This is a genomic window from Colwellia sp. BRX10-9 (assembly GCF_014077405.1).
GTDB lineage: Bacteria > Pseudomonadota > Gammaproteobacteria > Enterobacterales > Alteromonadaceae > Colwellia_A.
The window spans coordinates 1-57,671 of sequence record NZ_JACGVV010000023.1 but is presented as its reverse complement, the minus strand read 5'-3'; the positions used below and the strand labels follow the sequence as shown (position 1 = coordinate 57,671).

Annotated in this window: 47 protein-coding genes and 1 other RNA gene (1 of these 48 running past the window's edge); 24 read left to right on the top strand and 24 right to left on the bottom strand. The window is 37.9% G+C overall.

Annotated elements, in window-relative coordinates; genetic code table 11:
- Together H4J69_RS13555 and H4J69_RS13550 are read left to right on the top strand one after the other, a co-directional pair.
- A protein-coding gene (locus H4J69_RS13555) for a lipocalin-like domain-containing protein (protein ID WP_182244866.1) crosses the window boundary here: on the top strand, nt 1-685 show its 3' portion. It extends 419 nt beyond the left edge of the window; the window shows 685 of its 1,104 coding nt (coding positions 420-1,104); its start codon lies beyond the left edge, outside the window; the stop codon is at nt 683-685.
- 320 nt (nt 686-1,005) lie between these two features.
- Nucleotides 1,006-1,773 (top strand): tRNA isopentenyl-2-thiomethyl-A-37 hydroxylase MiaE, encoded by a 768-nt coding sequence (locus H4J69_RS13550; protein ID WP_182230164.1) that lies wholly within the window; start codon nt 1,006-1,008, stop codon nt 1,771-1,773.
- 20 nt (nt 1,774-1,793) lie between these two features.
- Here the strand turns inward: H4J69_RS13550 and H4J69_RS13545 are convergent, their stop codons facing one another.
- From H4J69_RS13545 to H4J69_RS13535, 3 genes are all read right to left on the bottom strand, one after another.
- A complete protein-coding gene (locus H4J69_RS13545; protein WP_182244858.1) occupies nt 1,794-2,807 on the bottom strand; it encodes a GGDEF domain-containing protein in 1,014 nt (337 codons plus the stop codon).
- Nucleotides 2,808-2,958: 151 nt separating this feature from the next.
- Nucleotides 2,959-3,714 (bottom strand): UDP-2,3-diacylglucosamine diphosphatase, encoded by a 756-nt coding sequence (locus tag H4J69_RS13540; protein WP_310733609.1) that lies wholly within the window; start codon nt 3,712-3,714, stop codon nt 2,959-2,961.
- A gap of 9 nt (nt 3,715-3,723) precedes the next feature.
- On the bottom strand, nt 3,724-4,215 hold the full coding sequence (locus H4J69_RS13535; RefSeq protein WP_070374269.1) for a peptidylprolyl isomerase: 492 nt from the start codon (nt 4,213-4,215) through the stop codon (nt 3,724-3,726).
- 190 nt (nt 4,216-4,405) lie between these two features.
- Between H4J69_RS13535 and cysS the strand changes: the two genes are divergently transcribed.
- Complete coding sequence (cysS, locus tag H4J69_RS13530; RefSeq protein ID WP_182222186.1) at nt 4,406-5,791, top strand: cysteine--tRNA ligase; 1,386 nt, start codon at nt 4,406-4,408, stop codon at nt 5,789-5,791.
- 130 nt (nt 5,792-5,921) lie between these two features.
- On the opposite strand, the gene H4J69_RS13525 is transcribed toward cysS, so the two are convergent.
- Nucleotides 5,922-6,692 carry an ABC transporter substrate-binding protein gene (locus H4J69_RS13525; protein ID WP_182242782.1) on the bottom strand — a complete coding sequence of 257 codons (771 nt, stop codon included), beginning with the start codon at nt 6,690-6,692 and terminating at the stop codon, nt 5,922-5,924.
- A 485-nt stretch (nt 6,693-7,177) separates the two neighbouring features.
- Here H4J69_RS13525 and H4J69_RS13520 point away from each other — a divergent pair, with 485 nt between their 5' ends.
- Nucleotides 7,178-7,768, top strand: a complete 591-nt coding sequence (locus tag H4J69_RS13520) for a carboxymuconolactone decarboxylase family protein (RefSeq protein ID WP_182244859.1) — start codon at nt 7,178-7,180, stop codon at nt 7,766-7,768.
- 272 nt (nt 7,769-8,040) lie between these two features.
- On the opposite strand, the gene mltF is transcribed toward H4J69_RS13520, so the two are convergent.
- Nucleotides 8,041-9,411 carry a membrane-bound lytic murein transglycosylase MltF gene (mltF, locus tag H4J69_RS13515; protein ID WP_259364767.1) on the bottom strand — a complete coding sequence of 457 codons (1,371 nt, stop codon included), beginning with the start codon at nt 9,409-9,411 and terminating at the stop codon, nt 8,041-8,043.
- 262 nt (nt 9,412-9,673) lie between these two features.
- Between mltF and purL the strand changes: the two genes are divergently transcribed.
- On the top strand, nt 9,674-13,600 hold the full coding sequence (gene purL, locus H4J69_RS13510) for a phosphoribosylformylglycinamidine synthase (protein ID WP_182244860.1): 3,927 nt from the start codon (nt 9,674-9,676) through the stop codon (nt 13,598-13,600).
- 142 nt (nt 13,601-13,742) lie between these two features.
- Here the strand turns inward: purL and H4J69_RS13505 are convergent, their stop codons facing one another.
- Nucleotides 13,743-14,633, bottom strand: a complete 891-nt coding sequence (locus H4J69_RS13505; protein WP_182244861.1) for a universal stress protein — start codon at nt 14,631-14,633, stop codon at nt 13,743-13,745.
- A 376-nt stretch (nt 14,634-15,009) separates the two neighbouring features.
- Between H4J69_RS13505 and H4J69_RS13500 the strand changes: the two genes are divergently transcribed.
- Complete coding sequence (locus H4J69_RS13500) at nt 15,010-15,684, top strand: nitroreductase family protein (RefSeq protein ID WP_182244862.1); 675 nt, start codon at nt 15,010-15,012, stop codon at nt 15,682-15,684.
- Nucleotides 15,685-15,713: 29 nt separating this feature from the next.
- A complete protein-coding gene (locus tag H4J69_RS13495; protein ID WP_070374262.1) occupies nt 15,714-16,304 on the top strand; it encodes a MarR family transcriptional regulator in 591 nt (196 codons plus the stop codon).
- On the opposite strand, the gene H4J69_RS13490 is transcribed toward H4J69_RS13495, so the two are convergent.
- The 8 genes from H4J69_RS13490 to H4J69_RS13455 all read right to left on the bottom strand — a co-directional run bounded on the left by H4J69_RS13490 (nt 16,260) and on the right by H4J69_RS13455 (nt 22,001).
- Complete coding sequence (locus H4J69_RS13490) at nt 16,260-16,898, bottom strand: lytic transglycosylase domain-containing protein (RefSeq protein ID WP_182244863.1); 639 nt, start codon at nt 16,896-16,898, stop codon at nt 16,260-16,262. The two genes, H4J69_RS13495 and H4J69_RS13490, sit on opposite strands and share 45 nt — an antisense overlap.
- Nucleotides 16,899-16,942: 44 nt before the next feature.
- On the bottom strand, nt 16,943-17,455 hold the full coding sequence (gene tadA, locus H4J69_RS13485) for a tRNA adenosine(34) deaminase TadA (RefSeq protein WP_182244864.1): 513 nt from the start codon (nt 17,453-17,455) through the stop codon (nt 16,943-16,945).
- A gap of 2 nt (nt 17,456-17,457) precedes the next feature.
- The gene (gene hemW / locus H4J69_RS13480; protein ID WP_182244865.1) at nt 17,458-18,606 is read right to left on the bottom strand and encodes a radical SAM family heme chaperone HemW; all 1,149 of its coding nucleotides are present in this window, start codon (nt 18,604-18,606) and stop codon (nt 17,458-17,460) included.
- Between the two features lie 2 nt (nt 18,607-18,608).
- A complete protein-coding gene (locus H4J69_RS13475) occupies nt 18,609-19,202 on the bottom strand; it encodes an XTP/dITP diphosphatase (RefSeq protein WP_182213957.1) in 594 nt (197 codons plus the stop codon).
- 85 nt (nt 19,203-19,287) lie between these two features.
- Entirely contained in the window at nt 19,288-19,728 is a 441-nt protein-coding gene (locus tag H4J69_RS13470; protein WP_259367754.1) for a DUF4426 domain-containing protein, read from the bottom strand.
- Between the two features lie 94 nt (nt 19,729-19,822).
- On the bottom strand, nt 19,823-20,371 hold the full coding sequence (locus H4J69_RS13465) for a YggT family protein (protein WP_070374256.1): 549 nt from the start codon (nt 20,369-20,371) through the stop codon (nt 19,823-19,825).
- A gap of 42 nt (nt 20,372-20,413) precedes the next feature.
- Nucleotides 20,414-21,229, bottom strand: coding sequence for a pyrroline-5-carboxylate reductase (gene proC / locus H4J69_RS13460; protein ID WP_070374255.1), 816 nt, complete (start codon nt 21,227-21,229; stop codon nt 20,414-20,416).
- Between the two features lie 91 nt (nt 21,230-21,320).
- Nucleotides 21,321-22,001: a YggS family pyridoxal phosphate-dependent enzyme gene (locus H4J69_RS13455; RefSeq protein ID WP_182244868.1), complete on the bottom strand. Its 681-nt coding sequence runs from the start codon at nt 21,999-22,001 to the stop codon at nt 21,321-21,323.
- A gap of 68 nt (nt 22,002-22,069) precedes the next feature.
- Here H4J69_RS13455 and H4J69_RS13450 point away from each other — a divergent pair, with 68 nt between their 5' ends.
- Nucleotides 22,070-23,113: a type IV pilus twitching motility protein PilT gene (locus H4J69_RS13450; protein ID WP_070374253.1), complete on the top strand. Its 1,044-nt coding sequence runs from the start codon at nt 22,070-22,072 to the stop codon at nt 23,111-23,113.
- Between the two features lie 227 nt (nt 23,114-23,340).
- Nucleotides 23,341-24,468, top strand: a complete 1,128-nt coding sequence (locus tag H4J69_RS13445; RefSeq protein WP_070374252.1) for a PilT/PilU family type 4a pilus ATPase — start codon at nt 23,341-23,343, stop codon at nt 24,466-24,468.
- A 119-nt stretch (nt 24,469-24,587) separates the two neighbouring features.
- Here the strand turns inward: H4J69_RS13445 and ruvX are convergent, their stop codons facing one another.
- The 4 genes from ruvX to rsmE all read right to left on the bottom strand — a co-directional run bounded on the left by ruvX (nt 24,588) and on the right by rsmE (nt 27,479).
- Nucleotides 24,588-25,022, bottom strand: a complete 435-nt coding sequence (gene ruvX, locus H4J69_RS13440) for a Holliday junction resolvase RuvX (RefSeq protein WP_070374251.1) — start codon at nt 25,020-25,022, stop codon at nt 24,588-24,590.
- A gap of 19 nt (nt 25,023-25,041) precedes the next feature.
- Complete coding sequence (locus H4J69_RS13435) at nt 25,042-25,596, bottom strand: YqgE/AlgH family protein (RefSeq protein WP_070374250.1); 555 nt, start codon at nt 25,594-25,596, stop codon at nt 25,042-25,044.
- 140 nt (nt 25,597-25,736) lie between these two features.
- The gene (gene gshB / locus H4J69_RS13430) at nt 25,737-26,693 is read right to left on the bottom strand and encodes a glutathione synthase (RefSeq protein WP_070374249.1); all 957 of its coding nucleotides are present in this window, start codon (nt 26,691-26,693) and stop codon (nt 25,737-25,739) included.
- Between the two features lie 24 nt (nt 26,694-26,717).
- Nucleotides 26,718-27,479: a 16S rRNA (uracil(1498)-N(3))-methyltransferase gene (gene rsmE, locus H4J69_RS13425; protein WP_182213953.1), complete on the bottom strand. Its 762-nt coding sequence runs from the start codon at nt 27,477-27,479 to the stop codon at nt 26,718-26,720.
- Nucleotides 27,480-27,718: 239 nt separating this feature from the next.
- On the opposite strand from rsmE, the gene H4J69_RS13420 reads away from it, so the two are divergent.
- The 3 genes from H4J69_RS13420 to H4J69_RS13410 all read left to right on the top strand — a co-directional run bounded on the left by H4J69_RS13420 (nt 27,719) and on the right by H4J69_RS13410 (nt 33,251).
- On the top strand, nt 27,719-28,903 hold the full coding sequence (locus tag H4J69_RS13420) for an efflux RND transporter periplasmic adaptor subunit (protein ID WP_182230158.1): 1,185 nt from the start codon (nt 27,719-27,721) through the stop codon (nt 28,901-28,903).
- A gap of 10 nt (nt 28,904-28,913) precedes the next feature.
- The gene (locus H4J69_RS13415; RefSeq protein WP_182244975.1) at nt 28,914-32,021 is read left to right on the top strand and encodes an efflux RND transporter permease subunit; all 3,108 of its coding nucleotides are present in this window, start codon (nt 28,914-28,916) and stop codon (nt 32,019-32,021) included.
- Between the two features lie 249 nt (nt 32,022-32,270).
- The gene (locus H4J69_RS13410; RefSeq protein ID WP_182213947.1) at nt 32,271-33,251 is read left to right on the top strand and encodes a rhodanese-related sulfurtransferase; all 981 of its coding nucleotides are present in this window, start codon (nt 32,271-32,273) and stop codon (nt 33,249-33,251) included.
- A gap of 91 nt (nt 33,252-33,342) precedes the next feature.
- Here H4J69_RS13410 and metK read toward each other — a convergent pair whose 3' ends face one another.
- The 5 genes from metK to H4J69_RS13385 all read right to left on the bottom strand — a co-directional run bounded on the left by metK (nt 33,343) and on the right by H4J69_RS13385 (nt 37,238).
- Entirely contained in the window at nt 33,343-34,530 is a 1,188-nt protein-coding gene (gene metK / locus H4J69_RS13405) for a methionine adenosyltransferase (RefSeq protein WP_182213945.1), read from the bottom strand.
- Nucleotides 34,531-34,660: 130 nt separating this feature from the next.
- Complete coding sequence (gene murI / locus H4J69_RS13400; protein ID WP_220467908.1) at nt 34,661-35,509, bottom strand: glutamate racemase; 849 nt, start codon at nt 35,507-35,509, stop codon at nt 34,661-34,663.
- 103 nt (nt 35,510-35,612) lie between these two features.
- The gene (locus tag H4J69_RS13395; protein WP_182222196.1) at nt 35,613-36,314 is read right to left on the bottom strand and encodes an ABC transporter substrate-binding protein; all 702 of its coding nucleotides are present in this window, start codon (nt 36,312-36,314) and stop codon (nt 35,613-35,615) included.
- A gap of 341 nt (nt 36,315-36,655) precedes the next feature.
- Nucleotides 36,656-36,837, bottom strand: a non-coding RNA gene (ssrS, locus tag H4J69_RS13390) — 6S RNA.
- Between the two features lie 92 nt (nt 36,838-36,929).
- The gene (locus H4J69_RS13385) at nt 36,930-37,238 is read right to left on the bottom strand and encodes a cell division protein ZapA (protein ID WP_070374245.1); all 309 of its coding nucleotides are present in this window, start codon (nt 37,236-37,238) and stop codon (nt 36,930-36,932) included.
- A 185-nt stretch (nt 37,239-37,423) separates the two neighbouring features.
- Here H4J69_RS13385 and H4J69_RS13380 point away from each other — a divergent pair, with 185 nt between their 5' ends.
- From H4J69_RS13380 to H4J69_RS13335, 10 genes are all read left to right on the top strand, one after another.
- Entirely contained in the window at nt 37,424-37,993 is a 570-nt protein-coding gene (locus H4J69_RS13380; RefSeq protein WP_182244976.1) for a UPF0149 family protein, read from the top strand.
- Nucleotides 37,994-38,007: 14 nt separating this feature from the next.
- On the top strand, nt 38,008-39,375 hold the full coding sequence (gene pepP, locus H4J69_RS13375; protein WP_182244977.1) for a Xaa-Pro aminopeptidase: 1,368 nt from the start codon (nt 38,008-38,010) through the stop codon (nt 39,373-39,375).
- 187 nt (nt 39,376-39,562) lie between these two features.
- Complete coding sequence (ubiH, locus tag H4J69_RS13370) at nt 39,563-40,786, top strand: 2-octaprenyl-6-methoxyphenyl hydroxylase (RefSeq protein WP_182222199.1); 1,224 nt, start codon at nt 39,563-39,565, stop codon at nt 40,784-40,786.
- Nucleotides 40,787-40,858: 72 nt separating this feature from the next.
- Complete coding sequence (locus tag H4J69_RS13365; RefSeq protein ID WP_182222200.1) at nt 40,859-42,127, top strand: UbiH/UbiF/VisC/COQ6 family ubiquinone biosynthesis hydroxylase; 1,269 nt, start codon at nt 40,859-40,861, stop codon at nt 42,125-42,127.
- Nucleotides 42,128-42,603: 476 nt separating this feature from the next.
- On the top strand, nt 42,604-43,692 hold the full coding sequence (gene gcvT, locus H4J69_RS13360) for a glycine cleavage system aminomethyltransferase GcvT (RefSeq protein ID WP_182213933.1): 1,089 nt from the start codon (nt 42,604-42,606) through the stop codon (nt 43,690-43,692).
- Nucleotides 43,693-43,876: 184 nt separating this feature from the next.
- Entirely contained in the window at nt 43,877-44,266 is a 390-nt protein-coding gene (gene gcvH, locus H4J69_RS13355) for a glycine cleavage system protein GcvH (RefSeq protein ID WP_070374238.1), read from the top strand.
- 243 nt (nt 44,267-44,509) lie between these two features.
- Entirely contained in the window at nt 44,510-47,401 is a 2,892-nt protein-coding gene (gcvP, locus tag H4J69_RS13350; protein WP_182244978.1) for an aminomethyl-transferring glycine dehydrogenase, read from the top strand.
- Between the two features lie 284 nt (nt 47,402-47,685).
- Nucleotides 47,686-48,315 (top strand): heme-binding protein, encoded by a 630-nt coding sequence (locus H4J69_RS13345; RefSeq protein WP_182244979.1) that lies wholly within the window; start codon nt 47,686-47,688, stop codon nt 48,313-48,315.
- A 282-nt stretch (nt 48,316-48,597) separates the two neighbouring features.
- Nucleotides 48,598-49,581, top strand: a complete 984-nt coding sequence (locus tag H4J69_RS13340; RefSeq protein WP_182251973.1) for a transposase — start codon at nt 48,598-48,600, stop codon at nt 49,579-49,581.
- Nucleotides 49,582-49,884: 303 nt separating this feature from the next.
- Nucleotides 49,885-51,636 carry an ATP-binding protein gene (locus H4J69_RS13335; protein WP_404842823.1) on the top strand — a complete coding sequence of 584 codons (1,752 nt, stop codon included), beginning with the start codon at nt 49,885-49,887 and terminating at the stop codon, nt 51,634-51,636.
- 265 nt (nt 51,637-51,901) lie between these two features.
- Here H4J69_RS13335 and H4J69_RS13330 read toward each other — a convergent pair whose 3' ends face one another.
- Nucleotides 51,902-52,747 (bottom strand): LytTR family DNA-binding domain-containing protein, encoded by an 846-nt coding sequence (locus H4J69_RS13330; protein WP_182245125.1) that lies wholly within the window; start codon nt 52,745-52,747, stop codon nt 51,902-51,904.
- Nucleotides 52,748-52,893: 146 nt separating this feature from the next.
- Between H4J69_RS13330 and H4J69_RS13325 the strand changes: the two genes are divergently transcribed.
- The gene (locus H4J69_RS13325; RefSeq protein ID WP_182245126.1) at nt 52,894-54,174 is read left to right on the top strand and encodes an acyltransferase family protein; all 1,281 of its coding nucleotides are present in this window, start codon (nt 52,894-52,896) and stop codon (nt 54,172-54,174) included.
- A 374-nt stretch (nt 54,175-54,548) separates the two neighbouring features.
- The gene (locus H4J69_RS13320; protein ID WP_182245127.1) at nt 54,549-57,437 is read left to right on the top strand and encodes a pitrilysin family protein; all 2,889 of its coding nucleotides are present in this window, start codon (nt 54,549-54,551) and stop codon (nt 57,435-57,437) included.
- Nucleotides 57,438-57,671 lie beyond the last annotated feature (234 nt).

The window sequence follows — 57,671 nt, the reverse complement described above, 5'->3', positions numbered from 1 at the left end:
TAGCTCGCCGTTTGATGCCAGTATTGATGATTGGCAGTTGAGCAGTATCAACAACGAATTTTTGCCACTCAATTTAACAGCAGCACATGAAAACTATGAAATAGCACTAACACTAAGCGACAGCCCAATAGCCTTGCATGGCGACAAGGGCTATAGCCAAAAAACACAAAGTGGTCATGCGTCTTATTACTTTAGTTATCCCTTTTTAAAGGTAAAAGGCCGTCTAACTTTTGCGGGTAACACCTATAACGTTTCGGGGAATGCATGGTATGACAGAGAGTGGTCGGCGAGTTTACTCGACAAAAATCAACTCGGTTGGGATTGGTTCAGTATTGTTGACACTCAATCAGCCACTCAATCAGAGAAGCAAGGGCTCATGCTCTTTTGTATTCGAGGTAATGATAATAATTATGAGTATTGTAGTGGTACTGAGATAGCCCCCAATGGCGAAACAACACCGCTTTTTAAAGAAGATATTAAGCTGTCTGTTATTGAAACCGTGACATTAAATAACCACTATTATCCTAGTAAATGGCAAGTTGAATTAACGAATAGACCAATCATTATTATTGAAAGTATTACCAAAGATTCACGTAATCAATTAACAATCCCTTACTGGGAAGGACGAGTAAAAGCAACGGGTGGTTTTAATGGTATTGGCTATGCCGAAATTACTGGCCACTAATTATTCATTATTAAGTTGTTATTTTATTTTGCAAACCCTGGTCAAAATGACTAATAAAAGCAGTCATGCGTAAGTTATATGCAAAAATTGCCATCATCATTACCTGATAATATTACTTTTTTTGCTCTCTAAAAGGGGACTGAGTGAGATAATGTGTTTCATAAAACCCCTTACTTTGTGTTATTCGCGTTTAAAGTAGCATAGACAATACTCTATTATTATTGGATCGTTAACTTTCTCTGAAAATAGCCGCGCAATTATTAATAAGGGTATGATAAAATCGATATCAATCTAGTGTATATAGTGAAGAATTTCACCAAATGTCGACTACAAAATTATTATCTCCAATATTGTCATTCTTAAAGTGTGAAACACCACAAGCATGGATTGATGAAGCCGTTAAGCCTGAAAATTTACCCGTGCTATTAATTGATCACCTGGTGTGTGAATTAAAAGCAGCTCAGTCCGCTATGTTTTTGATCCGAAAATATGCAGTTGATAAAGAAAGCGGTGATGCTTTGTTGGCATGGCTGCAGCCATTCGAGCAATTAATCTATAAAAGGCAAGGGGATTGGCGCTCATTACCGTCGAAAAACAAGTTAACTAAAGCCATATTACCTAAGTCAGGTTCAGCACATGGGCAAGGCCTTATCGACAAAATGGTCTTACTGATCAAAGAAGAGCTACATCATTTTTACCAAGTATTAGAAATGATGGATGAGTATGGTATTGAATATCAAAGTATTACGCCGTGCCGATACGCGAAAGGCTTACTTCGTCATGTAAAATCTTTTGAACCTGATGCTATGGTTGATAAGTTAATTATCGGTGCCTTTATCGAAGCTAGGTCGTGTGAACGTTTTGCTAAAATAGCCCCTCATGTTGATAAACGTCTGGGTGATTTTTATATATCATTACTACGCTCTGAAGCTCGCCATTATCAAGATTACTTATCATTAGCGACAGAGATTGCTGGAACCGATATTTCTGAACGAATAAAATATTTTGCTGATATCGAAGCGACGTTAATTATTAGTGCAGATGAAGACTTTAAGTTTCATAGTGGCTTACCTGCAGCGACTCTTTAAGCTTAGTTAGCTTTTTCAAGTTAAGCTGCAGTATTGGCGCTTGCTAATACGCAACGATTTCTGCCGGAATTTTTTGCTTGGTACAACGCTTGGTCGGCATTATTAAATAATGTTGCCCATGTCATGTTATTGTGTAATTCGGCAACCCCAATAGATACCGTAATAGGCGGAAGCTGAGTATTACTTTGACGTTGCACTAATTTTAATTTCGCAATAGCCAAACGTATTTTTTCAGCCATCGTATGAGCAAATTGTTGCGACTTATTTGATAATACCACCACGAACTCTTCACCGCCGTAGCGCACAGGAATGTCATCAGGTGTGACGTGTTCTTTGATGATTTTTGCCACCAACTGAATCACTTTATCGCCAACACTGTGTCCAAAAGAATCATTCACTTTTTTGAAGTGATCAATATCGATAACTAATGATGAATGAATGTTATCAAGTGATAGTGCCTGTAATTTTTTATCACAGCCTCGACGGTTTAATAATCCTGTTAAGGTATCAATTAGGGCTTCTTGACGAGATTCTTCTAACTTCAGTTTTAACTGTGATACTTCTTCAGATGCTTTATATAGCTCAGTAGATAAAGACTCATGTTGAGCTGTCGATTGTCCTATAGCATTAAGTAAAAAAGTAGTAATGTTTTGGAGAGGCTTTTCTACACTTAGCTGACCAAGCGTTTTTTCTATCTTATTGAGATGAGTTATTACTGCTTGTCCGCTTGAAACTTGGTTATCAAGTTGTGCTAAGGTATTGTTCAGTGTCTCGCCAAAAGGAGTGAAAATATTATCTTCAATATTTTGGCTGTTAGAAAGAAACTCACTAAACAATGCGTCGATAAAAATAGCGTCGAGTGGTTTTTTGCTGGCTAATTGCCCATCTATTTTTTTTATGAGTGACACGTTTTCTTTTGAAAAATAACAGTAGGCAACAGCGTAATGGCTCGGTATGGGCGCAATTAGATGCAAAAGCATAAATTCTTTAGCTTGTTCTGCGAGTTTTATCGCTTGATCAAAACTTCTCTGCATCCTATTTTCCTTTATTATTTTTCTACATAATAACAGTTAATTAAAAGAAAACTCAATGGAAAATGCGACACAATAGCCAGTTTTATCATTTTTTTTTGTCGAGGTATTACTTATTTATAACAGCAGTATTTAATTTATTGAAAAAATAAGTTTAAGGCGTTTTAAAGGCTTGAGAAAGTAACTCTATACTGTCTTTTGTTACCTTTAACCATGCGCCTTGCTCATACCAATCACCCAAAACAATGCGCTGAGCAGGTAGGTTATTGGCTTGGATATGATGAATGTTAGGGCGGTGAGTATGTCCATGAATAAGTAACTGACAATGATGTAATTCAAGCTTGTCAATAACCTCTGTCTCGGTGACATCCATTATTTCTTGTGACTTCATTGCCGTTGCACTGGCGCTTTTTAAGCGATAATTTTCAGCAATATTCTTACGTACAAACAGTGGTAAGTTTTTAATCATCGTTTGCCACCACCAAGAACGAGATTTCTTTCTAAAGGCTTGGTAAGCGATATCACGTGTACATAAAGTGTCACCATGCATAATAACGACGGGTTTACCATAGAGATCAATAACATCCACTTCAGGTAATAACGTCATGCCACAAGCTTTGGCATAGCGCTTCCCTAAGAGAAAGTCTCGGTTACCATGAATATAATAAATACGAGTACCTAGCATGCTTAATGCTTTTAGCGCGAGGGCTACTTCGACGACAAAAGGATTTTTATCATCATCACCAATCCAGTATTCAAATAAGTCACCTAATATATATAGTGTTTCGGCGTTAGGGGCATCTTTTTCAAGGAATGACAAAAAACAGGCCGTTATATCGGGCCTGTTTTGCGCTAAATGCAAATCAGCAATAAAGTAGGTTACTGATTTGTTGTTTATTGCGTTAGTCACTAATTTTTATTATTCAACAATCGCTGATTCAATAATGATTTCTTCTGTTGGTACATCGTCATGAAAACCCATACGACCAGTTTCAACCAGAGTCATTTTATCAACAATGTCCATGCCTTCAACAACTTCAGCAAATACACAATAACCCCAACCTTGCACAGATTCGTTTTTAAAATTTAAAAAATCGTTGTCGCTTAAGTTGATAAAAAACTGAGCTGAAGCTGAATGTGGCTCTTGTGTTCTTGCCATCGCTAAAGTGCCACGCTTATTTTCTAAGCCATTACTTGCTTCGTTTTGAATGGTTTCACGAGAATCTTTTTCTTCTAAGCCAGAAGCAAAACCACCGCCTTGTGCCATAAAACCTTTAATGACACGATGAAAAATAGTGCCGTTGTAAAAACCGTCTTCAACATACTGCTGAAAGTTTTTTGCTGTAAGAGGTGCTTTATCAAAATTTAATTCAATTTTGATATCGCCTAAGTTTGTTTTTAAAATGATCATTTTATTTACTCTTCAATTTCGATGTGGGAATTGTAAACGAAAGCACAGAACTGTAAAGCAAACTTATGGATAATGTGTAGGTAAATAATGACCCTAGCGCTTTGTTCGGGTACAATTATCGAAAATTGATATAATTTTTATTAACTATTAATTACCCCTATTTTAATCGTGATCGGAGCCAGAAAATCTTATGTTACAGATATACAATACATTGACCCGCCAGAAGGAAGTTTTTACCCCAATTGAAGCAGGTAAAGTCGGTTTGTATGTGTGTGGTTGTACGGTTTACGATTTATGTCATATCGGTCATGGACGTACTTATATTAGCTTTGACAACATTGCTAGATACCTAAGGTTTTCTGGTTATGACGTAAATTATGTCCGTAATATCACCGATGTTGAAGATAAAATAATTAAGCGGGCACAAGAAAATAACGAAACACCAGATGAGCTTACCGAGCGTACTATTGCATTAATGCATGAAGACTTTGATAGTTTGAATATTGAACGACCAGATATAGAACCAAGAGTAACGACGCACATGGACGAAATTATTGCCATGATCGTCACACTTGTCGAAAAAGAGCATGCCTATGTCGCCACTAGTGGCGATGTGTTGTTTGCTGTGTCGAGCTTTGCAGACTACGGCAAACTCAGCGGTCAAAATTTAGAGCAATTACAAGCTGGCTCTCGTGTAGAAGTCGACGAAAGTAAGAGGTCACCACTGGATTTTGTTTTGTGGAAGTCAGCTAAACCAGGCGATCCAAGTTGGGAATCACCTTGGGGAGCAGGGCGTCCTGGTTGGCATATTGAATGTTCAGCGATGAGCGCTAAAGAACTAGGTCATCATTTTGATATTCACGGCGGTGGCTCAGATTTACAGTTTCCACACCATGAAAATGAAGTAGCACAGAGTTGTTGTGCGCTTGATTCCCCTTACGTGAATTATTGGATCCATACTGGTATGGTGCAAGTTGACCAAGAAAAAATGTCAAAGTCACTCAATAATTTTTTCACTATTCGTGATGTGCTAAGCCAGTATGACTCAGAAACTGTTCGGTTCTTTTTAACCTCTGGACATTATCGTAGTCAGCTAAACTATTCTACAGATAATTTAGAACAGGCACGCTCTGCTCTAGAGCGTATTTACACGGCTTTGCGTGATGTTGAGGTGCTTGCTGATTTTTCACTAGATAAGGATGACACGTTTGTTGCTCAATTTATTAAAGTAATGAATGACGACTTTAATACACCACAAGCGTTAGCGGTATTATTTGATTTAGCCAAAGAGTTAAATGTCGCTAAAAATGAAAGCAGTGATAAGGCGCCTTATTTAGCCGCGACGCTTAAAGGTTTGGGAGAATTGATTGGTTTATTACAACTATCTCCAGCAAGTTTTTTACAAGGAAAAGGTGACAGCGATGAAGTCGCTGAAGTTGAAGCGTTAATAAAACAACGTAATGATGCGAGAGCAAGTAAAAACTGGTTATTAGCTGATGAAGCTCGAGATAAATTAGCGGCGATGAATATTATCGTTGAAGACAGTGCTGGCAAAACCACTTGGCGTAAAAGCTAATTTATAGCCGGTTAACAGCCAGTTGATAAAAAAATGACACCTCAATAACACATTGTTATTGAGGTTTTTTGTTTTAAAAGGCATGTTACTTTTTAAATTAGATGATTTACGAAATACAATAATGTGTTAATTACTGGTTGTTTGCTGTCCAGCGTTTAATTATTTTAGCAATTTCGCCACTTTGTTTTAATTTGGTAATGGCTTCATTAATAAGATTAAGGGTTTCAATAGTACAGGATTCACGGCTTAACATAATATGAATATTATCTTGGTATATTTTTAATGAGTGCATCTCAAACTCATCTTGCAAAAAGTATTTTTCAGAGAACACTTTCATCGTTACAGGGTCGACCAAAAATCCGTCGATGTGACCTTTTAGCAATAGTGCTACATTTTGCTCTAGGTCGATAACGTTATTAATATGGCTTTGAAAGTCTTTGGTTGTAATAAGTTTTTGAAATTCTTCACCATAAAAATATCCCCCTTCAACACCAATCATATAATTAGAATTAGCCAGATCACCTAATGTCTCGAGCTTAATTTTATCAGCCATGCCTTTTTTGACAAAAAGATTAACTTTCTCAAGACGATAAGGTAGAGAAAAATAGGCGTTTTCTTCTCGTTCAAGCGTATAGGATGCACCCATTGCCATATCCATTTTGCCTGTTTTTATGTATTGTAAATGTCTTTTCCAAGGCAGTTCAGTGAAGGTTACTTTGAAATTAGTTTCTTTAATAATCGCATTGAAAATATCGAAATCTAAACCAACAAGTTCTTGTTTTTTATTGTGGTATTGATAGGGATACCATAACTCCCAACCAACCGCATAATCTCTTGAAGGAGCAGTGTGAGCAGGACTATTTACAATCAATAATAGAACTAAGAGTATATATTTTTTCATTCTCTTTCTTCCATGCATCAGCTAATTAATGAATCGAGATCCTGATATTACGGTAACTTTATTTGCCTATAAATGCTTTATAGACAAATTTATATCATCATATTGCACTATCAATGGTACCAACAGCAACAATTTGTTACATCTACATTGACATAAGCTTAATTTAAAAGCAAAAAAGTGCAGTTGCTGTCGATAAAAATAAATTAATATTGGCGTTGAAACTATTAATTATTCGCTAGATAAACAGTAATACGGCTAGATTTAGCTGGCTCTGTAGTTTTTCGCTGCTTAACAGCGAACGCGTCTAATTTATTATTGCTAAAGTCAATTTAGCTGATTCTCATCGCCGTTTCTATGGCGTTATAACGCCTTATTATTTGATACTTTCCTAACCATTACATAAGTCGATGATGTTGCACTTGCAATATCATGGGTTTGTACTAATGTATCTTTAACGATTAGTTTAACGATACTTGGAGATAGTTATGGCGTTAGTCGAGCCACTTACTGGCGATGAAAATGAAGACATTACTGAGCTTGCCCGTTTCTTTAATGAAACGTTAGGTTTTTGTCCGAATAGTGTACTGACCATGCAACGGCGCCCAGCTGTAGCTAAGGCTTTTATTAGTTTAAATATTGCTGTAATGGCAAATGAAGGTAGAGTAACCGCTGAACAAAAACGTTTGGTGGGTTATATAACCAGTGCTAATACAGGTTGTCGCTATTGCGAGGCACATACAATTTTAGCGGCAGAGCGCTATGGTGGAACTGACCAAAGGTTAGCTGATATTTGGTCTTTTCGAACAAGTGATAACTACAGTAAAGCGGAGAAAGCAGCGTTTGAATTTGCGCTTGCGGCTTCAAGTGTACCCAATGCTGTTGACGATAGTATATCTGGCGAACTACATAAATACTGGGATAACGGTGAAATTATTGAAATTCTTAGCGTTATATCTTTATTTGGCTTTTTAAATCGTTGGAATGACTCTATGGGGACAACCATGGAAACAGGGGCTGTTGATGCAGGTAATCGACTATTGAACGAGTCAACATGGACTCAAGGTAAGCATACTTAAGGTTATTGGTGAAAACCAATAGTGATTTTCTATTGGTTTTCTATTAGGAAATGTCCCAAGCGACGGGTGTTTATCTTATGTTTTTGTCGTTGTAACTGTCTTTTTCTATGGGAACTTTGTACTTGTCGTCTAATTTTATTGTTCATTATGACTCTCTTTGAAGTTATCTACTTACTTAGTATTGCTTAACTGTGTTTCACTTTGATGACAACGTAAAAGTTATTGAGTGAAACAACAGCTAACTTCACATTAACACAGATTATCAACCTAAGTTATTCTATTATAGCGATGGCTTGCGTTTCCAACGGTTCAGGAAGAACATATTCTCTTGATTTATTATCCATCCAAGTCAAGGTATCGTAGTAACGTCTGATGTTTTCAACATAATTTACCGCTTCATCACCACGGGCATAACCGTATCGAGTTGGCTTGTAATATTTTTTTTGTTTAAGTAATGGTAAGCGATCTTTAACCTCTACCCAGCGGTCGGGATCACCACCTTGTTTTTCTGTTATTTTTCGTGCGTCATTTAAATGACCTAAACCAATATTATATGAGGCAAGTGCAAACCATAAACGGTCAGGGAAAGGTACTCTATCGGGCATTCTATCGATCATTTGTTTAAAGTATTTAGCGCCACCACGAATACTTTGTTCAGCATCTAAGCGACTTTTAATACCCATTTGCTTAGCCGTTGGCAAAGTTAACATCATCATACCACGCACACCTGTATACGAGCGGGCGTGAGGTTCCCAATGAGATTCTTGATAACTAATCGCGGCCAATAATCGCCAGTCAATCTCTTGGCTATACTTTTCAAAGAGCGGTTGGTATTGAGGCAGTTTACCTTCAACCGCTTTAATAAACATTCGGGTATCAACATAATTAAACTCTTCAACATGACCATAATATTTGTCATTAAGTGCTAATAATGTACCGTCGTGGTGTACTTTGCCAAAAAATTCAACAAGACTGGCATAGATTGATTGGTCATTATTTTTTCTAACTGCCCAAGCCAAAGGTTGTGGTTTTTTTATGGTAAAGCCAATGCTGATTTCAGGATAATAGCGGCGATTAACTGCTAGGGTATTGCTGTCGATAATGGTGTAGTCAATTTCTTCTGATAAAACTTTCAGTAATAATTCTTCGCTATCGAATTCATCACTGATTTGCCAAGTTAACTCACGATGGCTATTTTTTAATTGAATAAGATTTTCTTCATGGCTTGAATGCGCCATGATCAATAAATTCCCCGTTAAATCTTCTATGTCACGAGGTCGAATGCCGCCCTGTTTAAAAACAAGTTTTTGGCTGATATCATCATAACTAGGAGAGAAATTATATTTTTGACGTCTTTTATCGGTCACCGCTAAGCCTGCTGCTAATATATCGACTTGGCCGCTGTCTAATTTATCAAAAAGTTCTTCAAGGCTGTAGCTAGGCACTACTTTTAATTCAACACCTAATGAGTCTGCATAATTTTTTACCAGCTCATATTCAAAACCTGCAGCGTCTTCAGCTTCTAGATAATAACTGGTTAAGCCATAAATAGTACCGACCTTAATATAGCCACGCTCAATTATTCGCTGCAAACTGGCATTATCTTCTGTTGGCTGACAGCCGAATAGCAAAAAAGTACTCAAGAAGAATATGCTTACAAACTTGCTGATTTTTTTAACTATTTTAAAATTTATCTTAATCATATAAGGTCATTGTGGCGTGATTCCAGCTTTATTCAAAGCACTTTTTATCAATTATCAAGATTAACTGTTTAAGTTAATCTTTTAACGCTTATCAAAACCCTTTATATAAACTATAATATGCGCGATTTTTCTTCCATTATTTTAACTGCGAAAACGCAACTAAAATAAAACTAAACTGGTGATTACGTTTATGACGATGTTGATGAAAACCCTTCGCGGCGCTCCTGCTCTTTCAGACTTTCGAGTTAAAAAGTTATTGGCTCAATGCGCTGAATTAGAACTTCCTGTGACAGATATTTATGCTGAATTCACACACTTTGCACATATTTCAGCTGATCTTAGCGACGAAGAGTTTCAAGTTTTACAGCAACTTCTTAAGTATGGACCAAACATTGAAGAACATGAACCTGTTGGTCAATTTTTATTGGTTACTCCGCGTCCGGGTACTATTTCTCCTTGGTCTTCAAAATCAACAGATATTGCCCATAATTGTGGTCTAGCGAAAGTTAACCGTTTAGAACGAGGTATTGCTTATTATATTACCAGCAAACCTTTGGATGCAAAGCAGCAGGCTCAACTTAATCATTTAATTTCAGATCGAATGATGGAAACGGTCTTTACTGAGATGTCAGCAACTACTGCGCTTTTTGCGACGGCTGAACCCAGTGAATTAACCGTTATAGATATTGAAAATGGTGGTAAAAACGCATTAATGGCTGCTAACGTCGAATTAGGCTTAGCGCTAGCAGAAGATGAAGTAAATTATTTATTCGAAAACTTTACCAAATTAGGTAGAAACCCACACGACATCGAACTCTACATGTTTGCTCAAGCAAACTCTGAACATTGTCGTCATAAAATATTCAATGCTGACTGGACTATTGATGGCGTTAAACAGCCGAAATCGCTGTTTAAAATGATCCGTAATACCCATGAAATAAACCCTGACTTTGTCTTAAGTGCCTATAAAGATAACGCTGCCGTTATGGTCGGTAATAAGGGTGGTCGTTTCTTCCCTAATCCAGCAACCAACGTTTATAGTTATCATCACGAAGACATTCAAATTTTAATGAAAGTTGAAACGCATAATCACCCAACAGCTATTTCTCCTTACCCTGGAGCAGCGACAGGCTCAGGTGGTGAAATTCGTGATGAAGGCGCGACAGGTATTGGTTCCAAGCCCAAAGCAGGTTTAGTGGGCTTTTCAGTATCAAATTTACGCATTCCTAATTTTGTTCAACCCTGGGAAACTGATTTTGGTAAACCAGATCGTATCGTTTCAGCATTAGACATTATGTTGGAAGGTCCTTTAGGCGGAGCGGCATTTAATAATGAATTTGGCCGTCCAGCTATTTTAGGTTATTTCCGTACTTACGAAGAAGAAGTTAACTCGTTTAATGGCTCAGAGGTTCGTGGTTACCATAAACCCATCATGCTAGCCGGTGGTTTGGGTAATATTCGTGACGAACACGTACAAAAGCGTGAAATTATTGTTGGTGCTCACTTAATCGCACTTGGTGGTCCGGCAATGAATATCGGTTTAGGTGGCGGAGCAGCATCATCAATGGCTTCTGGCCAATCAGCCGAGAACCTCGACTTTGCTTCTGTGCAACGTGAAAATCCAGAAATGGAACGTCGTTGCCAAGAAGTTATCGATAAGTGTTGGCAGCTTGGCGAAGACAACCCTATCGCTTTTATTCATGATGTTGGCGCAGGTGGTTTATCTAATGCATTCCCTGAATTAGTGTCTGATGGCGGTCGTGGCGGTGTTTTTGAACTGCGTAATGTTCCTAATGATGAACGCAGCATGGCTCCTCATGAAATCTGGTGTAACGAATCTCAAGAACGTTATGTTATTGCGGTATCAGACAAGAATTTAGCAACTTTTGAACAAATATGTCTTCGTGAACGCGCACCATTCTCAGTGGTAGGGCGTGCAACCGAAGAGGAACACTTAACGGTTACTGATGCACATTTTTCTGGTAATGCTAAATGCGATACCCCGATTGATTTGCCGCTTGAAGTCTTATTAGGCAAAACGCCTAAAATATTTAAAGATGTCGCCACAGCTAAAGCAGCGGGTGATGTGTTCTCTTTAACGGACATTGCCTTAGCGGATGCCGCGGACCGCATATTGTCATTACCGACAGTTGCAGAAAAAACGTTCCTGATCACCATTGGCGATCGCTCGGTAACAGGTATGGTTAATCGTGATCAAATGGTTGGTCCTTGGCAAGTACCTGTCGCCGATTGTGGTGTTACCGCCTCTGCGCTTGACTCTTATCATGGCGAAGCGATGTCTTTGGGTGAACGTACACCGGTCGCATTATTAAACTTTGGCGCTTCTGCTCGTTTAGCGGTCGCTGAATCACTAACTAATATTGCCGGTACAGATATCGGTGATTTAAACCGTATAAAATTGTCTGCTAACTGGATGTCACCCGCAGGTCACCCAGGTGAAGATGCTGGTTTATACGAAGCGGTTAAAGCCATCGGCGAAGAACTTTGTCCTGCGCTTGGCTTAACTATTCCGGTTGGCAAAGACTCAATGTCAATGAAAACCAAATGGGAAGATAACGGCGAAGAAAAATCAGTCACTTCACCTATGTCATTAATCATTACTGCTTTTGGTGTTGTTGAAGATATTCGAAAAACAGTCACCCCTGAGTTAAGAATAGATCAAGGCGAGACTCGAATTCTAGCTATTGATTTATCAAAAGGTAAAAAGCGCTTAGGTGGCTCATGTTTAGCACAGGTTTATAAGCACTTGGGTAATGAAACCCCCGATGTAGATTGTCCTGAAACCTTAAAAGGCTTCTTTAATGCTATGCAAACCTTGGTTCGTGATGAAAAGCTTATTGCTTATCACGATATTTCTGATGGTGGTTTATTCACAACTGTCGTTGAAATGGCTTTTGCTGGTCACACCGGTGTTGATATTGATTTAACAAAATTAAGCTCAGTTTCAGGTAATGACATTGACGTATTGTTTAATGAAGAGCTCGGCGCTGTTATTCAAATTCGTGAAAGCGATGTTGCAGCGATTGATGCTATTTTAGCGGCTCATGGAATTTTAGATTGTTGTACTGATATCGGCCGCATTAATAACGAAGATACGCTTCGCTTTAGCCGTGATGGCAAGGTAGTACTTGAAAATTCTCGTACTTACTATCGTACCGTCTGGGCACAAACCACCTACAGAATGCAGTCACTGCGTGATAACCCTGAATGTGCTCAACAAGAACATGATGTTAAGTACGATACCGAAGACCCAGGTTTACATGCTGAGCTTACTTTTGATATTAATGAGGATATTGTTGCTAAGTTAATTGCACAAGATTCATTGCAGGACACTAACCCTAAAATTGCGATATTGCGTGAGCAGGGCGTTAACTCTCATGTTGAAATGGCGGCCGCTTTTGACCGTGCTGGTTTTGTTGCCATTGACGTGCATATGTCTGATATTTTATCAGGGCGTGCCGATTTAGCTGACTTTAACGGTTTAGTCGCTTGTGGTGGTTTCTCTTACGGCGATGTATTAGGTGCTGGCGAAGGTTGGGCAAAATCTATCTTGTTTAACAAAGATGCTAAAGCCATGTTCAAAGCCTTTTTCGAACGCCAAGATACTTTTACTTTAGGTGTTTGTAATGGTTGTCAGATGTTATCTAACCTTAAAGAAATTATTCCAGGTTCAGCAGCGTGGCCACATTTTGTACAAAACAAATCTGAACGTTTTGAAGCACGTTTCTCATTAGTTGAAATTCAAGAAAGCCCCTCAGTATTATTTAAAGGCATGTCAGGTTCTCGTATGCCGATTGCTGTTTCTCATGGTGAAGGTCATGCAGAATTTAGTTCTGAAGAAGCCATTGGTGCAGCCAATGATTCTGGCACGGTTTCAATGCGTTATGTTGATAACTATGGTCAAGTTACTGAAACTTACCCAGCTAACCCGAACGGCTCGCCAGACGGTATTACCGCCCTAACCACAACAGACGGCCGTGTTACTATTATGATGCCACACCCTGAGCGTGTTTTTAGAACGGTTGCAAACTCATGGCACCCAGATGAATGGCAAGAAGACTCACCTTGGGTACGCATGTTCCGTAATGCGCGTGCTTTTATTGGTTAATTTTTTTGAGTGTGTCTAGTTAAAAATAAAGCACTTAACCATTTAATGCTGTTCACTTAAGGTGAACGGTATTTTTTTGTCTAAAATTATTTTAATCAGAAAATTATTTATAGGGTTGTTTTAATAAGAAAATAATTTTTGCTCAGTGGTGTGGTTTATTTGCATGGTTATTAGATTGCTTTAATGCTAACAAGTCACAATGTAAGTTATTTAAAACATAATCAAGCGTGTGACCTTTAATTCTAGATAACCATCCTTGGTGTTCCCCATATCCCATAACCACAACATTCGCATTATATTTATTTGCTAAAGATGGAATAATATCATCGGCTAATCCTTCCTCAACGTGTAAATTTTCACCTTTAAAATGATAGGGTTTAACGAATGATGTCAGATGATCTAAATGATTTTTAGATTGTTTCATTGACTTCATTGGCTGAAAGGAAACACTGCAACTTTCTAAATAACAATTAAACAAATGAATATCACTCATTAATAGTTTTGCTAAATCAGATGATTTTTCAATAATTTCATTATTAAATGTTTTATGCGTTACGGTATTTTCCTCTGTTTCAATAGCCGCTAGTACATTGCCATTATTTAACCATTGATGGTCACCAACGAATAAAACTGATGTATCTGAAACACGTAATAAATGCGTATACTCTGCTTGTTCAAACGTCCAAAGGTGTGGTGCTTTTTTTAGGTTTTCTGCTACCACCAAGTCATACTGATTTTCCTTTAGTTGCTTTTTTAGCGTGATAAATTGATCGCGCTCCTCTCGTATTTTATAGTTAATAGAAATACCTTCTTGTTTGGCAAGATGAATTAAGCTATTAATTTTTTCTTCATTAACTAACTCAGTCGTTGTTTTATGATTAAGCCAGCGTTGATAGCGAGAAGGTTTTTCTTTTGTTGCTAAAACAGTGACGCGAGCGTGATTATTTTTAGCCAAAAGTATCGATTTTTTTAGTGAAATTAAATCGCTCGTTCTAGGTTTAACTAGCGTTAATATATTTGAGAAGCTATCCATGGAAGTGTCTCCAGTTACTTTAAAAGCAAATAATTAAATATAGTTTATTTATGAAAATAGGTTATGTAGCCACAAGACTTATTTAAACTTAAAAAGGAAGGATTTATAATAAAATAATCATAAAAAGTAGAACATATATACAGATTTTAATTGTTGATTTTAGTTTATTGAAAATATTAGCGTTAATTGTAAAATTAATTATAAAGCGTAATTTTACTTAACTGCTTTGATTTCAATTTATTTAACTTATCGACAATAGTGTAAAAATATAGGTACGGAAAATAGCATGCTGACTATAATTGTTGTTGCACTTGCAATATCTGTGCAGTGTTATATCCTGCTAGCTATTGGTATTAAATAAAATGGATAAATCTCGATGCAAGATCATGACTCAAGCCCGCTCACCGATTACATTGAATACCCTGTTGAAGAAATGCGCTTGCGTTCTGAAAACTTCTACTTGGATATAAAGCGTCGCCATAGCATTCGCAATTTTAGCGATCGCCCTGTGCCTAAAGAGATTATAGAAAACTGTATAAAAGCGGCTGCAACGGCGCCAAGTGGTGCTAATCATCAACCTTGGCACTTTGTCGCTGTACATAGTAGCGATATAAAAAAGAAAATTAGAGAACAGGCTGAATTTCATGAACGAGGCTTTTATGAAGGCCGAGCAGGTGAAGAGTGGCTAGGTGCTTTAAAAGCGCTCGGCACAGATGCTAATAAACCTTACTTAGAAAATGCACCATGGCTTATCGCCATATTCAGCCAAAAGAAAGGTGGCATAAGTTCAACAGAGAAAAACACTAACTATTATGTTCATGAATCTGTTGGGATCGCGACGGGCTTTTTAATTAATGCCTTGCATACCTCTGGTTTAGTGACGCTAACCCATACACCAAAACCTATGTCTTTTTTAAGTAAAGTGTGTGGACGTCCAGAAAATGATCGCGCTTATATGTTACTTATTACCGGCTATCCAAGCGAAGGTGCTACTGTGCCTCAGCATGCTTTAGTTAAAAAACCACTGAATGAAATTGCGACTTTTTTGTAGTCCTTATTTTAAAACCCTGAGGTACTCTCATTACTATATCTGCCAGAAATAAAGCGTTTAGACTAACGAAAGAAATAGCTGAACCCTTAGATTTAACCAAGCACTTACCGTTTAGAGTCGCGGTTGTTAGCAATTTACTCGCTTTAAATCGTGACTGGAAAATTCGTGAACTCTGTGATCTAGAACCCAGAGAAATGCGCGTTCTATTAAATATTGGCTCATACATGCCGATTAAATCAGCGGACATTGCTTATCAATCTCGTATTGATTCTTATAATGTTAGTCGTGCAGTAAAAGCATTAGATAAAAAAGGTTTAATCGACATTCGTCGAGATGAAAAAAGTAAAAACATTAAAATTTTAGCCCTAAATGATCAAGGTAAGGCATTATATCAACAGCTTACTACCGCGATGGAGTTGCGTTCAAAAGAGCTTGAAAGTGTTTTAACCGCTGATGAAACTAGTGCTTTTTATAATACGCTCAGTAAAATTGAAGATAAAGTCGAACAATTACTAGCGAAACAAGCACTCACTAAAATAGCACAAGGTGAAGATGCTCCTGGCGATCAAAAAGAATTAATTCGTTGGTACAAAAAAGGGCGAAGTGGTGATGTGGGTTAAATAGCGCTGATGTAAAATTTTTACCCGTTCAACATAAATTTCAGTTTCAGGGAAAGGGGGCACGCCGTTATACCTTTTAACAGCACCTTCGCCTGCGTTATAGGCCGCTGAAACTAACGTAATATTACCACCGTACTTTCTTATTAAACGTGCTAAATGTTTACTGCCTGCGCTAATATTTTGTTTAGCATCGAATGAATTCCTAACGCCTAACGCTTTAGCTGTTGCCGGCATTAACTGCATGAGCCCTTGTGCGCCAGTTTTAGACAAAGCCTGTGGGTTAAAGTGTGATTCGGCATGAATGACCGCAAGAATAAGGGCAGGGTCAATTTTATAAAGCTTTGCCTGTTGATTAATGGTTGTTCTGAAATGATCGATAAATAAACGCGTGTTATGCCAGTTAACCATAGCGTTAAGTTTACAGGCAAAGCAACCTATGCTGACCTGTTGATAACTTGAGGTACTAGGGGGAATATCAGAAAAAGAGCTGATGCCTTTTTCTGATTGATATTGGTAAACTCTCACACTATCTTCTGCAATGGCATGATGAGTGAAGCACATAAATAGGAACAATAAGCCGCAAGATAATTTCAATAAAACGCTCTAGATTGAAGTAACAATAATACTGAGTATAGCGCTTATTTTTGTACTAACTTCGCTTGCTGTTTTAGCACTTTTTTCTCAGCTCTGCGGCGTTTAAAAAAAGCGGACAGTAATTGGCTACATTCTTCTGCCATAATGCCACAAGACAGCACAATTTGATGATTATGCTTTTCATCAGACAATAAATTAAAGGCACTACCTGCAGCGCCTGTTTTTAAGTCTGGCGTCGCGTACACCACGCGTTTAATTCGGCTATGTACCAATAAACCAGCACACATTGGGCATGGCTCCAATGTTACATAGAGCGTACAGTCGAGCAGACGGTAGTTTTGTAAAGCTAAGCCAGCTCGGCGTATCGCAACCATTTCAGCGTGGGCTGATGGGTCGTTAAGTGTAATCGACTGATTGTAGCCTTCACTTATCACTTGATTATTAGCGACAACCACAGCACCAACGGGGATTTCATTAATCGCTTCTGCTTGTTGGGCAAGCTCAAAAGCTCGTTGCATAAACACTTGGTCTAATGCTTGTTGTGCTTCGCTATCCATCACTATAAAAACATCTCGAGTAAGTCATTTAAATAGCGATGACCTAATTTACTGACTTGCCAAGTGTCATCAGTGTTTTCTTGCATCAATTGTTTTTGTTTAGCGACTTGCAATGTCGGCAAGACAGTTTCAATTGATAAGCCTGTTCTTTGTTGATATTCCGTTAAGCTAAAACGTTCATGTAAGCGCAGTCTGTTCATCATATATTCAAAAGGTAATTCTTGTGCACTGACTTCAACTAAATGATCTAAGTGTGGACGACTCTCGTCTAAGTAACCTTTAGGGTGTTTTACTTTGATGGTACGGAAAATTTTACCATTAAGTGGATCTGTTATTTTGCCATGTGAGCCACAGCCAATGCCCAGATAATCACCAAACTGCCAGTAATTGATATTATGCTGACATTCAAAACCGGGTTTACTGTAAGCCGATATTTCGTATTGCTGATAACCCGCGGCAGATAATAAGGCGATACCTTGATCTTGAATATCCCAAAGTACTTCGTCTTCAGGCAACTTAGGTGGGCGAGAATGAAAAGCGGTATTGGGTTCTATTGTTAACTGATACCAAGATAAATGGGTTGGATTCAGTGAAATAGCGGTGGTTAAATCATCAAGGGCGTTAGCAATGTTTTGCTGTGGTAAGCCATGCATCAAGTCAAGATTAAAGGTTTTTATACCACAAGAATAAGCCAACTCGGCTGCTTTTTTTGCTTGGTTACTGTCATGAATTCGACCTAATTTTATTAGTTTGTCAGATTCAAAACTTTGTACACCAATCGATAGTCTTGAAACACCACCATTAAAGAAGCCAATAAATTTTTCAGCTTCAACGGTGCCAGGGTTCGCTTCTAACGTTATTTCAATGTCATCTTTATGTGCGAAGCGCGCAAGGACTTGGGTTAATAAACTTTCAATCGCCTGTGCAGAAAATAAGCTCGGTGTACCACCACCAATAAAAATAGTGTGTAATGGGCGATCACTTAGAGAGAACTTGGCGATATCTGCATCTAAATCATCAATAAGATGTTTTACATACTCTTCTTCTGGAACCGCTGATTTCAAAGCATGTGAGTTAAAATCACAATATGGGCATTTTTCAACACACCAAGGGATATGGATATATAAAGAAAGCGGGGGCGCTTGTAGCATTATTATTTAACACCAAAATGTTGTACAAGCTTAGCAAGTGCTTGGCCGCGGTGACTTAAACTATTCTTTAAATCTCGAGGCAATTGTGCTGAAGTTTGTTGCTGCAGCTCTTGCCAAAAAATAGGATCATAACCAAAACCTTGCTCGCCCAATTTTTCATGGGTAATTGTGCCTTCCCAAACGCCATGACAAATTATCGGCGTTGGATCGTGCTCGTGTTTCATATAAACCAGTACACAATGAAAACGAGCGGTACGTAGTTCATTAGGTATATTCTCTAATGCTTTTAACAGTTTTTCAGTATTGTCACTATCACTAGCGTTTTCACCCGCGTAACGCGCCGAATAAACCCCCGGTGCGCCATTTAACGCATCAACCTCTAAACCTGAGTCGTCAGCGATTGCCGGTAAGCCCGTTATTTTAGCTGCATGACGCGCTTTAATGATGGCATTTTCAACAAAAGTAGTGCCTGTTTCTGCCACTTCACTGACATTAAATTCACTTTGGGGTTTTATTTCAATGTTATGTGCGGCTAATAAATGGCTAAGTTCTTTAACTTTACCTGGGTTGCCTGTGGCTAATACGATGGTTGACATTTTGTACCTTGAGCGTGTAGAAATGAAAAAGTAAAATCAGGTGAAACCTGATTTTATATATTAATTATTTGTATGCAATTAGTGATTAATCAACATAAAATTTCTGTTTGAATTTAAGCTGGTGGGTTTCTTTGCCGTCACTAATGGTGATATCAAAGTAAAAGGTTTCTTCGTTGGTGTAATTAACTTGTGCTAAATAATAAATAGCATCACCTTCTTTTACTTCGTCAAATTCAAGGGTTTTGATTTGACCAATATCATTTCGAGCTGTTCCTTGTATGGTTACTGCTTTAGCTGGCGTCGACGGTTTAGTATCGTCTAAAACCGAAATATTAATTAAACCGTTAAAACGACTACGTTCAATATCATAAGCTTTTGCGACTTTTGGAGTTAAAAATGTGGCATTTATTGCCATATAATGAACTTGCATCGAACCCAATTTTTTCATGTTTTCAGCAAAAACGTTACTGACTAGGGTCAATGAAACTAAAATAATAAATAAACAGGTTTGAAAGATATTTTTCATAATGTGTTCCTTTTTGTTTTAATGATCCATACATTTAATAAGACAGGTTTTATAGCCAAATTATTACAAAACCTGTTTTATTGTTTCTACGTTATTATAGCATTGCCCAACCTGGAATAGCGCCAGATAGGAAAATATTAATTACGTTTAGTAATAAGAAAGCAATAAGTATAGATAAGTCTAAACCGCCAATGCTGGGTACAATACGTTTTATCGGTTTTAAAAACGGTTCAGTTAACTGCTGGAAGATAGCTTGCGTAGGATTATAACCCTGAACTACCCAACTCATTAATGCCATAACGAGCATTAACATAAATAGCAATACACCCGTTTGTTTAATTAAATAAATAAGACCTAAGTATAGCGCCGAAATAATATTGATATCTCCACCATTAAGTAATGGGATAAGAATAAACTTTAACGCTGCTACGGCAAAAGCTAACAACAATGTTGATACATCAATACCACCAAAACCAGGTATAACGCGGCGAAGCGGAATAACGGCTGGGTTGGTAACTTTTACAATAAACTGGCTTAACGGGTTATAAAAATCAGCACGGACCAATTGTAACCATACACGTAAAACTAACAACATTAATAATGCGTCAAAGGCAAAGCTCAGCAAATAATTAATGGCTTCCATCTACTTCTCCAAAACTTAATAATTAATAAAATTCAAACGGTATTAAACGTTATTTTGCGCCATTTCTTTCGCGCGATGCAATGCACTGTTCATTGCATTTGTTACTATTTTATCCAAACCATCATCTATAAAAGAATTAATAGCAGCATTGGTTGTACCACCTTTTGAGGTGACCTTAGCGCGTAATTCACTGATTGGAATATCGTTGTTTACCACCATTTGCGCAGCACCTAAAGCGGTTTGCTGCACTAATTCACGGCTTTCTTTTGCTGAAAAACCTAACGCTATCGCTTGTTTTTCCATCGCTTCCATAAACAAAAAGAAATAGGCAGGCGCTGAGCCAGAAACCGCGATAATATTGTCAATTTCATCTTCAGTGGCTAACCACTTGATAATACCTACCGAACTCATTAGTTCTTCGGCAACCTGTTTTTGTTGAGTATTAACATTTTCGTCGGCATATAAACCAGTAACACCTAAACCAATCTGCGAGGGGGTATTGGGCATAGTACGAATAATGCCACAAGGTTTAGCTAAGGCTTTTTGCATCTGTGCAACAGTGCAGCCAGCAGCAACGGAAATAAAGCACTTGTTGCTAATATCAATTTCTTGGCTGATTTTTTGGCAAACTTCAGCAATAAAGTGAGGTTTAACACCAAGTACAATAAAATCTGCAAAATTAGCCGCAACGATATTGTCTGCTGTTTCTTTAATACCAAGTTGCTCTTGTAAAGCCAGTCGCTTCTCAGGTGAAGGGTTTGATACGATAATATCTTGAGCGGCAAAGCCTGTGTTTACTAAGCCAGAAATAATTGCGCCATTCATGTTACCAGCGCCAATAAAAGCAATTTTTGTCATGAAATACCTATGATAAATAAGAATGTGAATATTTTAACTATTGTAACGAATTATACTTAAAGAAAGTGAAATAGATTGTATCCGAATATAACTATTTATCTTCTCTAGCGCCAAAAATGGCTGAGCCAACTCTGACCATAGTCGAACCTTTAGCAATAGCGTCACTCAAGTCACCTGACATGCCCATCGATAAAGTATCCATACTAGGATGTTCTTTTTTTAATTGCGTATAAAGTTGCTGCATTTTTTCAAAACTTTGTTTTGAGGCATTTTTCTCAGGGATAGCCATTAAGCCGCGAAGGGTTAAATGTGGGCAATGCTCAATGAAATCAACTAACGCTTTAATATCTTTAACGGCTATGCCAGACTTGCTTTCTTCGCCACTAATATTGACTTGTAAACAAACGTTGAGGGGAGTATCTTGGCTAGACCTATGATCATTAAGGCGTTTTGCTACTTTAATGCGGTCAACACTATGTACCCAAGCAAAGTTATCGGCAATTAATCGTGTTTTGTTTGACTGTATAGGACCAATAAAATGCCAAGTAATGTCTGACAAACTTTGTAATTCTGCTATTTTTTCAACGGCTTCTTGAATATAGTTTTCACCAAATTCTCGTTGGCCCGCTAAATAAGCTTGTTCGATCATGGCACTAGTTTTGGTTTTACTTACCGCGAGTAAGGTCACTTGTGAAGTTGGACGTTTTGCTAGCTCGCAAGCATTAAAAATTTGCAGATTTATCTTAGCAAGATTATCTTTAATGGGTGTCATATTGTTTTGTGTCAATTTAGTTTCAACTTACTTTATATTATAAAAAATAATTATTAAGAGGTCTTTTTATGGATATTACCGAATTACTTGCCTTTAGTGTGGAAAATAATGCATCTGATCTACATTTATCTGCAGGCACTCCGCCTTCAATTCGTGTTGACGGTGACGTACGTAAACTCAATATCCCAGCATTTGACGAGAAAGATGTTAATGCTCTGGTCTATGATATTATGAATGATCGTCAACGCAAAGAGTATGAAGAAAATTTAGAAGTCGATTTTTCTTTTGAAGTGCCAAATTTAGCACGTTTTCGTGTCAATGCTTTTAATCAAAATCGTGGCCCTGCAGCGGTATTTCGTACTATTCCAAGCAAAATATTATCCTTAGATGATTTAGGCTGTCCTGATATCTTTCGTGAAATTTCTGATATACCTAGAGGCTTAGTTTTAGTCACGGGCCCAACAGGCTCAGGTAAATCAACCACTTTAGCGGCTATGGTCGATTATATTAATAACAACAAACACGATCATATTCTTACCATTGAAGATCCTATTGAGTTTGTTCACGAAAACAAAAAATGTTTAATAAACCAACGTGAGGTTCATCGCGATACACTAAGTTTTGAAGCTGCTCTGCGCAGTGCTTTACGTGAAGACCCTGATGTTATTCTTGTTGGTGAAATGCGCGACTTAGAAACCATTCGTTTAGCGATGACAGCGGCGGAAACCGGCCACTTAGTTTTTGGTACTTTACATACAACCTCTGCACCAAAAACCATCGACCGTATCATTGATGTTTTCCCCGGTGAAGAGAAATCTATGGTGCGTTCAATGTTGTCAGAATCACTTCGTGCGGTTATTTCACAAACCTTGATTAAAAAAGTGGGTGGGGGTCGTGTTGCCGCTCATGAGATAATGTTAGGTGTTCCTGCAATAAGAAATTTAATTCGTGAAGACAAAATAGCACAGATGTACAGTGCCATTCAAACCGGTATGTCTCATGGTATGCAAACCATGGATCAGTGCTTGCAAGGTCTAGTGAATAGAGGCCTGATAACTAAACAAGATGCGATGGAAAAAGCGGTTGATAAAAATCAATTTAGAGGCTTCTAATTTAGAGGTTTCTAAAGCCAGCTCAAACCATGGGTATCTATTGTCTACAAGGTCTAGTGAATAGAGGCCTGATAACTAAACAAGATGCGATGGAAAAAGCAGTTGATAAAAATCAATTTAGAGACTTTTTAAAGCACGCTAAAATCACTTTAGAGGTTTTTAAAACTAGCTCAAACCCTAGGTGTCTATTACTTCACATTACGGTTTAAAAGATAAGAGAAAGATCAATGAATTTTCATGACTTATTACAAAAGATGGTAAAAGAAGGTGCCTCTGATATGTTTGTTACCGCTAAGCTTGCGGTAAGCGCCAAAGTAAATGGCGAGTTACAAGCAATCGATGATCACCTTTTAACAAGCGATGAATCGTTAGCTCTTGTTCATAACGCAATGAACGATAAACAGAAAAAGCAATTTACTGAAGAAAAAGAATGTAACTTTGCCATTTCAATTGACGACATTGGCCGCTTCCGTATTTCAGCCTTTTGGCAACGCGATATGGCAGGTATGGTTGTCCGACGTATCGTCACAGAAATTCCTGATGCTGACGAACTCGGTTTACCGCCAATCTTAAAAGATGTAGTCATGTCAAAGCGCGGTTTAGTACTTTTTGTTGGTGGCACGGGTACGGGTAAATCAACATCAATGGCTTCATTGATTGGCTATCGTAATAAAAATTCGCGTGGCCATATTCTTACCATTGAAGACCCTGTTGAATTTGTTCATGAACATGCGCGTTGTATGGTAACGCAACGAGAGGTTGGCTTAGACACTGAAAGTTTCGATGCGGCCTTAAAAAGCTCATTACGCCAAGCACCCGATGTTATCTTAATTGGTGAGATCCGTAACCAAGAAACCATGGAACATGCGTTAAGCTTTGCTGAAACCGGGCACTTATGTATTGCAACCTTGCATGCAAATAATGCTAACCAAGCGATTGACCGTATTATGCATTTAGTGCCTGCGGATCAACATGGCAAGTTATTGTTTGATTTAGCGTTAAATTTACGCGGTATTATCGCTCAGCAACTGATCCCTACCTGCGACGGTAACGGGCGTGTTGCGGCGATTGAGATCTTACTTAACTCGCCTTATATCGCTGAACTTATTAAAAAAGGTGATATTGGTAGTATTAAAGAAGTGATGGAAAAGTCTAAAGAACTTGGCATGCAGACCTTTGATGGTGCTTTGTTTGAGTTGTATCAAAAAGGCTCAATAAACTATGCTGATGCATTGCATCATGCTGATTCACCTAATGATTTACGCTTGATGATTAAGTTGCGCAGTAATGAGCAAGGAGGCACCGGTGCATTAAGTGGCGTGACCATTGACGGTTTTGGCCCTAAAGATGTTTAGTTAACAGATACTTAAGAAACATTGCTAGGTGTTAAGCTAAGTTTCTTGAACAGTGTAACAATAGATAGTCAAACCACTTGACGCATGAGCTTTATGTGGTTTGACTATATTGCTATTTTCTAGTCGTAAAGCGTTTCAAAATAGCTTTCAATAATTAATCTTGCTGACTCAGCATCAATATTATCCTTTTTTAAATTACGATAGCCTCCAGCGGCAAATAAACGTTCTTTGGCATCCGCTGTGGTTAAACGTTCATCTTGAAATTCTACCTTCAGGGCGAATTTATTCGATAAGCGGTTACCAAATTTTTTGGCATCAAGGGTTAATTGTTGCTCACTACCATCCATATTTAAGGGTAATCCCACTACTAAATAGTCAGGTTGCCATTCTTTAATAAATTTTGTTAATTCCATCTCATTAGGAATACCTTCTTTAGCTCTAATCGAGCCTAAAGGAGAGGCACTTCCGGTCATTTCTTGGCCAACAGCAACGCCAATATATTTTTTACCAAAATCAAAACCTAAAACGGTGCGTTGGCCGACATCTTTTGACACTTATTATTCCTCAATGTTGTTAAGCATGGCCAATATCCGTAGATAAATGAGCCATATCAATACCTAGTTTTTCTGTGGCTTTTTTCCAGCGCTGCTCAATCGGTGTATTAAAAACAATATCACCATCAGCAGGGGTTAAAAGCCAGGCGTTAGTTTTTATTTCTTCTTCTAATTGACCAGGCCCCCAACCAGCATAACCTAAGGTAACCATATATTTTTCAGGCGCACCTTCTGTCCCTAACGCCATTAAAATATCTTTAGAGGTGGTGATCATGACCTCTTTACTTAGCGATAACGATTGTTTCCAGCAATCTTGTGGGCTATGTAGAACAAAACCTCGGTCTTGAGAAACAGGACCTCCGGTTAGCACTTGTTGACCTAACTCAGGTGCTTGTTCTTTTTTAGCATCTATCTGGATGAGCAATTCGTTTAAAGTCACGTTAACGGGTAAGTTAATAATAAGACCCATAGCGCCTTCTTCATTGTGCTCACAAATATAAGTTACAGTTTTATTAAAATAGGCATCGTCTAATGCAGGCATTGCAATTAATAGTTGATTTTCTAAGCTTTCCATACCATCACCTTTTACACTTTAAGTTTTAAAAAAACTCTATGTATCATTGTTTTTATAGAGGTATGGTGATCGTTTATTTCAAAGGATCACCGCTAGTAGAGACTCATAACTTTAAATGGTAAAAAATATAACTAAAATATTTATACTCTAGGACGAATATTTTCTTCTATTGCATCCATTAATTTTCCACTGATATTAATAGGATATGCAGCTTCAATTTCTCGGATACAGGTGGGACTGGTAACGTTAATTTCGGTAACTTTGTCACCAATAACATCTAACCCAACAAAGTATAGACCACGTTTCTTCAATTCTGGTGCAATAGTTTCAGCAATTAACCTATCGGTAGCACTAAGGGGTCTTGCTTCACCACGGCCGCCGGCAGCTAGATTACCACGCGTTTCACCTTGTGCAGGGATACGTGCAAGGCAATAAGGCATAGGTTCACCATTAACAATAAGAATACGTTTATCACCATCTTTAATTTCAGGCATGAATTCTTGCACCATGGCGTATTGATTACCGTGGTTGGTGAGTGTTTCTAATATAACACCGACATTAGCATCATTTTCTTTTATACGAAAAATTGACGCACCGCCCATGCCATCAAGTGGCTTAATAATAATGTCTTTTTCTTTTTGATGAAATTCACGAATTTTATCATTGTTACGTGTCACTAAGGTACGTGGTGTCAACTCTGCAAACCAAGCGGTGAAAAGTTTTTCGTTACAGTCACGCAAGCTTTGTGGTTTGTTTACAATTAATGTGCCTTCAACTTCTGCACGCTCAAGCATGTAGGTCGCGTAGATAAATTCGGTATCAAAAGGAGGATCTTTACGCATTAAAACCGCGTCAAGTTCTGAAACAGCTATGTCGTTTACTTCGTCTAGTTCATACCAATGTTGAGGATCGTCAAAAACCTTTAATTTTTGTGCTGTGGCACGGCATTGTCCTTGATCAAGGTATAAATCTTTCATTTCCATGTAATAAATTTCGTAACCGCGCTTTTGAGCTTCGAACATCATCGCCATAGATGAATCTTTCTTTACATTGACCTGTGAAATAGGGTCCATTACTACGCCAAGTTTAATTGTCATCTTTATTTCCTAATGTGTTCGTTACTAATTAATGTCGCCAAAGCGGCATTGCAATGCGGTAATTGCCGTTAATGCTGCCGTTTCTGTTCTTAATATTCTTGGTCCTAATAAAACATCAACAAAAGAGGCTTGATTGGCTCGTTTAATTTCATCATCACTTAAACCGCCTTCTGGACCAATAAGTAAACGCACTCGCTGATTTGAATCATTGATGTTTTTTTCAGGCAAATTCATTATTGAGTATTGCGCTTTAGGGTGTAAATTTAGTTTTAATGAAGCAGTTTGTTGAGTTAGCCATTCATCTAAATAAACAGCAGGCATAACAATAGGGACCGAACAACGGCCACTTTGTTCACAAGCACTGACCACTATTTTTTGCCATTGGTCTATTTTTTTCTGTAAGCGATCGCCGTTTAGCTTTACTCCGCAACGTTCCGTAAATAGCGGGGTAATGGTGTTAACACCCAGCTCAACCGATTTTTGTAAGGTAAAGTCCATTCGGTCGCCACGTGAAATACCTTGTCCTAAATGAATATTTAATGGTGATTCAACATTTTTTTCGCTGAACGATTTTATAATGACTTGGGCATTTTTTTTACTAACGTCGGTTATTTCAGCTTGATAATCGCCAAGTACACCTTGGTTTAATTCGCCATTAAAAAGGGTTAAATCATCACCACTTTTTAAACGCAGAACTCTTATGGTATGGCCAAAGGCATCTTCACTTAAAGTAATAGTGTCGCCAACAGAAAATGATTGTTGCTGAAAAATTCTAGGATTGCTCATTTTTATTAATATTTTTTATTATCTTATCAAGAAATATAAGGGCGACTTGCTCATATTTCAATTATGATTTTATAAAATAGCGTAAAAACGGCTATTTAAAAAAAGTATAAGGTGTTTTCAATGTTTAAATACATTTTCAGACTGAATTAACTATCATCACATGTAATAATATATTTTTTAGCAATTTATTCTTAATAGTGGTTTTGTCACGTGCTGTTAGCACTAAACGGAGAACATAGATGTTCACAAAATATCAGCAAGCTTTTCAACCTATTTTATTTCGCGTTAGTCTTTTATCAGTGATGACTTTTACAGTGATAAGTTGTGGACAAGTTGAACAAGTTAAAATAGCAGCTCCTGCTCCCGCTGTTTCTGTTTATCAAATAAAGGTCAATGAAATTGGTAGTTACCGTGAATTTGTTGCTCGTTCAGTTGCGTCAAAAGAAGTTGATTTACGCGCTAGGGTTGAAGGTGAGTTAATCGATCGTAACTTTAGTGAAGGCTCTATTGTTGAAAAATCTCAAGTGTTACTTAATATTGATCCCGCGGCTTACCAAGTTTCTTTAGAGTCAGCAAAAGCCGATTTAGCCAGTAAAGTCGCTGGTGCTAATGGTGCTGCAAGAGACTTAAAACGTGGGCGTGAAGTCGCAGGGCAAGGTTATATTTCTCAATCTGATCTCGATAAATTAATAACTAATGATTCACAAGCAAGGGCATCAGTGCAGGTCGCCCAATCAACATTAGAAAACGCTGAGTTGAATTTAAGTTACACCGTTATTAAAGCGCCATTTTCAGGACGTATTGGCAAAGTAAATTATAGTATTGGCACGATTATCAGCCCAAGTAGTAACACACTGGCGACATTAACAGCAACAGATCCTATGTATGTCAGTTTTCAAGTAGAAGAAAGCGAATATGTTTCTTATTTACAAAAACATAAAAACACTCAAAAGCCTGAAGATTTATCGATTGATATTTCCTTACTTTTACCTAATAACACTCAATATAGTGAAAAGGGCCTGTTAACGTTTGCCGGAACAAAAATAGATCAAGGCATGGGAACGGTTGAATTACGCGCAATATTTAATAACCCTGATGGTATTATTGTGCCCGGTTTATTTCTTACTTTAATTATAGAAGGTAAGAAAAAAGAACAAATGGCCTTAGTGCCTCAGGTCGCTGTACAGGAAAGCCAACAAGGAAAATTTGTTCTTGTTGTTGGCGAAGATAATAAAGTTTCACAGCGTCTGGTTACTTTAGGGCGAAGAATTAATGCAATGTGGGTGGTTGAATCAGGTATTAACGCCAACGAGCGGGTTATTGTCGAAGGTTTACAAAAAGTCAGAAATGGTGTTGAAGTTAAACCCGTAGCTAAAAGTATTGATCCATTTACCGGTATTATTTCTGACTTTTTAGCCCAATAAGGGGACTGCTATGATCAGTAAAACGTTTATTCATCGCCCCAAGTTTGCCTTTGTTATTTCAATTGTTATCACCTTAGCAGGCCTCATTGCTATGGGCTTATTACCCGTTAATATGTACCCACAAATAACACCACCACAAGTGCAAATTACTGCGGTGTATCCAGGTGCGAGTGCTCAAGTTGTCGAAGAGTCAGTTATTCGTCCCATTGAAGAAAAAATCAATGGTGTCGAAGATATGATGTACATCGAATCAACCGCTTCAAATAATGGCTCAGCAACCATTACCGTGTTTTTTAAAGTCGGTATCGATGACAATATGGCACAGGTCAATGTGCAAAATCGTGTCGCATTGGCTCAAAGTGCATTGCCTTCAGAAGTAACACGCTTGGGGGTTACGGTTAAGAAAAAGTCTAGCTCGATGTTAATGGCGATCAATTTATTTTCAAAACAAGCTGAAATCGACCAATTGTTTTTAAGTAACTATGCGACTAATTCACTAACTGAACCGTTAGGACGTATCCCTGGCGTTGCTGAAGCCAGTGTGATGGGTGAAATGACTTACAGCATGCGTGCATGGTTAAGACCCGACCGTATGGCATCATTAGGGGTTACCGTTACCGAGGTAAAACAAGCCCTTCAAGAACAAAATTTAATTGTTGCTGCTGGCAAGTTAGGTGCAAGCCCGGCATTGCCTAACCAACAATTTGAGTACTCCATTCAAGCAAGAGGGCGCTTAAAAACGGTTGAAGAGTTCGGGCAAACCATTGTTCGTGCTCGCACAAACGGTAATTTTGTCCGTTTGTCCGATATTGCACGCTTAGAACTAGGATCGCAAAACTATGGTGTTCAAGCACGCTTAAATGGCAACGAAACTGCATTCTTAGTTATTTATCAATTACCTGGTGCAAATGCAACAGAAGTTGCTCGTTTGGTTAAACTGGAAATGGAAAAACTATCAACACGTTTTCCTGCAGGACTTGAATACGCTATCCCTTACGATACCACTGAGTTTATCTTACGCTCTATTGACGAAGTGAAAGTGACTTTATTTCAGGCGATAGTCTTAGTAGTTTTAGTAGTGTTCTTATTTTTACAAAATTGGCGAGCAACACTTATTCCGACCATCGCGATACCTGTGTCATTAATAGGTACTTTTGCCTTTATGTTGGCCATGGACTATTCGATTAACACTATCACTCTTTTTGGCTTAGTGCTGGCGATAGGTATAGTCGTTGACGATGCGATTATCGTTATTGAAAACGTAGAACGAATCCTTAAAGAAGAGCAACTTGAAATAAAAGCCGCTGTCACTAAGGCAATGGAACAAGTCTCAGGTCCTATTATAGCGACTACTTTGGTGTTACTAGCAGTATTTATTCCTGTGGCCTTTATGCCAGGTATTACCGGAGAACTGTACAAACAATTCTCGGTTACTATTTCATTTGCCGTTATCATTTCTTCTGTTAATGCCTTAACACTTAGCCCTGCGCTTTGTACGGTGTTATTAAGTAAAGATAATATGAAGCCAATAAAATGGTTAATTCCCTTTGAACGGGGTATTAAGAAGATGACTGGAGGCTATACCACAGCGGTAAATTTTTTATTAAAACGCGCCGCTCGTGTTGGTATTATTGTTGGTGTTTTATTTATGGCAACTGGTTGGTTAACAACGTCGGTACCTTCGGGGTTTGTGCCAAGTGAAGACCAAGGTTATGTTTTTCTTAATATTCAATTACCAGATGCTGCATCGAGTAATAGAACACAAGCACTTATTGATAAAATAACGCCGATAATAAAAGCTGATCCTGCGGTGACTGATGTGATTACTGTTGCTGGTTTTTCATTATTAGGAGGAGCGGGTTCTAATAATGGTTTAGGCATTATTATGCTAAAAGATTGGGAGGACAGAACTGAACCAGAATTAGCGTTACGTGCTGTTATTCAACGTTTAATGGGGCAACTTTGGACCATACCAGACGCGCAAATCATGATATTTAATCCGCCGCCTATTCCTGGGCTAGGGTCAAGTTCGGGGTTTGAATTTAAATTACAAGATAGTGAAGGCAGAAGCCCAAGTGATTTGGCGCAAGTGATGAATGGTCTTATTTATGAAGCTAATCAGCGTCCTGAATTAAATCAAGTTTTTAGTACTTACCGCGCTAATGTTCCGCAATATTTTTTAGAGGTCGATCGAAATAAAGCCAAAGCCCAAGGTGTCGCTTTGTCTGATATTTTTATTACTTTACAAGCCCAACTTGGCTCAATGTATATTAACGATTTTAGCCAGTTTGGTCGTACTTATAGAGTAACTGTTCAAGCAGAAAAAGAGTTCCGCAAAGACCCGTCTGACTTACGTCACTATTTTGTCCGTAATCAAGAGGGTGAAATGGTGCCATTAACGACACTGGCTAAGTTAGAACCTATTTTAGGACCAACAAGTATCGGACACTTTAATTTATATCGTAGTGCTAACATTACTGGGCAAGCAGCGAGTGGTCATTCATCAGGTGAGGCAATAGCTATTATGGAAGAATTAGCTGGAAACTTACCTCAGGGCTATATTTTCGAATGGGCCGGGCAGTCTAAACAAGAAATTGAGGCAGGTAATTTAGCACCTGTTCTATTTGGCTTAGCATTGTTGTTTGTTTACTTATTTTTAGTGGCGCAATATGAAAGCTGGACCATACCATTCTCGGTTATCGCAGCGGTTCCCTTGGCATTGTTTGGTTCAATGTTAACGCTGTATATCTTGGGCATGGAGAATAACATTTATGCTCAGGTGGGGTTAGTGCTACTCATCGGCTTATCGACTAAAACCGCGATTCTTATTGTTGAGTTTGCCATGGAACTTAGAGCCGCAGGTAAAAGTATTATGGAAGCCGCGCTTGATGCCGCAAAATTAAGATTTAGAGCCGTATTAATGACTGCACTCTCTTTTGTGTTAGGTGTAATTCCTTTGGTTATGTCTTCGGGGGCAGGCGCTAGTAGCCGGATATTCTTGGGTGTTACCGTACTATCAGGTATGTTAGCTGCTACTATATTGGGTACTTTACTTGTGCCATATTTCTATATGATTATTCAAAGGTTGCGCGAAAAACTTAAAGGCTCACCGAGTTAACGAGTTTTTGTTGAAATACTTTGCCTTTTAAAAGACTTTTCACTGTGGTGTTAAGTCTTTTTTTTAGCTCTAAATAATACGATAGACAACAACTTTATAATTAAGGCGAGCGACGAGGTACTTTATCTAAATAAGCGCTTTTGATAGAATGCGCATCTTTCGACTAACATCGCTAGTAGCAGGTGTTGGTTTTATATTAATCTACAGCTCCGGATTTACGTTCTGGCTGGCTCAATGGGTACTATTACTATGCAAAATATTACTGTCTGTGCACTTTATAAATTTGTGCGCTTAGAAAACTTCGAACAACTTAAATCACCTTTATTAAGCGTTATGTTAGAAAACGAGATCAAAGGTACGTTATTACTCGCTAACGAAGGTATTAACGGTACGGTTGCAGGTACAAAAGCCAGTATCGATCTGCTTTTAGCTCATTTAGAGACGGATGAACGTTTAATTAATGTTTCTCATAAATATTCATATGCTGATGAAAACCCTTTTCAACGTAGCAAAGTAAAATTAAAAAAAGAAATCGTTACTATGGGTGTTGAAGGCATTGACCCATTATTAACCGTTGGTACTTATGTGAAACCAAAAGACTGGAATGCGCTTATTTCAGATCCAGAAGTTTTATTGATTGATACGCGTAACGATTATGAAATTGAAATTGGTACCTTTAAAAACGCCGTTAACCCTAAGACTGAAACGTTCCGTGAATTTCCAGAATATGTTGCCCAACATTTAGATAAAAATAAGCACAAAAAAGTGGCTATGTATTGTACTGGTGGTATTCGTTGCGAAAAATCAACAGCTTACTTGAAAGAGCAAGGCTTCGAAGACGTTTACCACCTTGAGGGAGGTGTGCTTAAATATTTAGAAGAAGTTGAACAAGAGAATTCAATGTGGGAAGGCGAATGTTTTGTTTTTGATGGCCGTGTTGCCGTTGGACATGGTTTAGAGCAAGGCCAGTACGACCAATGTTTTGCTTGTCGTTACCCGATAACAAGCGAAGAAATGCAAAGCGAACACTATGTTAAAGGTGTGAGTTGTCATCGTTGTTATGACAAGTATACCGACGAGCAGCGCAGTGGTTTCGCTGAGCGTGAGCGTCAGATAAATTTAGCGAACCAACGAGGCGAAAAGCATATTGGTGGCAATGTTCAAGATGTTATCGAACAACGACGAAAAGATAAAGTTGCCAGCAAAAAAGCACAGTCGACTAAGTCGTGATGAGCTAGGTTGCTATTTACCCTTTGAACATAAAAAAAGCGACTTATTAAGTCGCTTTTTTATTAGGAGCCTTGATGTTTAGTCGTTAAAACTAAAAACCAGCAGCTTTTCTAAGTGCGTCAGCTTTATCAGTTCTTTCCCACGTAAATGCAGTAAAAGTATCATCACCAACAGTGACTTCAACAGGTTCACGACCAAAATGTCCGTAAGCTGCTGTCATCTGATACATAGGGTGTAACAAATCAAGCATCTTAGTAATGCCGTATGGTCGTAAATCAAAATGTGCTCTTACCAATTCAATTAATTTTGCTTCAGAGACTTTACCGGTACCAAAGGTTTCAATTGAAATTGACGTTGGCTCAGCAATACCAATGGCATAAGAAATTTGAATTTCACAACGGTCAGCTAAACCAGCCGCAACGATGTTTTTTGCTACATAACGACCAGCATAAGCAGCACTGCGATCAACTTTTGATGGATCTTTTCCTGAGAAAGCACCACCACCATGACGAGCCATGCCGCCATAGGTATCAACAATAATTTTACGACCCGTTAAACCACAATCACCTACCGGACCACCAATAACAAAACGGCCAGTAGGATTAATAAAGTATTTAGTATCTTTAGTTAATAACTCGGCAGGTAACACAGCTTTGATAATATTTTCCATCACCGCTTCGTGCAAATCTTCTTGAGAAATCTCTGGATTATGTTGAGTTGATAAAACAACCGCGTCAATCGCTACTGGCTTATTATCTTCATAAATAAAAGTGACTTGAGATTTAGCATCAGGACGCAACCAAGGTAAGACCCCTGATTTACGGACTTCAGCTTGACGCTCTACTAAACGATGAGAATAAAATATTGGCGCAGGCATTAACGTTTCAGTTTCATTGGTCGCATAACCAAACATTAATCCCTGGTCACCAGCACCTTGATCTTCAGGGTTTGCTCGGTCAACACCTTGGGCAATCTCAGGTGATTGCTGACCAATTAAATTCATAATGCCACAAGTTTCACCATCAAAACCAACGTCAGACGAAGTATAGCCAATATTACTGATAACATTACGGGTAATCGCTTCTAGATCAACCCATGCCGTGGTAGAAACTTCACCTGAAATAATAGCTACACCAGTTTTCACCATAGTTTCACAAGCGACACGAGCATTCTTATCTTTAGCGATAATAGCATCAAGTACCGCATCAGAAATTTGATCGGCGATTTTATCCGGATGACCTTCAGAAACTGATTCAGAAGTGAAAAATTGAGTAGACATATAACCTCAGAAAAATGTAATAGTTTAAAATATTTTCGAATTGGAGTTATTCTAACTGCAAGATTAACTATTTTCTAGTTTTTTTACGCCTAGATGGCTAAACGGCTAAAAATAATTATTAATTGTTCATTTATAGAGCAGGAAATTGCTGAAGGGTAACATTCTGACCAAAAAGTACTGACATCAATTTGGCTTGTTGCTGAGATACCTTAGAGCTAAAAAAGTGTTGTTGCGAACTAGATAGAGTACTTGCCAATAATCCTTGGTTTGCCAGTTGCCGAGTAAGTTGATCCGTTACGGGCTGAGCGGTTTCCATGATGGTAATTTTATCACCAACAATTCTTTGTATAAGCGAACGAACAAAGGGGTAATGTGTACAACCTAAGACTAAGGTATCTATATTACTTTGCACAAGAGGTTGCAAAAAAGTATGCAGTATTTCAAGGCACTGTTCACTTTCATGAAGGCCTTGCTCGATAAGCTCCACTAAGCCAGGGCATGGCTGAATATAAATTTCAGCGCCATTTTTATGCTTGTTCACTAAAGACAGAAACCGAGTATTTATTGCGGTTGCCCCTGTTACTAACAAGGCTACCTTCTTTGTTTTACTGTGCAACGCAGCGGGTTTTATCGCTGGTTCAACGCCAATAATTGGAATTGAAACCCTCAAACGCAGTTGATCGATAGCGCTAACTGTTGCGGTATTACAGGCAACAACAATGGCTTTTACCTGTTGGCTAATCAACCAGTCAGCAATTTTATTTACCCGTTCAATGATTTCTGCTGACGACTTATCGCCATAAGGTGCAAATTGACTATCAGCCACATAAATAAGATTTTCATTGGGTAAATGCTGATGGATACACTTAGCAATCGACAAACCACCAATGCCAGAGTCAAAAATACCGATCGCTGGTGTGTCAGCATAAACTTGCCCTTGTGGTTTTTTTGATTTGTTTGCTAGATGATTTTGGGTCATGTTGTCTATTGTTATTAACTAACTGATAAAATTCGTCTTTGTTATATTGATTTTTTAGATAAAAGTAAAGCGCACTAGTCATTATTTACTAAGTATGTAGCGTTTACTGCACTTGCCACTTATTTCTCAGTTTGTCTAAAGTGCCATTTTTCTCTATTATTTTATAAGCGTTGGTATATTTAGTGACAATCTTTTTATCGCTATTTAGACTAAAAGCAAAATATAAGTCATGATTAACGACTGAGAGAGGTATAATTTTTTTTAGTCTGCTTACCTCTAAATTTAATTTACTCGCTCGCGCCACTAAGGTGCTCTTTGTCCCCGTTATAAAATCAACTCTATTAAGGTAGAGCATCTGTAAGCTTTGCTCTGGTGAAACGACAGTATAAATAAAGGGGTAGTCTTCTTGCTGAAAATATTGAGCGGTACTTGACGAATTAGTGACCGCCAATTTATATTTTTTAAGTTGCTCTATATCAGTGACGGGTGTTTTAAATTTTTCTTGTAAACACCAAGCATAAATATCTTCTCTCATTAATTTACCGCCCCAAATAAATAGATTTTCTCGAACTTTGGTGCGAGATAGTGAAAAGATAAGAGTATTGGGTTGGTTAAGTGCGGTTTTATAAGCTCTAGCCCAAGGGAATACCTGTAAATCAATTTCATCACCGGTAATTTTGAATATTTCCTGCATGACTTCTACGGAGAATCCACTTAGCGCAGTATTCTCTTGATAGAATTGGTAGGGCGGTAATATCTCAGTAACAACAAGTTGCTTAGCGATACTTGATGAAGTATTCAGCATTAGCAACAGCATTACACAGAGGTATTTTATAGGCATATAAACAAGTAAGCTAATTAATAACGATAAGTCTATTAAGTATATAGTAAGTTAGCCTTTTATTCTTTATTTTACCTTTAACATTATGACTAATATTTGATAAATCGGGTGTTATTAGGTGCTGCGCGGAGGTATCAGGTTTAAGCCTAATATGTTTAAACCGAATATGTCTATTATGATTTTAAAAAGGATGCTTCCAAGGTGCCGCAGTCGACTTTAGTCCTGAATACTGGGTGTTGTTAGGTGCTGCGCGGGGATATCAGGTCTAAGCCTAATATGTTTAAACCTAATATGGTTTTAAAAAGGATGCTTCCAAGGTGCCGCAGTCGACTTTAGTCCTGAACACCGGGTGTTCAGGGCGGAGGTATCATTTCAACCGTAGGCTTCCCGATACGAGCCGGGCTTGCACAATAGTTAATAATCAACTTCCTTAGTTAAAACTTATCGGCTCAGGGACATAGTTAACATACAAACACCCCAGAAGACGAAATTAGTATAGCTAATTTTTCAAAGCGATTTAAGTGTTTTTTTGTAACTTAAGTTTGTTTGTTTTTTTAGTGAACAGAGGTTGCTGAAAAATCAGGCTTTCTTGAGGTATTCGGAAATTACAGCTTGTTTGATAGTCGCTTGTAGTAAATCAATTTTACTTTGCAGCGCAGCACGTTCATCGATAATTTCTTTACGAGCAGCTAATAAATCATTAGATAAGTTAAGTGCAGTCATTACTAGTGATTGTTCAGGTGTCTTTATAGAACAAGTTTTACTGTCTGTTAGCAAACGTTGGTTTAACTCTTCAGCGGCTAATAGTAAAGACGACTCTTGCCCGCTAGGACATGAAATCTTCAGTCTTCTATTCGCAACTTCAATGGTAACCGAGTGTTGACTCATAACAGGCTTATTCTCACAAAAACATCTTAATTAATAGTAATATATACATATCTGAGCACTATAGCGATGAGCAGTACACTATGCAAGCGTTCTCTAGGGTTTTCTCCTTTTAATCTCTAGCATCATAAAAGCGTGAATGTTACGATACCTTGCATTAACTCACGCATTTTATTGATGATTAAAACATGTCCAACGAAACCTCTTTAGACTTTGCCTCAGTGCAAGCAATTCTTACAACAGAAAGTATTACCGTCCATGGCGCTGAATTACATGGGGTATTAACTGGCTTAGTTTGTGCCGGTTTTACCTTTGAAAGTGAGGACTATATCGTGATGATTAATGACTTGTTTAACAACGGCGAAGGTTTACCTCGTGCGGTTAAGTCGTTGGTCAAATCAATGTTTGCAAAAGTTTGGCATGACATTATTGATGACTCTTATGGTTTTCAATTAACGTTACCCGATGATGACGATAGTATAGTTGAACGTGGCCATGCCTTAAGTGTTTGGGTACAAGGCTTCAATTTAGGATTCGGCCTACAACAAAAAAACAAAGCGGTATTATCAGAAGACGTTAAAGAAGTCCTTATTGATTTTGCTGAAATCTCTAATTTGTCTGACGAAATGGAAGAAGACGAAGATACCGAGCAAGCCTATTTTGAAATAGCTGAATATGTCAGAATTTCTGCTTTATTGTGTTTTACCGAGCTCGGCTCACCGCCAGAAAGTAAAAGTGCAGAAGATACTATCCACTAAAAAAAGATTAAGTCATGAATACATCAACTTTAGTTAAAAATACTTTATTACCTTTGGCCGAATTCATCCAACGTCGTGCTCAATTTTTTGCTTCGATGCCAGAAAATTCTATTGCGATATTTTCCGCTGCACAAGAAGTCACGCGTAGCAACGATACCGAATATGCTTTTTGCCAAGATAAAAGTTTTTATTATCTAACGGGATATAACGAACCTGATGCTGTTTTAGTGCTGATTAAATCTGCTGATAAGGGAGAAGAAAATCAACAAAGTATTTTATTTAACCTTGAGAAAAATGCCCTTCAAGAAGTCTGGCACGGTAGGCGAGTAGGACAAATGTTAGCGGTAGAGCATTATGGTGTAGATGAATGTTTTCCACTAACCGAAATAGATCAATACCTCCCTGATTATATTGCGGATAAAAGTCACTTATTGTTTTGCCAAGGAAAAAGTACCCGCTTAGATAGCCAAATATATGCATGGTTGTCAGCGGTTAAAGCGCAAAGCCGCCTTGGCGTAAAAGCACCGACACTACTGGTTGATTGTCGAAATATTATTGAAGAAATGCGTTTAATCAAAAGTGCCGGCGAACTCGATATTATGCGTCAAGTAAATATTATTAGCGGTGCGGCTCATGCCAGAGCGATGAAACAGTCAGCGATTGGTAAATTTGAATACCAATTAGAAGCGGAAATATTGCATGAATTTGCCAGTAATGGTGCAAGGCACCCAGCTTATGGCAGTATCGTTGCCTGTGGTGATAATGGCAATATTTTACATTACACTAACAATGATGACGTACTGAAAAATAATGAATTGGTGTTGATTGACGCCGGTGGTGAACTTAGCGGCTATGCGGCTGACATTACTCGCACCTTTCCTGCAAATGGCAAGTTCACATTAGCACAACGAGAAGTCTATCAACTCGTGCTAGATGCACAGAACTTAGCGATTGATGCAATAAAGCCACACGCAACCTTTGCCGAGCTTAATGTTTTAGTGAATAACTTCCTAACTTCAGGTTTACATCGTTTAGGTATATTGTCTGGGAATTTAGCTCTGTTAATCGAGGACAAAGCCTGTAAAAAGTATTTTATTCATGGTTTAGGGCACTGGTTGGGTTTAGATGTTCATGACGTTGGTGATTATCAGTCAAATGATAAACGCGAGCAATGTCGAGCGTTTGAACAAGGTATGGTGATGACCATAGAGCCGGGCATCTATATTCCACTTGATGATTATAGTGTTGATAAAAAGTGGCGCGGTATAGCAATAAGAATTGAAGATAATATAGCAGTAACTGATCAAGGTCATGAAAACTTAACGGTAAATGCGCCAAAATCAATTGCTGAGATTGAACAACTAATGACTGCGAATAATTAACTGACTTTTTTATCGTCAATTCACATTGCCATATGAACTTGTCATCATAGATTTACGTATTTAAATTCAGGCAGCAATCATTAATCAATGTTTTATTTCACAGTTCAATGATGAATTGGCAATGAACTTAGCATTTCACTTTAACGCTTTATCTTAAGCGACTGTATTAAATAGCTAAAAATTAACTATGAAAAAAGAATTCGATATCGTAATTTCTGGTGGTGGTTTATCTGGTGCATTAATGGCACTGAGTTTGATCGACTGCAAAAAACAACAGGGTCAGCCACTGTCTATTGCCATTGTTGAAGCTAATCCGGTATTAGAAGATCCAAGATTAACTTTTGACGATCGTGTGTTAGCGCTTTCACATGGCACAGCAACCTATTTAGAACGTTTAGGCGTTTGGCAACAATTAAAGCATCTAGCCGAGCCTATTAAAAATATTCATATCTCTGATCGAGGCTTCTACGGTAAAGCTCGACTTTATGCTGAGCATCATCAAGTTAATGCACTCGGCTTTGTTGTTGAAATGTCATTGCTTGGGCAAGCATTATTAAGCAGTTTAAAAGAGAAAAACAAAATAACAGGTAATATCACTTGGTTCACTCCCGATAAAATAACCGATATTACTTGGCAAAAAGAGCAGGTTGAACTGACGCTTAATTCAACAGCAAAGCTTAGCGCGAAATTACTATTAGCCTGTGATGGTGTTCATTCAGCCTGTCGAAAATTTGCTAACATTGCTGTGCAAGAGTCTCACTACGGTCAATCGGCACTTATTACCAATGTAAGTACGGCGATTGCCCACAACAATTTGGCTTTTGAACGCTTTACTGATACTGGTCCTATTGCGATGTTACCACTGTCAAAACAGGGGAGCGCAACAAGTGATAGTCGTTGTTCTTTGGTATGGACATTACCGCCTGAACAAGCAGATAAAATGCTAGCACTTAGCGATAAACAATTCCAAGATGAACTTGAAAATGCTTTTGGTAGTTGGCTTGGCGCAATAACCCAAGTGGGTAAGCGCGATGTTTATTCGCTTAAATTATTAATGGCAGATGAACAGGTTTTTCATCGGATGGCACTTATTGGTAATGCTTCTCACACTATTCACCCTATTGCCGGACAAGGTTTTAATTTGGGTGTAAGAGATGTTAAGCAAATGGTGGAGCTGATCAAAGTAGCCTTAAATAACAATCAAGACATTGGACAATTTTCTCTGTTAAGTCATTATGCCTCGCAACGAAAGTTAGATCATCAGCAAGTCATTGGTTTAACCGATTCGTTAGTGACACTTTTTTCAAATAAATTGCCCCCTTTAGTTATAGGTCGTAATGTTGGTTTGAAAGTCATGAATTATTTATCACCATTAAAAAGTCGCCTCGTTAGAAAAACGATGGGTTATTAAGGGTGAAACCAAGGTAACTAAAAATACCCAGTTAACCTAACGTAAAGCCATTTTAAAATTAAGAAGAATAACATGCAAAAATTTGATGTATTAATTGTTGGCGGCGGCATGGTGGGCTTAACCTTAGCTTTAGCGCTACGTCAGCAAACACAGTTAACCGTTGCTATTGTTGACACTTCACCGCCGGATGAATTACCAGAACAGCCTGATGTTCGAGTTAGTGCGCTTAATGTCGCCAGTAAACAAATTTTTGATAATCTTGATGTTTGGCCATTAATTCAACAAAAACGTATTCAAGCTTATACTGATATGCATGTTTGGGATAAAGCTGGCTTTGGCAAGTTACTTTTTTCTTGTGACGATTTAGCCGATACCTCAGCCAATGAACAGCTAGGTTGGATCGTTGAAAATAGCGTTATACGTCAGAGCCTTTGGCAAAAAGCACAAGCAGATCAAGGTATAATTTTTTATACTGAAAATACCTTAAGTAATATAAGTATTGGTGAGAGTGAAGCTTTTGTTAGTTTTACATCAACTAACGGTAATCCTATGCCAATAACCGCTAAATTAGTGGTTGGTGCCGATGGCGCAAATTCTTGGGTTAGACGTCAAATGGCGTTCCCCTTAACTTTTCGTGATTATGATCATCACGCTATTGTTGCTACGGTAAAATGTTCACAAGGACACCAAAATACCGCATGGCAAGTTTTTCTAGAAACTGGCCCTCTAGCGCTACTGCCACTTAACGACGCTCTTGGAACGCAAGACTTATGCTCGATTGTTTGGTCTACATCCCCCGAAGATGCAATTCGTTTAAATGGCTTAACTCCAGCAGAGTTTTCAAAAGCGTTAACAGCAGCAAGTGATGGAAAATTAGGGAATATTGAACTGCAGAGTAAACGTTTTACTCATCCGCTAACTATGCGTATCGCCCAAAGCTTCGTTCAAGAGCGTATTGCTTTGGTTGGTGACGCTGCTCATACCATTCATCCATTAGCAGGCCAGGGCGTTAATTTAGGTTTACTTGACGCGGTATCATTGGCGCAAATTATTAATGACAAAATAACCCAACAAAAATCCCCTAATGATGCTTGGTTAACCACTCGTTTGTTAAATGAATATTCACGTTGGCGTAAAGCCGAAGCAACCGAAATGGTTGCAGCAATGGAGTCAATTAAACAAGTGTTTACGCCTCAACAAGGCGCTATAAAATTGTTGAGAGGTCTGGGTTTGTCTTTAATTAATAACTTAAAGCCCGTTAAGCAAGTCTTAATTAAACAAGCATTGGGTTTGAAAAGTGATTTACCTAAACTTGCAAAACTCAAAGACAAGTTATTTTAAAATTAACGTTGCTTTGAGCATTTAAGCAAACGCTTTTGACATGACTGTAAGAGCTTGTAATAACGTTTGCTCTGTTTTATAAAACTTATCTAATGATTGTCTTTTAAGTGTATGGTTAATCGATGAAAAATAATTTTATAAACGTCCTAATATTCCTCCTTCCTTTTGATATTATTAGCTTTTAAATTAATAAGTTTTCCTGAAAAAAAATGTCAGTAAAAAACACAAAATAAAAACCCAAGATTCTATTTTTTTACGAAGTAAAACTGATTATAATTTTCAAAACATGTGGTTTTAAAAATTAAATTTGGATTAAAATATTTATCTGGTTTAAAATTTGCATTGTTGACTGTTTTCTTTGTTTTTAGTTGAATAGGTTGCTTTGCGCGGCTATAATCTGGCCAATTATTTTGTAAATATACTACCTTTAAGCTTGGCTTAATGGTGAATTCAACAATTAAAGTGGAATACATACGATGACTAATAAAACCGTATTACATGCTAAGCATATTGAAGCTGGCGCAAAACTAGTTGATTTTCACGGCTGGGAAATGCCAATTAACTACGGCTCGCAAATAGAAGAGCATAATGCTGTTCGAACTGATGCCGGCATGTTTGATGTTTCACACATGACCATTGTTGATATTAAAGGTGTTGATGCCAAAGCATATTTACGCCGTTTAGTGATCAACGATGTTGCAAAATTAACCGTTGAAGGTAAAGCCCTTTATACCGGTATGCTCAATCACGAAGGTGGTGTTATTGATGATTTGATCATTTATTTCTTCACTGAAACTTATTATCGTTTGGTTGTTAATTCAGCAACGCGCGTAAAAGATTTAGCGTGGATGAATGAACAATCGGCTGGTTTCGACATTACAATTACCGAACGTCCTGAATTTGGCATGATTGCCGTGCAAGGTCCTCAAGCTAAAGCTAAAGTAGCTTCACTATTAACACCAGAGCAAACTCAAGCTGTTGAAGGTATGAAGCCATTCTTTGGTGTTCAAGCCGGCGATTTATTCATTGCCACCACGGGTTATACCGGTGAAGATGGTTATGAAATAGTGGTTCCAGAAGACCAAGCAGCAGATTTATGGCAAAAATTACTCGACGCAGGTGTTGCACCTTGTGGTCTAGGCGCTCGTGATACCTTGCGCTTAGAAGCAGGCATGAATCTTTATGGTTTAGATATGGACGAAACTGTTTCGCCATTAGCGGCTAACATGGCATGGACCATTAGCTGGGAACCAACAGATCGTAACTTTATTGGCCGTGAAGTATTAACTGCCCAAAAAGCTGCTGGCGACCAACCTAAACTTGTTGGTTTAGTCTTTGAAGAAAAAGGCGTATTACGCACTGGCTTAAAAGTGATTACGCCATTTGGTGAAGGTATTATTACCTCAGGTACATTCTCGCCAACATTAGGTCATAGTATTGCTATGGCTCGTGTTCCTCGCAGCGTAAGCTTAGGCGACACTGTTGAAGTAGAAATGCGTAAAAAATTAGTTAACGTTAAAGTGATCAAAGCTGGCTTTGTTCGCAATGGCAAAAAAGTTTTTTAATTAATTTTTAATCATAAAAATTTGTTTTAAAAGCAAGTAGAATGACAATGTTGGTCGAGGGTAAATCTATTTGCGCTTGTCCAATATAGAAGAATAATTAAGCTATAGTATTTAATTGTTAGCCAATAGCGACAATTGAAATTGAGTTTACGATAAACAATAATTAACCTCAGGAAAATAAAAAATGAGCAACATTCCTTCAGAACTAAAATATGCAACATCACACGAATGGGTACGTCAAGAAGGTAACGGCGTAGTTACAGTTGGTATCACTGAACATGCACAAGACTTATTAGGTGACATGGTATTTGTTGAATTACCTGATGTTGATGACGAAATCAGTACTGGTGACGACGTTGCAGTAGCAGAATCTGTAAAAGCAGCTTCAGACATCTACGCACCCGTTTCAGGTAAAGTTATTGAAGTAAATGAAGACTTAGAAGATTCTCCTGAATTAGTTAACTCAGACGCTTTTGGCGCTGGTTGGTTATTCAAGGTTCAGTTAGCTGATGAAGCAGAGTTAGATGCTTTATTAGATGCTGAAGGTTACGCGAATTCTATTGACGAAGACTAATTTCGGGCACATTTAGCTTTTATGCTGCGTTGCTTTTGATACTCGTCTAATCTCACTTGCTTAATAGCCTTTAGCTAAAGGCTTATTAAGCTTATAAGACTGATAAATTTAGCGCCTTACCAAAAAGCTAGCTGTTTACGAAATCTGTTATTAAGCCTCCAACTGCTTGTTTGGGGCTTTATTTTAGTTACGCCGTAACTAAAGACCCAGTAAATTAATTACCCACTTAAGAGAAGCTGTTTTATGACTACTCAATCAAAATCACTTGCTTATTTAGAGCAAACTCAAGACTTTATTCGTCGTCACATTGGCCCTAATGCCGAACAAACTCAAGCGATGTTAAAAGACATTGGCGCAGAGTCGGTTGACGCACTTATCAATGAAATCGTACCAAGTGATATTCGTTTATCAGCATTGCCTGCGATTGAAGAAAGTAAAACAGAAGCGCAAGCCTTAAGTGATTTAAAAGCGGTTGCAAGCTTGAACAAAGTAAACGACACCTACATTGGTTTAGGTTACTACGGCACATTAACACCGAACGTAATTTTGCGTAACGTGTTAGAAAATCCAGGCTGGTACACTGCTTACACGCCTTACCAACCAGAAATTGCTCAAGGTCGTTTAGAATCATTATTAAACTACCAGCAAATGTGTATCGACCTTACCGGTCTTGAACTAGCTTCTGCTTCATTATTAGATGAAGGAACTGCGGCTGCTGAAGCCATGGCATTAGCAAAACGTGTTTCTAAAAACAAAAAATCAAACTTGTTCTTTATCTCAAGTGATGTTTATCCACAAACTATCGACGTTGTTAAACAACGTGCAGAAATGTTTGATTTTGACGTTATCGTTGCTCCTGCTCATGAAGCCGCTGACCATGATGTTTTTGGTGCTTTGCTACAATACCCAAGTGCATCGGGTGAAATTACAGACATTAGTGAGTTAATTGAAAAAATTCACGCAAACAAAGGTATTGTTGCGGTTGCCGCCGATATCATGAGTTTAGTGATGTTAAAAGCACCGGGTGAATTAGGTGCCGATGCCGTTATTGGTTCAAGCCAACGTTTTGGTGTTCCAATGGGCTACGGCGGACCACACGCTGCATTTTTTACTACCTCTGAGAAATACAAACGTTCATTGCCTGGTCGTATTATTGGTGTTTCTAAAGATACCCGTGGTAACGCTGCATTGCGTATGGCAATGCAAACTCGCGAACAACATATTCGCCGAGAAAAAGCTAACTCAAACATTTGTACTGCCCAAGTACTCTTAGCTAACATGGCGGCGTTTTACGCGGTCTATCATGGTCCAAAGGGCTTGAAAATCATTGCTAATCGTATTCATCGTTTCGCAGATATTTTATGCTTAGGTACAGCCACAAAAGGCTTAACAGCTATTCATGCTAACTACTTTGACACCTTAACGTTCAATTTAGATAATAAAGAAGAAATCGTTGCACGCGCACTAGCTGCAGGTGTTAACTTCCGCACTGATGTTGCGGGTCAAATTAGTATTTCTCTAGATGAAACAACGACTCGTACTGATATTGCTGGTTTATTCGATATATTATTAGGCGCAGGCCATGGTTTAGACGTTAGCGACCTTGACGACAAAATAGTCAGTAGCGGTCATTCTTCAATTCCTGCAGCATTAGTACGTGAATCTGAAATATTGACTCACCCGGTATTCAATTCATACCACAGCGAAACAGAAATGCTTCGTTATATCAAAAGATTAGAAAACAAAGATTTAGCATTGAACCATTCAATGATTTCTTTGGGTTCTTGTACGATGAAGTTAAATGCAACAGCACAAATGATCCCAGTATCATGGCCTGAATTCGCTAACATGCACCCATTTGCACCCATTGACCAAGCTCAAGGTTATAAGCAAATGATTGACGAGTTAGGCGATTGGTTAGTTGAACTAACGGGTTACGACAACATTTCAATGCAACCTAACTCTGGTGCTCAAGGCGAGTATGCGGGTTTAATCGCGATTGTTAAATATCATGAAAGTCGTGGCGATGCACATCGTAATATTTGTTTAATTCCATCTTCTGCCCACGGTACAAACCCTGCGTCTGCGCAAATGGTTGGTATGAAAGTTGTTGTTGTTGCTTGTGATAAAGAAGGTAACGTTGACATGAACGACCTGCGTACTAAAGCAAGCGAAATGGCCGACAATCTTGCCTGTATTATGATCACATACCCGTCAACGCACGGTGTATATGAAACAACAGTAGCAGAAATTTGTAACATCGTTCACGAACATGGCGGTCAAGTTTATCTTGACGGTGCAAACATGAACGCACAAGTAGGCGTAACGTCGCCAGGCTATATTGGCGCTGACGTTTCTCACCTAAACTTGCATAAAACGTTTGCTATTCCACACGGTGGCGGTGGCCCAGGTATGGGACCTATCGGCGTTAAAGCACACCTTGCACCATTTTTGCCTGATCATGCATTAATTAACGTTAATGAAAGTACTAAAGGCAATGGAGCCGTTGCAGCAGCACCATTTGGTAGTGCGGGTATTTTATGTATCTCTTACCTTTACTGTGCAATGCTAGGTAAGCAGGGCGTAACAGATGCGACTAAATATGCTATTACTAATGCTAATTATTTAGCTAAAAAATTAAGCCAACATTACCCACTTTTATACGCAGGAAAAAATGGTCGTGTTGCTCATGAATGTATTATCGATTTACGTCCACTTAAAGCCACATCAGGTATTAGTGAAGTTGATATAGCAAAACGCTTAATTGATTATGGTTTCCATGCACCTACGATGTCGTTCCCAGTAGCGGGTACTTTCATGATTGAACCTACAGAATCTGAGTCAAAAGTTGAACTTGACCGTTTTGTTGAAGCCATGGTTTCTATTCGCGACGAAGTACGTAAAGTTGAATCGGGTGAATGGTCAAGTGACGACAACCCATTACATAATGCTCCTCATACGTTAGCGGATATTACTGATACTTGGGAACGTGGTTATTCTATTAAAGAAGCGGTATTCCCCGTTCCTGCTGCAGCCAAAAATAAATTTTGGCCAACAGTTAATCGCATCGATGATGTATACGGAGACCGTAACTTAATTTGTTCATGTCCTCCAATTGAAAGTTATCAAGACTAGTTTTTTGTTGTCATCTGTTAATTAAGTTTGTGAAAGTTTAATTAAGTTTGAAAAATTTAAAAAGGCGAATCAGCAATGATTCGCCTTTTTATTTATTACGGTTAGAAAAGTGAGCCGATATCGGCTTTCTTGTAATTCAGTACTAGTCAACTGCAATCAACAGGTTTTATTGAAGATAAAATTTAATGTTGAATTGAACTAATTTCCCAGTTTTACGTATTTAGTCTTAATAAAAAAATGAAAACAGTGATAAACACTGTTTTATAAGACCTCAAGGAAACTCTATGAAATTACTTTTCGCACTTCTTGTTCCACTGATTTTGGCCGGTTGCTCCGTGTTTGGAGAAAGTGGAGTTGAAAACGCGCCTTATACACTATTGAAATCTGATCAGGCACAGAAAATTGAAGTGCGTAACTATGAATCGATAGTGCTAGTGTCCTCCGACATGTCATCCGACGGAATGAACGGTGCTTTTAGGAATCTGTTCAGATACATTACTGGTGAGAATGAAGGCGCCACAGAAATAGCCATGACAGCACCTGTACTGATGGATGAATCAGAGGCATTATCTAAGGGGACCAAAATCACTATGACCGCTCCGGTGTTTATGAAAGAGCGATCAGAACAACAAGTAATGTCATTTGTAATGCCTGCCGACTTTACGATACAAAGCACCCCTAAGCCAACCAATCCAGACGTATGGATAACAGAAGTAAAGGATTACAAAGTCGTGGTGATAAAGTTCAGCGGGCTACTCAGTGATAGTAATGTTGAAACACAAACCCAAATCCTTAATAACTGGATTGCGAAAAACGGCTATACCGCAGTTAGCGAGCCTATTAACGCAGCCTACAATGGTCCTTTCACTATCCCATGGCTTCGCCACAACGAAGTGTTAATTGAAGTAAAATAGCCCAAAATGCATTACTATTGGTTGCTGTAAATGCCAGTTAGAGTATCTATTTTTCCTCTGACTGGCTTGCTGTTGTGCAAGACGAAACATTTAAATGTTTGCTTTTTCGAATAGCGTTCACTCACAAAATAGTCACAAAATCTCTTAATAGCCCCCCATAATAACTTATGCAGTTTTTGTTCGAGACGCTTATTCCTTCCTAATAGGCCACCCATAATAACTTATGCAGGTTTCGTTCAATAAACTAGACTTAAGTTATCTTTATTCAGTCGGGTGATTGTTATGCCTAAGCCTCGTTCACAACAAATTAGTTTATTGGATACACCTTATTATCACATTTGCAGTCGAACGGTACGCAAGGCTTTTTTGTGTGGCGTAGATAAGGAGACGGGTGTCAGTTTTGAGCATCGACGCAGATGGATTGAAAAGCGATTATTTACATTATCTGAGGTATTTTCGATAGATATCTGTGCTTATGCTGTCATGCATAATCATTTACATATTGTCTTGCATGTCGATAGTGAGCCAATAGAGCGCTGGTCAACCGATGAGGTATTGCAACGTTGGCATCAATTATTCAAAGGGACCTTATTAACTCAAAAATATTTGAACAAACAACCGCTTGATAAGTTTCAATTAGCGACGGTTGAAAGTACGGCTGAGATTTATAAGCAGCGTTTAATTGATATCAGTTGGTTTATGCGCTCATTGAACGAGCCGATAGCCCGACAAGCTAACCGAGAAGACCAATGTACCGGACATTTTTGGGAAGGGCGCTTTAAATCACAAGCACTGCTTGATGAAGGGGCGTTACTGTCGTGTATGGCATATGTTGATTTAAACCCTATACGAGCAGGTATTGCGGTTACCCCAGAGCAGTCTGACTTCACCAGTATTCAACGACGCATTAAAGCGGCTATAACCGGTGAGCAACCGACCTGCTTATTACCCTTTACGGACAATGAAACCCATCAAAAATCAACTGGCGCTGGTATTTATTTTAGCTTACAAGATTACTTAACACTGGTTGATGAAACAGGACGCCTCCTGCGTGATAAACGTGGCGCCATTGACACGACCACGGTAAATATCCTCGCGAGGTTACACATCAATGATAAAAGTTGGCTAAAACTTACGACGGATTTTGAAACTATCTTGACAGGTGCTGTCGGTACTGCTGAGCATTTATGTGAATTTAGTGAACATGTTGGTTTGCAGCGAACACATGGTATAGCGAATGCTCAGGCTTGCTTGAATAGCGCATAACGCTCTTTATGAATAAGACGTAACCTTACTACTATTTTAGAGTGGTGGGTTTAACTCGGCTATCATTTGATGTTTTAAGAAAGTAGTTGCGATAAAGGACTATAGAAACTCGCTTTACCTTATCAATAGGTATTGTTATAAGCTAAAAAGACAAGAAATGGCTTATCATCATTATTTATTGTTATTATGGGGGCATAGTAATTTAAACATTACTTCAAATTTTGCTTAAATGGCTATACACAAATACAATTAAGTTAATATTGTTCACATATATAAAAGATTCTTTATTAAGGCCGTCAATTAATGTTAAACACACCGAGTATGGAAATTAATAGTCATCTGGCTAATCGATTACTATTAGTGTTTATAATATTTTCTACTCCGGCCTTAATTAGCTCTCTTCTTAGAATTTCTAATATTGGTTTCCAGCCCATAATGGGCATTCAAATTAGTATGTACTTTATTTCAGCAGCTATATTTTTTTTTCGTAAGCAAGTCTTCTACAAATTTAAAGCTTATTTCATTACTAGTTGTTTTCTATTATTAGCAATTGGCGGCATGATTCAATTTGGCTTATTTGGTGCGGGGATATTACTGATGATTATGTACACTGCTTTATGCAGTCTACTTTTTGATCGTATTTCGGCATTAATTAGTATTGCCGTTGGATTTATCATTATTACGTCTATTGGTATTGCTTATATTACCGGCCATCTTACTTATATAGTCAATGCTGATGAGTATCACACTTCTGTTAATGCATGGTTACTCATGTTGGGTACCACTATTTTTGTCGCGACAAATTTATATATTGTGCTGACATTCATGTCTTCTCAGTATCAACAATCATTAACTGAGTTAGATAAACAAGTTAAATTAAGAACAAAGGCTTACGAAGCTGAAAAAATTAAAGCAGAAGAAGCTAGTGAAATAAAATCGCAGTTTCTAGCTAATATGTCTCATGAAATAAGAACCCCTATGAATGGTGTTTTGGGGGTGATGCAGTTATTGCGTTTAGAACATCCCAACGAAAAACAAAACACCCTGATCGACACCGCCATTTTTTCAGCCAAAAATTTATTAAGAATTTTGAATGATATTTTAGATTTTTCAAAAATCGAAGCAAATAAATTAGATATTGAAAATATCGAATTTGAACTACAGCCTATTCTAGATTCAATCTACTCAAACGTAGAGTTAGATATAGATATGAAAGGTATATCGCTCAATTTCATCAATAAAACCAGTAAAAATACGTTGTGGACAGGTGACCCTACTCGTTTTTATCAGGTATTACTTAATCTTGTAACCAATGCAACTAAGTTTACTGATACTGGCGCCATTAATGTTTATATTACTCAAAAGAGCATCAATGGAGTGTCATACCTAACTTCAGAAGTGGTTGATACAGGTATAGGTATGAGCACAGAAGAAATCAACAATCTTTTCCAAAACTTTAGCCAAGCAGACGCATCGATAACTAGGAAGTTTGGTGGAACTGGGTTAGGTCTATCAATTGCAAAACGCTTAGCAACATTAATGGGAGGTAACTTAACGGTCACCAGTAAAAAAGGGGAAGGGTCAACATTCATTTTTACAATTAAATCTAGATCTATTATCTCACCTTTAGTGGCAGCTAAAAATCCAAAAATTATCAGTAACGACTTAGCACCAGACTGGTCAAATAAAAGAATATTAATTGCAGAAGATAATAGAATTAATCAAAAAATAATTTGTGCCATGTTAAAGCCGACTCATGCATTATTACACTGTGTAAATAATGGTAGAGAAGCCGTAGACTTAGCCTTTAATTTTTCCCCTGATATCGTGTTGATGGATATTCAAATGCCAGAAATGGATGGCGTTACAGCAAGTAATGAACTCAGGAATAAGCAATTTAATAAGCCCATAATTGCATTCACCGCAAACGTAATGAAAGGTGATGTAGAACACTACCTAGCAAACGGAATGAATGACTGTATCCCTAAGCCTGTAGATATGAATCTATTATATCGAACCATTTCAAAGTTCTTACAAAGTGACCAAAGGAGTTAATCTAGATACAAGTAGGTACCAGAAAAAATAACGCATTAAGTTATTTTACGCACAGCGTGAGCCTTTAGGTCGTTGACCTCATATTAGACAATATGATTGAAATAGATAAATTGATTAACTCCGATTAGTTTTACTCCACAAAATAAACATAATACCTATTTAAGTGTGCAAAGAACTTGGCCATTATTATGGGTGGCATAGTTAATCGGCATAGTTAATCGCAGTTAATCGCATTAGTTAACCATGGGTGGCATAGTTAATCCCACTACCCAGCGAGCCGAGTATTTACCTCATCACGATAACGCCGTGATAACTTCAGTTGACGCCCATTATTTAGTGTTAATAAAAAATCACCTGTTTCTAACGCGATAATTTCTTTAACTAAGTCCAAATTTACCATTGTAGAACGATGAATTCTTACAAATTGATGTGGATCTAACCTTTTTTCCAAATCAGCCATTGTCGTTCTAATTGGATAACAACTCTCACCAATATGCAAATTCATATAGTTGCCTGATGCTTCGACCCAAGCAATATCGCTCACCCTAATAATAAATTCTTTACCTATTTTTTTTACAATTAATCTTTCTACATAAATTGAGCCTTGTGGACCTTCACCAACCTCTATTTCTCTTGCTTCATTATGTAGTCGGCTGATAATGAATCTATAGATATAAAATGTAGCTAAGATTGAAATATAGCTGCCTAAATCCTTGCGATATTCATAAATCAGTTCTACTGACCAGTCTCCAAAATCATAAGTGCTTTGACTGAAATAATAATAAAAGTGTCGTAAAGCTATCATTAGATAAACATGTAATACAGAGAAGGCTATAGAAAGCGGAAGGTGTAATAAAAGACTTTGTTTAATTTTACTAATATTAATTGGATGTTTTTTGTCTATATAAAACAGTATAGGAATCAAAATAAATATTGAAATTTGGCTAGAAAACTCCCAAACAAATGGCTGCCATCGCTCAATAGACAACCCTCGGCGCTTATAATCGTCAAGCACTGAGAAGCTATTGACCAGTGCTGTAATCGTACCAATAAGTAACCAATATGATACTTCAAGGTGTTTTTGATACTTTTCATATAACGGGTGTAGCAAATTAAAAATTCCTTAAAAGTGATGCATAAAATCTTATCACATCAGCTTGCCTCTTATCACAAAAACAGTAGATTCAATCACTTAGGTGTTGATGAATTTACTGTGAATTGATTAAATAGTCTTCTTAAAATCGCAAAGGCTGACTTATGAACATAAATTTAGAGAGCAATAATAACCGACGATTCGATATAGATCACCTTAGAGTTTTTGCGTTTGGACTATTAATTTTATATCACACATGCATGCTTTATGTTGCTGGGTGGGAGTGGCATATCAAAAGTAATTACCAAAGCAATTTTTTGGCAAACCTTATGCTAGTGGTTCAACCATGGCGTATGGCATTAATATGGATGATTTCAGGTATTGCATCTTATTTTCTCCTGCAAAAACTATCCATAGGTAATTTCTTAACAAGTAGAACCATACGTTTATTACTACCTTTAACCTTTGGTATTCTATTTATAGTACCGCCACAACTGTATTTTGAAATGAAATTTAATAGCGATATGGAATTAACTTTCTGGCAATTTTGGCAAATCTTTTTCGATTTAGACAACCCCATTTTTGATAAATATAAATCGGGAATATTGCCACATATCGATGTTAATCATTTATGGTATTTAAGAGAGTTATGGGCTTTTACTTTGGTGCTGATAGTTCTTCAACCCTTACTGTATTTACCTGTAATATCAAAAGCGGTTAAAAAGTATAGCGATGCAGTTGGCCAGTACAGTGTGTTAATTATCCCTTTGCTTATACTGTTTGCACTTGACTATTTTGTTTTTAAACAACTCGAAGGTGATAGATTACGCCAGGCCACAGGCTTTACCTTCTTTATTACGGGTTTCTTAATTGCAAATCAGAAAGGCTGGTGGTTAGCAATGCAGAAAGTAAGAAAGCTAGCATTAGGGCTTGCTGCTATTAGTTATATGCTTCTTATTTATCGCTATCAAACTATTTATTTGGATGAAAGTGTTGCTATAAATAGTCAAATGGAAATTATTTTTAGTTTAGCGTCAGCAGCGAATAAGTGGTTGTGGTTAGTGAGTATATTTGGCTATGCCTATACTTACCTAAATAAAGAAAACAAGGTGATTCAATACCTTAATCCTGCGGTATATCCCGTATATATTTTACATCAAACGTTGATTATCTGTATTGGTTCATTACTCAGCCCATTCGAGCTTGGCGGAGCTGTAGAAGCAGTGCTGGTTTTGGTAGGAACATTATCTATATGTGTTATTAGTTATGAAGCTATTCGTCGGCTACCATTGTTAAAGCCATTTTTTGGCTTAACTATTTCAAGGAAAGATATGCCATCGGTGAGTCGTGTGTTTTTTAAAGCTAAAGTCTATCGAAGTGTGGGCATCTTGATTGTTTTACCTATAGCTATTCCCATATTTGGTTGGTTCTTTTATCTTTATTAACGATTAATCTGTATTTACATTCTCGTCATGGAGGTGAGAGCTAATATCTACTAATGACACTATCGCTCATATATCTATAGTATGCGTGAACGTCGAATCAGAGAGTTTTTTCATAAGCACAAGAAAAAATGTTTTACTCCATACCTATTTATGAAGACAAACCCGATAATATTATTGGGTTTGTTATTTGAGCCGACTTGAGAAGATATTTTAGAAACGTTAATTGGTTATAAAATAATTGCCTTCCCATTTTATTTCTTTATTTATGACCCGTACTTATTTTGTTACATGATGTCGTGGCTTATCCTCAAAAATTTAATGAAAAATTTCTCAGAGTTACATAAAATACAGCAATAAAAATAAAGGGAACTATGATGAAAAAGAAATATTTAGCGGCTGTCATAGCTGCAAGTTTAACGTTATCCGCCTGTATGGCAACCAGCAACGACTCTGGCAATAGTATGTCACAGCAATCAAGCCAAGAGAGTGCAAACAAAGTCTTTAGCCAAAAATACTTGTTCAAAGAGTTGGCTAATGGTTTACGTGTCTTAGTGGTAAAAACAGACTATCCAGATCTTGTTTCAGTACAAATCCCCGTTTCTGTAGGTTCTCGTGATGAAAATGAAGTAGGTAAAACAGGTTTTGCCCACTTCTTTGAACATATGATGTTTAAAGGTTCAGAAAAATTTCCACAAGCTGTTTATGCCGATTTATTTAAAAATGCCGGTGTTGATAACGGTGCTTACACCACCAACGATTATACTAACTATCATTTAGATTTTTCTAAAGATCATTTAGATAAAGTATTAGAGATTCAAGCGGATCACTTTAAAAACCTAAAGTACACCGAAGCACAATTTAAAACAGAAGCCTTAACGGTAAAAGGTGAGTATTTAAAAAATAATGCTAGTCCAACTCGAAAGTTGTTAGCGGCGGTGCGAAAAGAAGCATTCGATACTCATACTTATAAGCATACCACTATGGGCTTCTTTGAAGATGTAGAAGCAATGCCTGATCAAGTTGCATATGGTGAACAGTTCTTTAAACAATTCTATAAGCCAGAATACGTTTCTTTAGTAATTGTCGGTGATGTTGAACCAGAAGCAACAATGGCCATGGTCGAGAAGCATTGGGGAAATTGGCAAAAAGGTGATTTTGTTAGCACTATAGCACCTGAGCCAAAACAGGAAGCTGCGAAATATGTTCATGAAAAATTCGATGGCTTACCGGGTCACTGGTTACTCGTTTCTTATAAAGGTGCTGATTGGCAACCCAAGAAAAAAGATCGCGCGGCTTTAGATTTAATTTCTGAATTGTATTTTTCCAATAACTCAGCATTGTATCAAGAACTCGTTGTTGATAAGCAGTTGGCTAGCCAAATGTTTAACTACAACCCTGAAACAAAAGATGCTGGCTTACGTCACGTATTTATCAAAGTGAATGATGAAAAAGACCTAGCAACGGTTCGTGATGCAGTAAACCGTACTTACGCACAAGTAAGAACTGAGCTCGTTTCTTCAGAAAAACTTGATAACTTAAAGTCTAACTTAAAATATAGTTTTGTTAATAGTTTAGATTCATCAGAGTCTATCGCTTCAACATTGGCGAGTTATATGCATTTTGACCGCGATCCCGAAACGATTAATCACCTCTATAATAGCTTTGACAATATTACAGCTGAAGATATTCAACGTATTGCTAATGAATACTTTATTGATGAAAACCGCACAACAGTGACTTTATCAGCATTAGATGAGATTGCCGACTTCGAACAAGAAGTTGACTTAAATGGCGCCGTTGCAAAAATAGTCATGAAAAATTCGCAGCCGAGTACTCCACAGTTTGCGGTATTAGATAAGACCAATGACTCACCGTTGATTGATGTTAACTTCTTATTTTATACCGGTGCTGCAGCAGATCCAGCCGGTAAAAAAGGGGTAGCGGCTTTAACCGCTCGTATGTTAACTCAAGGCGGCTCGGCAACAAAAAGCTATCAAGATATTAAGAAAGGTTTATACCCTTTAGCTGGACGTTTTTCGTCGCAGCTTGATAAAGAAATGATGTCATTTACTGGCCGGGTGCATAAAGATAATACTACTCAGTGGTACGAACTTATTAGCGATCAATTATTGAATCCAGGATGGCGTGAAGACGATTTTAAGCGTCTGAAAAAAGAGCTTGTTGACGGTATTAAATCAGGTCTTAAATCTTCTAATGATGAAGAATTAGGTAAAGAGGTGCTTTATAGCGAACTTTATCAAGGGCATGTTTACGAAAACTACAATAGTGGTGATTTGTCTGACTTAGCCGCAATTACTCTTGAAGATGTTAAAGCATTCTACAACACCCAACTTACCCAAGCAAAATTAAACTTAGGTATAACTGGCGCTATGCCTAGTGCTTTAAAAGCACAATTAATGACAGATTTAGCGACTTTACCCGTCGGTGATGAAAAGCGCTTAACAATTGCTAAAGCACCCGTTTTAAAAGGTCATCATGCGACAATTATAGAAAAAAGTGCGCAATCTACAGCGGTATCTTTTGGTTTTCCCATTGATACTATACGCAGTGATAAAGACTGGGCGGCACTTTGGTTAGTGCGTTCATACTTTGGTGAACATCGTAGTTCTAACAGCTACTTGTATCAACAAATTCGTCAAGCGCGTGGTATGAACTATGGAGATTATTCTTATATTGAATATTTTCCACGAGGGATGTACCAAACTAAACCTGATGCAAATTTAGGTCGTTCTAGTCAAATTTTTCAAGTGTGGTTACGTCCTTTACGTTCAAATAATGATGCTCATTTCGCAACGCGTGCCGCTTTGTATGAATTGGACAACTTGATTGAAAAGGGCATGAGCGAAAAAGACTTTCAAGCAACACGTAATTACTTAACGAACTATGCACCGCAATTAGTGGCCAGCCAAGATCAACAGTTAGGTTATGCACTTGATAGTGAGTTTTATCAAACAGAAGAGTTTGTTAAGTACGTTCGCGATCAATTTGCAAAACTATCATTAGATGATGTTAATCGTGTTATCAAAGAAAACTTACAAACAGATGATATTCATTATGTTTTCATTTCAGACGATGGTAAAGACATGAAGCAACGTTTGTTGTCTGAACAAGTATCACCGTTAACATATAACAGTGATAAGCCAGCAGAGCTTTTAGCGACAGATAAAATCATTGAAAGTTACAAGCTAACACTGCCGTCTAAAAATGTTGAAGTGATTGCAATAGATGAGGTTTTTCAATAAATTGCGTTTAAGCTCACTTTAATAAATATTCGTTATTATCTTATTGAATATTACAAATAACTTAATAAGAATAACGCATGTAGTTAAAAATAAAAAACCGGCATCTGCCTAATGCCGTTCACTTAAGGTGAACGGCATTTTTACTTTTAACAGGGTACCTATTCTTTGAACATTTCAACATTCTCGGATATTGCCGTTCTCGCCTACCGGGTAAAACGAATTGCTTAGCCGATT

Bases quoted from the DNA above. Each gene is read 5' to 3' on its own strand.
- H4J69_RS13550 (WP_182230164.1), top strand. From the start codon at position 1,006: ATGTCGACTACAAAATTATTATCTCCAATATTGTCATTCTTAAAGTGT.
- H4J69_RS13545 (WP_182244858.1), bottom strand. From the start codon at position 2,807: ATGCAGAGAAGTTTTGATCAAGCGATAAAACTCGCAGAACAAGCTAAA.
- H4J69_RS13535 (WP_070374269.1), bottom strand. From the start codon at position 4,215: ATGATCATTTTAAAAACAAACTTAGGCGATATCAAAATTGAATTAAAT.
- cysS (WP_182222186.1), top strand. From the start codon at position 4,406: ATGTTACAGATATACAATACATTGACCCGCCAGAAGGAAGTTTTTACC.
- H4J69_RS13525 (WP_182242782.1), bottom strand. From the start codon at position 6,692: ATGAAAAAATATATACTCTTAGTTCTATTATTGATTGTAAATAGTCCT.
- H4J69_RS13520 (WP_182244859.1), top strand. From the start codon at position 7,178: ATGGCGTTAGTCGAGCCACTTACTGGCGATGAAAATGAAGACATTACT.
- purL (WP_182244860.1), top strand. From the start codon at position 9,674: ATGAAAACCCTTCGCGGCGCTCCTGCTCTTTCAGACTTTCGAGTTAAA.
- H4J69_RS13505 (WP_182244861.1), bottom strand. From the start codon at position 14,633: ATGGATAGCTTCTCAAATATATTAACGCTAGTTAAACCTAGAACGAGC.
- H4J69_RS13500 (WP_182244862.1), top strand. From the start codon at position 15,010: ATGCAAGATCATGACTCAAGCCCGCTCACCGATTACATTGAATACCCT.
- tadA (WP_182244864.1), bottom strand. From the start codon at position 17,455: ATGGATAGCGAAGCACAACAAGCATTAGACCAAGTGTTTATGCAACGA.
- hemW (WP_182244865.1), bottom strand. From the start codon at position 18,606: ATGCTACAAGCGCCCCCGCTTTCTTTATATATCCATATCCCTTGGTGT.
- H4J69_RS13475 (WP_182213957.1), bottom strand. From the start codon at position 19,202: ATGTCAACCATCGTATTAGCCACAGGCAACCCAGGTAAAGTTAAAGAA.
- H4J69_RS13470 (WP_259367754.1), bottom strand. From the start codon at position 19,728: ATGAAAAATATCTTTCAAACCTGTTTATTTATTATTTTAGTTTCATTG.
- H4J69_RS13465 (WP_070374256.1), bottom strand. From the start codon at position 20,371: ATGGAAGCCATTAATTATTTGCTGAGCTTTGCCTTTGACGCATTATTA.
- proC (WP_070374255.1), bottom strand. From the start codon at position 21,229: ATGACAAAAATTGCTTTTATTGGCGCTGGTAACATGAATGGCGCAATT.
- H4J69_RS13455 (WP_182244868.1), bottom strand. From the start codon at position 22,001: ATGACACCCATTAAAGATAATCTTGCTAAGATAAATCTGCAAATTTTT.
- H4J69_RS13450 (WP_070374253.1), top strand. From the start codon at position 22,070: ATGGATATTACCGAATTACTTGCCTTTAGTGTGGAAAATAATGCATCT.
- H4J69_RS13445 (WP_070374252.1), top strand. From the start codon at position 23,341: ATGAATTTTCATGACTTATTACAAAAGATGGTAAAAGAAGGTGCCTCT.
- H4J69_RS13435 (WP_070374250.1), bottom strand. From the start codon at position 25,596: ATGGAAAGCTTAGAAAATCAACTATTAATTGCAATGCCTGCATTAGAC.
- gshB (WP_070374249.1), bottom strand. From the start codon at position 26,693: ATGACAATTAAACTTGGCGTAGTAATGGACCCTATTTCACAGGTCAAT.
- rsmE (WP_182213953.1), bottom strand. From the start codon at position 27,479: ATGAGCAATCCTAGAATTTTTCAGCAACAATCATTTTCTGTTGGCGAC.
- H4J69_RS13420 (WP_182230158.1), top strand. From the start codon at position 27,719: ATGTTCACAAAATATCAGCAAGCTTTTCAACCTATTTTATTTCGCGTT.
- H4J69_RS13415 (WP_182244975.1), top strand. From the start codon at position 28,914: ATGATCAGTAAAACGTTTATTCATCGCCCCAAGTTTGCCTTTGTTATT.
- H4J69_RS13410 (WP_182213947.1), top strand. From the start codon at position 32,271: ATGCAAAATATTACTGTCTGTGCACTTTATAAATTTGTGCGCTTAGAA.
- metK (WP_182213945.1), bottom strand. From the start codon at position 34,530: ATGTCTACTCAATTTTTCACTTCTGAATCAGTTTCTGAAGGTCATCCG.
- murI (WP_220467908.1), bottom strand. From the start codon at position 35,509: ATGACCCAAAATCATCTAGCAAACAAATCAAAAAAACCACAAGGGCAA.
- H4J69_RS13395 (WP_182222196.1), bottom strand. From the start codon at position 36,314: ATGCTGAATACTTCATCAAGTATCGCTAAGCAACTTGTTGTTACTGAG.
- H4J69_RS13385 (WP_070374245.1), bottom strand. From the start codon at position 37,238: ATGAGTCAACACTCGGTTACCATTGAAGTTGCGAATAGAAGACTGAAG.
- H4J69_RS13380 (WP_182244976.1), top strand. From the start codon at position 37,424: ATGTCCAACGAAACCTCTTTAGACTTTGCCTCAGTGCAAGCAATTCTT.
- pepP (WP_182244977.1), top strand. From the start codon at position 38,008: ATGAATACATCAACTTTAGTTAAAAATACTTTATTACCTTTGGCCGAA.
- ubiH (WP_182222199.1), top strand. From the start codon at position 39,563: ATGAAAAAAGAATTCGATATCGTAATTTCTGGTGGTGGTTTATCTGGT.
- H4J69_RS13365 (WP_182222200.1), top strand. From the start codon at position 40,859: ATGCAAAAATTTGATGTATTAATTGTTGGCGGCGGCATGGTGGGCTTA.
- gcvT (WP_182213933.1), top strand. From the start codon at position 42,604: ATGACTAATAAAACCGTATTACATGCTAAGCATATTGAAGCTGGCGCA.
- gcvH (WP_070374238.1), top strand. From the start codon at position 43,877: ATGAGCAACATTCCTTCAGAACTAAAATATGCAACATCACACGAATGG.
- gcvP (WP_182244978.1), top strand. From the start codon at position 44,510: ATGACTACTCAATCAAAATCACTTGCTTATTTAGAGCAAACTCAAGAC.
- H4J69_RS13345 (WP_182244979.1), top strand. From the start codon at position 47,686: ATGAAATTACTTTTCGCACTTCTTGTTCCACTGATTTTGGCCGGTTGC.
- H4J69_RS13340 (WP_182251973.1), top strand. From the start codon at position 48,598: ATGCCTAAGCCTCGTTCACAACAAATTAGTTTATTGGATACACCTTAT.
- H4J69_RS13335 (WP_404842823.1), top strand. From the start codon at position 49,885: ATGTTAAACACACCGAGTATGGAAATTAATAGTCATCTGGCTAATCGA.
- H4J69_RS13325 (WP_182245126.1), top strand. From the start codon at position 52,894: ATGAACATAAATTTAGAGAGCAATAATAACCGACGATTCGATATAGAT.
- H4J69_RS13320 (WP_182245127.1), top strand. From the start codon at position 54,549: ATGAAAAAGAAATATTTAGCGGCTGTCATAGCTGCAAGTTTAACGTTA.